Source organism: Variovorax sp. PBL-H6 (genome assembly GCF_901827155.1).
GTDB lineage: Bacteria > Pseudomonadota > Gammaproteobacteria > Burkholderiales > Burkholderiaceae_C > Variovorax.
Genome location: NZ_LR594659.1, coordinates 5,753,179 through 5,807,499, shown reverse-complemented (window position 1 = coordinate 5,807,499; position 54,321 = coordinate 5,753,179). Strand labels below are relative to the sequence as shown.

The following is a 54,321-nucleotide window of genomic DNA, read 5'->3' as shown; positions in this document are numbered from 1 at the left end:
GGCATCCGTTCGCACGGCAGCTGGCAGCGGACGCGGGCGCCATCGACATGCACGCGGCGGCATTCGCCGTCGTCGACGAGGGGCCCGGGCTCTCGGGCTCGTCGATGGCAGCGGTGGGTCGCTGGCTCCTCGATGCCGGTGTCGCGCCCGCCCGCCTGCATTTCTTCGTCGGCCACGCGAACGGTCCCGGCGCGATGGCGAGCGCGGATGTCCACGCGGTGTGGCGCTGCGCGCAGGTGCACGCGGCGAGCTTCGAACAGGCAATCCTGCGTTCGAAGCGATCGGCGCATCGCCTGGAGAACTGGATCGCCCCCCTGGTCGGGCCGCTGCGCGCGCCATTGCAGGACATCTCGGGAGGACGCTGGCGCGGACTGCAGAGCCGCCCCGCCGGTGAAGCGCCGCCGGTGCATCCGGCCTGGGAGCGCCGCAAGTTCCTCGCGGAGACCGCGAACGGCCGCTGGCTGGTGAAGTTCATCGGCCTGGGCCGCGAAGGAGAACGCAAGTACCTGCGCGCGAAGGCCTTGGCCGCGGCGGGCTTCGTGACCCTGCCGGCGGGCCTGTGCCATGGCTTCGTGGTCGAACGCTGGCGCGACGACCTGCTGCCGATGCCGGCGCGGCCAGTGGGCGATCTGCGCTCCCGGCTGATCGAACGCCTCGGCGACTACCTGGGCTTCCGCGCACGTTCGTTCCCGGCTTCCGACAGTGCCGGCGCCTCGGTGCGCACGCTCTGGGAGATGGGACGCTTCAACACCGAGGCCGTGCTCGGCGCCGCGCTCGCCGCAGCCTGGGATGCGTGGGAACCGGCACTGGAGCGCCTGTCGCGTGCGCTCCGCCGCATCGAGACCGACAACCGGATGCAGTCGTGGGAGTGGCTCACGGCGGGCACGCTCATCCTCAAGACGGACGCAGTGGACCACCACGCAGCGCATGACCTGGTCGGCTGCCAGGACCTCGCCTGGGACATCGCGGGGGCTGCCGTGGAGTTCGAGCTTTCCGGTGACGAGGTGGCGCGCATGGTCGCGCGCTGCGGCCGCCTGCCCGACCCGGCGCTGCTGTGCTTCAGCCGCCTGTGCTACCTCGCCTTCGAGCTCGGCCGCTGCCACGAAGCCATGGCGGGGGCCGCAGTGGCAGACCCACCGATGCTGGCCGCTGCCGCGCGCTACGAGGAGGCCTTGCACGCGGCGCTCTCCTCGCCGCCCGGCGCGACAGCGACGCACAGGAAAACGTCCGACTCCGGCACGGCCTCTGCGCCCGCGCCACGCTCCGCGCAGGCGGGAGATGTTGCATCCATGGCTCCAGGAGTCGACATGGAAGAGCAGCAGAAGCAGCAAGGACAGTCCCAGCAGCAGCAACAGCAGCAACCGCGGGCCGTGCCGCCCGTGGACGAGGACGGTTCATCGGTCGCCGGTGAGGAAGACCCCGGCGCCGCGATCGAACCCAAGGCGCCGAAGGCCGGCGACGAGGCACCACCCGGAACGCCAGGAACCGGCGAAGGGATCTGCCGCCGTTGCGGCGGCAGCGGACGCATTTCCGGCAGCGAGCCTTGCCCCGACTGCGGCGGCACCGGGCACGTGACGGTCGGCATCGGTGGCGCCTGAACGGCGCTGCTGAGCTGGCACGCAGCTTGCCACCCCCCATGGGATCGGACGGCCGGCATCGTGCCGCCGCCGAAACCGGGGAACCGAATGGCGGACGCGGACGGGAAGATGGCGCCGATCGAGCAGCGAGGGTTCAACACGGCATCGCATGACTTCGACTACCAGGGCTGGAAGGTCAAGGTGGCGTTGGACGGCGCCAGTTCCGAGGGAATCGTCTCCGGGCACGCGGATCTTTACGAACGATCGGTCTTCGTGTGCCGGGTCATGCTGTCGGCACGACACCGCGACGGCAGCAGCGCGATGCAGGCACTGGCCCGCAAGGCGCGGGAGCTGATCGACGTGCGACAGCTGCAGGCCGATGACTGATCGAGGAGGCGGGCGCAGCCGGCCTGGGTGTAATTCCTGCAGTACATCTTTCCAGCGAAGCGATGGCCGGAAGCTTCGGCCGGGTACAGCTCGACGTCCACTGCCTGCTGGGCTTCTCGGGCCATGGCGTCGCGATGCGATGCAGCTTTGGACTACAGGGAGAAAAGGCCGATACCGGTCCCCGGGACCGCACGAATGTCGAGCATGGGGAAGACGAAGCCCAGGGGTTCTGGGCCCAACCATCGGGAGTCCCCATGAACAAGTCCTTGAGTTCCTGTTTTCGCCGAAGCGCCAACCTCCATTGGGGCCTCTGGGCCCTCGCGGCAGCAGTGGGCCCGGCCATCGCCCAGCCGACCGGAAACCCGAAGGGAACCGCGCCCATGAGCACGGAAGGCAACAGCGCGAAGGCACCTGCCACGCGCAATCGCAACGCCAGCTCGGAGGATCAGGAACGGCGCTCCTCGGAAGATGTCGGCGGAGCCTCCTCGAGAGATGCCCGTGCAGGTCACCTGCGCACGCCAGGGAGCGGAACGACCGGCGGGCTCACCGGCCGGCATCCGGGCGATGGCTCCACCAACCGCACGACGGAGACCGACCAGGCCCCACCGCTGAAGAAGCGCTGAGCCGCCCAAGACCGGCCGCCGGAGCGGGCCCGCCGTTTGCCCGTGGAGCGAGGCTGCCTGCGTTTGCCCTCGACGAGAGGGCGCGCCAGATCACCAGCTCCCCCTTTCACTTCTTCCTGGAGACCCCCTACATGCCACGCTCTGTCAAAGCAGCCCGACAAGATTCCATCGAACAGCCGCCTTCGAGCAACGTTCGACCGCTCGAGGCGGAGGTGAGGGCAGCCGACCTCGGCTCGGCCGATGCGGGCGCGGGCGCGGACATCGGCAGCGAGGAGGCCACGCAACCCGGCACATCGCGCGATGCTCGCATCCGGGAAGCCGCCTACGCCGCCTATGAGCGCCGCGGCAGGACGCCTGGCAGCGAAGAAGAGGATTGGCTCGAAGCCGAGCGTTCGATCGATGCGCAAGGGGATGGGGCCGGCGGCGCCCCGCGCACGAACCCTGGCAAGTGACGCGGCCCCGGCAGTCCCTGGACCGCCGGTTCCCTACGATTCGGTCTTCATCAGGCCTCGGATGTTGAGGACGGCGAGACACACCTGCAGGGCGATCAACGCCCAGGCGCGACTCGGGATGCCCCAGGCGACCCACAGGACATTGCTGAGCAGGAAGATCCAGAAGCCCTTGTTGCGCCGCGTCCGGATGTTGGACCCCACCAGGTAGGCGGCCGCGAGGGACGATGCGAATGCAGGCCATTGGATCCAGTCGAGTTGCATTGGTCGAAGCCCGCGCAATCAGCCCAGCGCGGTGTCGAGCACCATCATCACGACGAAGCCGAGGACGAGCCCGCCGGTGGCAGAGGCTTCGTGCCCCTGCCGGTGCGATTCGGGAATGACCTCGTGGCTGATCACGTACAGCATCGCGCCTGCCGCCATCGCCAATCCCCAGGGCAGCATGCCGGCAGAGACGGTGATGAGGAGTGCCCCGAACACCGCCGCGAGCGGCTCCACCAGGCCGGACACGATGCCGAGCGCCACCGAACTGAGCCGCCCATAGCCGACGCCGCGCAGCGCCAGGGCCACGACCATGCCTTCGGGCACGTCCTGGATCGAGATGCCGGTGGTGAGTGCGGCGGCGCCGACCGGGTCGGTGCCGGCGAAGGCGACGCCGATCGCGAGCCCTTCCGGCAGGTTGTGCAGCACGATCGCCAGCACGAACAGCCAGACACGCCGCAAGGTGCGCGCCTGCGGACCTTCGACGCCCTTCACGAAATGCTCGTGCGGTACGGCGCGGTCGATGGCCAGCAGCAGCAGCGCACCCAGCAGGATGCCGCCACCGACGATGCCCCCGGCGCCCCAGGCGCTTGCGCCTTGTGCCTTGGCCGCTGCCAGGCCGGGGATCACCAGCGAGAACGAGCTTGCCGCGAGCATCACGCCGGCGCCGAAGCCCAGCATGATGTCGTAGCTGCGCTGCGAGAACTGCTGCGAGAGCAGCACCGGCACGGTGCCGAGAGCGGTGGCCAGCGCGGCGATCATGCCGCCGGCCAGCGCCCCCTGGATGCGCGCGTCGCCGCGCGCCACGCCATCGAAGGCCTGATAGGCGAGGATGAACATGCCTGCCAGGACGATGGCACCGCCGAGCCAGCGCCGCAGGGACAGCCGGCGGCGCTGGCGCAGATGCACCGAGGCGCCGGCCGATGGCCACGAAGGATCCACTGCGGCCTGCCTACCGGTGGAAGCTCGTCATGCGCGGCAGGTGGCGCCGCGTGCGCCCGGATCGGCTGGCCCACAACAGCCCGAGCGCAGCGAGGCCGGCAATCGAGAGGGCGGCCGTGTTGCCCGAGACCGCACGGCCCATGTCGAGCGCGATCTCGCCGCTGCGAGGCGCGACCAGTTGCACGCGGCGCTTGGTCATGCGCGCGCCCAGCTCGCCGAGGCTGTCGCCCAGCAGGCGCTCGGCCGCGGGCAGGACGACGGTTTCCTCGTCGGCCACGTGATGCAGCACCTCGCGCATCAGCGCCATCAGGGTCTCGTCGTAGTCGTCGGCCTCCGGCTCCATCCGGCGCAGCAGCCCGATGAGACGCTTCATCTCCTGGTGCTCGGCCATGCTCTCGCGGATGAGCTCGTCCTCGGTGACCTCGCGCACCGCCGGGTAGAAGATTTCTTCCTCGAGGGTGGCATGCACCTCCAGCGCCGTGCAGATGGTGGAGGCAAGCCCCTTCCTCACGCGGGCCGGCGCACTGGCCTTGTACTGGTGAAAGGTGGACATCACGTGCGTGTGGTCCAGGCGGATCATGTTCGTCGCGGTGGGCAACAAACGGGAAACCAGGTTGTTCATGGCGTGCTCCGTTGCTTGCGCAAAAAAGGCGGTGGCCAGGCCACCGCCAACCCACGTCGGGCCGGGGTCAGGCGGGCGTGCCGGTGAGCTCGCCCATGAGCTCTTCCTTGCGCGTCTCCAGCTGTTCGCGCATGGCGACCAGGTCGAGTCCGCGGGCTGCACGCGCCTTGACGAAGATCTCGTTGCGCTCTTCCTTCACATGGTGGTCGATGTATTCGCCGAGCACGGTGACCTTGGCGTCGAACTTGTCGTCCACATCGGTGGCGTCCTGGATCTGCGCGATCAGGTCCTTGGCGCTCGCGTGCTCGACCTCGGCTTCGTCGAGCAGGTCGGTTTCCTTGATCGCTTCTCGCAGCGCCGGGTAGAAGATCTCTTCCTCGATCTGCGCATGCACGGTCAGCTCCATGCAGATCTCGTTGGCGAGCTCGCGCTTCTTCTGCGATGCATTCGCCGCCTTCGAACCGGCCAGCGTCTCGTATTCCTTGAACATCTTCTTGACGTTGCGGTGGTCGGCGTCGAGCAGGCTGCAGGCATCGGGCTCTGAACGTTTGGTGGTGGTGGGCATCGTGGGCTCCAGTGGTGTGGTGGTTTCGGGGATGCACAGCTTGTGATGGCGACATCGGGGTTCGCGTAGGAGCGCGCCGCGGAGAAATGTCGATAAAGCGGAAGGAACCGGAAGGCGGCTCCAACGTGGCGCGACGTATGGCGGCGCCGTGCGCAGGGCGCCGCTCTGCGAAACCTCTGTCGTCCTACTTGCCGGACCGGGACCGGTCATGTCAGATCACTGCCCCATGCCCCAAGGAGACCCCGTCATGCCCATTCCGGAACGCCGGCTGCAGCGCACCCTGCGCACCGTCTTCGGGCTGCAGGCCTTGCGCCCGGGGCAGCGGCAGGTGATCGACCGCGTGCTCGCGGGACGTTCCACGCTCGCGGTCATGCCCACCGGGGCGGGCAAGTCGCTGTGCTACCAGCTTCCGGCCGTGCTGCTCGAGGGCTGCACGGTGGTGGTCTCGCCGTTGATCGCGCTCATGAAGGACCAGTGCGAGAAGCTGCAGTCGCTGGGCATTCCGGCCGTGCAGTTCAACAGCCATGTGGAAGCCGACGAGATCCACGCGAGCGAGGAGGCCGTGCGCGACGGCTCGGCGCGCCTCGTGTTCGCCACGCCGGAGCGGCTTGCCGATGCAGAATTCGCGGCACTGCTGCGGGGGCGCACGATCTCGCTGCTGGTGGTCGACGAGGCGCATTGCATCTCGCAGTGGGGGCACGATTTCCGGCCGGCATTCCTCGGCATCGGCACGGTCGCGAAGGACATCGGCGACCCCCCCGTGCTGGCGCTCACGGCGACGGCGAACAGCGAGGTCGCGGCCGACATCATGGAGAAGCTGGGCATTCCGAAGGCCGGCTGGATCGACACCGGGACGTACCGGCCCAACCTGCACTTCGCGGTGGAACAGCATGCGCGCGAGGACGAAAGACTGCAGCGAACGCTCGCGCTGGTCGGCGCGGCGAAGGGCAGCGGCATCGTCTACACCGCGACCGTCAAGGCGGCGGAAGCGGTGTACGAGGCGCTTCGCTCGGAAGGCGAATCGGTGGGGCTCTACCACGGCCGGCGCAATGCGGACGAACGGCGCGAGGCACAAGACGACTTCATGGCGGATCGCCTGCGCGTGATGGTGGCGACCAATGCCTTCGGCATGGGGATCGACAAGCCCGACATTCGATTCGTCCTGCACTACCAGATGCCCTCGGGCCTCGATGCGTATTACCAGGAGTCTGGCCGCGCCGGGCGCGACGGCGCACCGTCGGCCTGCACGCTCCTGTTCCTGCGCCGCGACCGGGCGCTGCAACAGTTCTTCCTCACGGGCCGCTATCCCACGGAAGAGGAACTCGATGCGCTTCTCCGGGCACTGGAAAGGGATCCGCCGCACGCAAACGGCCAGACGATGGAGGACCTGAAGGACCGCACCGGTCTGCCGCAGAACAAGCTGAAGGCGGCGGTCGGCCTGCTGCGCAATCGGCGCATCCTGGGCGTGGACCGCGAAGGTGGGGTGCGCCTGCTGCGTGCCGATCTTGGCGCCGACGAGATGCGTGAGCTCCTGGACGGCTACCGCCGCAAGCGCGAGCAGGACCACGAGACGCTGGAGCGGATGGTGTTCTACGCCCAGAGCGGGCAGTGCCGCTGGCAGGTTCTGCTCGCCTACCTGGAGGAAGAGGCACCGCAGGAGCGCTGCGGCAACTGCGACAACTGCCGCCGCATCGCCCAGCACGAGGCGGCGATGGCCGCTTCGAGCGCGGTGGACAACGAGTCACCGAAGCTGCGGCATCCCGCACGGCCGCGGATGCCGCCGCCGGCCTTCGTCGCGCGCCAGCCGGTCAGGGTCAAGCGGTACGGCGAGGGCAGCGTGGTGAGCGCGGATGCGTTGTCGATCACGATCGAGTTCGCGGACGGCAGCCGCCGCTGCTTCCAACCCGATTTCGTGCAGCCCATCGTCAGTCGGCGTAGCGCGGGACGGGCTTCGCGGCCATCGGCTGCAACAGGATGAGACGGGCGCGGGCGCGCGTGCAAGCTCGGGTGTCTGGGCCGAGTGCGATCCGTCCTGCAACAAGAGGCCGCCTGCGCCGTCAAACCCCGGGTCGCCTGCCGACACACTGGACTCTGTTTGCATCCAGCCACGAAAGGAGTTGCCGATGCCTGGAGATCCGAGCGCCATGCGCATCCCGGTCGCCAGCCTGCTTGCCGCTTGCGCGCTTCTCGCTTCGTGCGGGGGCAGCAACACGGCTTCCGGCACGTCATCGCCGGGAGCCGCCAAGGAAGCCAGCACACGGGCGCTGGAGGCGGGAGCCTCGGCGCTGCAGGACAAGCCGCCCATCGAAGCCATCAATGCCTACCTGGACGGCTTCCATTTCTACAGCGGCAGCCCCCAGATGCAGATGGAGGCCCACCACTACTGCGCCGTCCTCAACGAGGAACTGATCCAGTGCGTGATCTACGACGGCAATGTCAAGGATGCAAAGCTGATGGGGGTCGAGTACATCGTCAGCGAACGCCTGTTCAAGACACTGCCGGAGCCCGAGAAGGCGCTGTGGCACAGCCACGTGCATGAAGTGAAGTCCGGCCAGCTGATCGCGCCGGGAATTCCGCAGGCGGCCGAGCACGCGCTGATGACCAAGCTCGTCGGAACCTACGGAAAGACCTTTCACACCTGGCACACCGACCAGGACAAGCAGCTGCCCACCGGCATTCCCCAGGTGATGATGGGCTTCACCGCGGATGGCCAGGTGGATGCCGCCATGGTGGGCGAGCGAGACAAGCGCTTCGGCATCGCCACGGCGGACAAGAAGAAGCAGCGGGAGGACATCGTGGCGCCCGCCATCGCCGATGGCGCGGACGCGTGGCAGCAAGGACGGGTGGTACAGCTCGCCGACCCGACAGGGACGCAGCACGGCCAGCCGGCAGGCGGCAAGTAGCCGCACATGAAAGGACCAGCATGAACAACACTCCGGGCACGACCAGCGGGGACGGCACGCGCCCCACCACCAGCGGCGGCACCGACAACATCGGCGCCGGCGAGAAATTCAGCGGCAAGCGCGCCGAGGGCGGCAGTGGCAGCGAAGACACCGGGCCGGCGCCGCCGGAGCGCATGGCGGCCAAGCGCAAGAATGCGGAAGCGTCGGAACATGACGGCTCTGCGGCGTTCGGGCTGCGCGAGGACATGGAGCCCGAGACCAACAAGGAGCCGCCGCCGGCTGCCGGGAAGAAGGCAGGCGAGCGATAGCAGGGGGTGCGCCGGCACGGAGTGCCGCCATCGTCACCCGCGCGTGACCTCGACGCTGTACAGGCCCCAGGGGCACAGGGCGAAGCGTTCCTTGAGCGGCTTGTCCTTGAAGGCAGGCAAGGTGTCGGCCTCGTAGACCGCCCACAACGGCCCCAGCCCGCCGAGCGCGAGGGGGGCTCCGTCCATCTCGGTGGCCACGATCATTTTGTAGCTGCGCGCGTCGGCCATGCGCACGGGCACCACGTAGCCATCCACCGCGCGCAGGGCCAGCATGGCGTCGCCGGACACGCCTGCTGCCTCCATCACGCTGGCCAGCAAGGGCCCGGCGAGCGCGTGCACCTTGGCGTCGTACTCGAGCGTGGGCTTGATCCGCACCGCCGGCAAGCGGCGCAAGGCGTCGACATCGAACACGAAGGCCTTGTCGAACTTGACGCCGTGCTTCGCCATCAACTGGTCGAGCGCCGGATCGAGCGGGCCGCGGTTGGTCTTGCCGACAGCGCCGCTGACGGTCAGGAGGCCGGGACCTTTCGCGGCCCTGTCTGCCGCCGATGCGTGGAGGGAAGAGAACGAGGCGGCGAGTGCCGCCGTGCCGAGGAACCGTCGTTTGTTCATCGGGCGATTGTGGCGCGAGGCGCCATCGAGGGGAAGCGTCGACGCTGGTCGCCGCAGAGGGGGCCTCCACGGAGTAAAGTCCGGCTCCCAGATCACCTGCAAAGGGCTCCAAGAGATGATGCAAGACCCCGTGCGTACCGGCATTCCAGGATTGGACGAGGTGCTTCTGGGAGGCGTGCAACGCAACAACAACATCCTGGTCGAAGGTGCGCCGGGCGCCGGCAAGACAACCCTGGGCCTGGCCTTCATCCATGCGGGCGCAGCGCTTTACGACGAGCCCGGCGTCATCGTCTCCTTCGAGCTCGACCCCGAGAAGCTGTTGCGAGACGCCAGGGGGTTCAGCTGGGACCTGCAGCGCCTCATCGATGAGCGCAAGGTCAGGATCATCCAGACCTCGCCAGGCGTCCTGCTCAATGAGTTCCGCTCCTCGGAAGGCGCGTTCACCGCCGAGCTGGCGGCCATCGGCGCGCGCAGGCTGATGATCGATGGCCTGACGCCGCTGCGGCTCTACGCCGAAGTCAACGACAAGCCCTTCCGCGAAGATGTCCACCTGCTCATCGACGGACTCGCCCGCCTCGGCGTGACGACGCTCGTCACCGCGGAGCGCGCGGACACGAAGGGGGAGCCGCACGCGCACGAGCGCTTCATCTTCGACACCATCATCTCGCTGACCCGCACCGAGGTGCGCCGGCGGGTCCACAGGACGCTGTCGGTGGTGAAGTCGCGGGGGCAGGATTTCATCAGTGGAAGCCATGCGATGCGAATCGAATCGGGCGGAGGCCTCCAGGTGTATCGGCGCGCCCAATCGCGCCCCAAGATCGACGAAGACCAGCCCACGTCGAGCAAGCGCGTCTCAGCGGGTTGCGCCGCCCTGGACCTGATCATGGACGGGGGGCTCTACGAGGGCTCGATCACCATGGTCACCGGCATCTCCGGCACCGGCAAGACGGTCCTGGGTGTGCAGTTCCTGACTTCGGCGGTCCTGGCCGGGCGGCGCGCACTGCTGGTGACGCTGGATGAGCATCCACGCCAGCTGATCCGCAACGCAGCGAGCCTGGGCTTCGACCTCGAAGGGCTGATGCGCCAAGGCACGCTTTTCATCCACTATGAATCGCCGCTGGAGCTGGAGCTGGATGTGCACTTCGACCGGGTGGCGAAGCTGGTGGAGAAGGAGGGCATCGACTGCATCGTCTTCGACTCGGTGGCCGTGTACGAGATGGCGAATGCCGACCAGGCGTCCGATTTTCTCTACGCGCTGGCGGATTTCGTCAAGGGACGGCTTGCGACGGCGTTCTTCAACTACGAAAGTCCCGAGCTCCTGGGCCTCTCGCAGATCAGCGAGGAGCTCAAGGGATCGCACCTGGTCGACAACATCATCCTGCTGAGCTACGTGGAGATCTCCACGCGCCTGCGCCGCGCGATCGCGGTGCCGAAGGTGCGCGGGAGCAAGAACATCCAGACGACTCGCGAGTACGTGATCGCCGAAGGTGGCATTTCCTTTCTCGACGAGTCGGTGGTCGAGGGTGACGACACCACACCGGTGCCGCAGTTGCCGTTCTCGTCCTACTACGGGCTGCTGGCCCGCTCGCCGTCGCGCAAGTCTCCGGTGATCGAGGACGCCGTCGCGCACGGCAAGGCGTTGCCCGAATCTCCGGAACTCCCCCCCGAGACGGCCCCGTGAACGAGATCGCCGACGCCGACGGCCGACCGGCGGGGTGGGACTGGGACGGATGGCGGCGTGCGTTGGCGCGCTTCGCCGCGGCCACCGAACTCTGCGTCTGCGCCTACGATCACGACCTTGCACGGCAGGCAGGGCCCCTGGCCTCGTCCAAGGTGGCACGGCTTCTGGTGAACTCCGGCGTGTGGAACGAGGGGCGCCTGGGAGCCACGGTTGAAAGAGACCTCGCCGCGCAGGCCATTGAAACCGGCGCAGCCGCGCAGGCCAGCGTCTGTGACGAGCTGCGCTTGCGGGCGGTCCCGCTGTCGATGGGAGACCAGGTGCGTGGAGCGATCGTCTACGGATGGGCGTTTGCCACGTTCGGAACGCCGCTGGGCTGCGAGCGCATCGGCCGCCAGCTGGGTGTCGACGGTGCACGGCTCTGGGCGGAAGCGCGCCTGGAATCGCCCGTGACCGAGGCGCGCATGACGGTCTACACCGAGCTGCTCGAGACGATGATCGAATCCACGGTTCGTCACGCGGAAGTGGTCGAGCACCTCGAGGAGCTCGGTCGGTTGCGCGAGGTGTTTCTTGCCAGTGTCTCGCACGAGCTTCGAACGCCGTTGTCGGTGCTGGGAACACGAATCGAGCTCTTGCTGCGTGGTGCGCTGGCCGATCCCGAGGCCATCAGGGCTTCCCTGGTCAACATGAAGCACCACGTGCAGACCGAGGCGCGGCTGGTCGAGGACCTGATCGAGGCGGCGCGGACCCGCACCGGCCAGTTGCGCATCGACATGCACCTGACATCGCTTCGCGACATCCTCAAGGCAGCGGTGTCTGCCGTGCTGCCGCATGCCGAGGCCAAGCAGATCGACATCGCAATCCCCGACCTGGAGGAAGCCGGGCAACTGCCGATCGTGGCCGACGCGCATCGCCTGCAGCAGGTGTTCTGGAATCTTCTTTCCAATGCCGTCAAGTTCACCCCGGTGTCGGGGCGCATCGAACTGCAACTGCAACGCGACGCCCGGACGTATGCCGTTTCGGTCACCGACACGGGCAGCGGCATCGAAGAGGCGCTGCTCCCGCATGTCTTCAAGCCCTTCACGAAGCAGCTGAAGGCGAACGCGCAGGGGCTGGGGCTCGGCCTGTCCATCGCCCACCACATCGTCGAACGCCACGGCGGAACGATCAGCGTGGAAAGCGCCGGACGCGACGCCGGAGCGGCATTCCATGTCACGCTGCCGGTGCCGGTGCAGACGAGGCCGCAACGGCGGCCCTTCGGCAGCCCTTCTCTCTGAGGGCCGCGCCCGCATCGTTCAGAAGCGCTCGGGCAGGCCCATTGCCGGATCGCTCACCGAGTGCCGCCCGGTCTCGACGCGCCCGGCAAAGCGGCGGTAGAACGCGCTGTCGGCATCGCAGCTCACGACGAAGTCGTACCAGTTGCCGGTGGCGTCCAGGCTCCAGCGCATGCTGGCGTCGTCGCCGCCCTTGACCCGCACGCTCCACGGGCCGCGGGGCTTGTTGCCTCGGTCGTCAGGGTCGCTGCGATCGCGGTCGTCATGCTCGTCGCGTCCATCCTTGCCGCCGCCGCCATGGCCGTCGAGGCGAGGGTACGCGAGGTTGTGCTGCACGTTGAACCGGCAATCGCGCCGGCCGCCATTGCGCATCTGCAGGTAGATGTCGCCCTTGCGCGCGTCGTAGCCCACGCGGATCTCGGGCAGCGGCGCACCCGCGGCCCGCAGCCGGTTCATGTCGCCCTTGAAGTGGCGATGAAAGCCATTCGGTCCGAGCACCCACAGGTCGTACAGGCCGGCGTCGTCGGTCGCGGCGGCCCAGTCGCCGCTGAGCTGCTTGCCCGGCTCGACCAGGTAGCGCCGCGGCACGCGGTCTGCCAGGTGCAGCTTGTCGTAGACGTGGAACACGGCGGCGCAGCGGCCGCTGTTGGCGAAGGCCAGCTGGACGCGGCCGCTGGACGAATCGACATGCGCGGTGGTGTGCAGCTCATAGGGCAACGCGCGCGAGGGGCGCACGCCGGTGGCCTGTGACGGCAGCAAGAGATCGGCCGGCGGCACGATCCTGGGCAGCGCCTGCTGCGCGGCCGTCAGCGCATCGACCTCGGCCTGGGTCCTGCGGCCGGCCAGGGTGGGCAGCGGCTCGTCGTTGGGACGCTCGAAGTTGAAGGCGCTGGTCAGGTCGCCGCAGACCGCGCGGCGATACGCGCTGATCTGCGGCTCGATCACGCCAAAGCACTTCTCGAGGAACATGAGCGTCGAGGTGTGGTCGCAGACCTGCGAGTTGACCCAGCCGCCGCGGCTCCAGGGCGAGACCACCCACAGCGGTACGCGCGGACCCGGGCCGTAAGGCCGGCCGTCCCTGGCCGGCTGGCTCGCGGTCGCGGGCGTGTAGTCGTGGTACTCGACCGCGATGTCCTGGTCCTTCATCGTGGTGCCGCCGGCCAGCGTGCCGTCGGCATTGCGCGAGGGCGCCGAAGGCGTCGGCAGGTGATCGAAGAAGCCGTCGTTCTCGTCGAAGTTGATCAGCAGGACGGTCTTGCTCCAGACCTCGGGATTGGCGGTCAGCGCGTCCAGCACCTGCTGCACGTACCAGCCGCCCTTGGCCGGGCTGGATGGCCCGGGGTGCTCGCTGTAGGCTGAGGGCGCGATGATCCAGGACACAGCGGGCAGCCTGCCGTTCTGGATGTCCTCGCGGAAGGTCTCCAGGAAGCCGTGGGGCATCGTGTTGTGGAAACCCTTGGCCAGCGGGCTGAGCGCATCGTCGACCACCGGGTCGTAGAAGGGGCCCGCGGCGGTGACCGGCTGCGTGATGTCGGTGGCCGGCACATAGACCGGGCGGCGCGCCGGCGGCATCTGCTCGATCTGCGCGCGCCAGTGCCGAAAGCCCATCATCTCGTTGCAGCCGAAGTTGTCGATCAGGCTCTGGTAGACCTTCCACTTCACGCCGGCCTTCTCGAGCCGGTCGGCGTAGGTGGTCCAGGTCCAGCCCTGCGTGGACGCGCCGATGTCGTTGCCGCCGTTGAACTGGTTGTTCAGCGCCGCGACCTGCACCTTGCTGCCGTCGATGGGGCTGACGCCGTTCGGGCCGTTGGTGCCGCTCCAGTAGAAGAGGCGATTGGCGATGGTGCCCGTGTGCATGCCGCAGTGGTAGTGGTCGCACAGCGTGAAGGCGTCGGCCAATGCGCGCTGGAAGGGCACTTCGGCCGCTTCGTAGTAGCCCATCGACAGCTGGTTCTTGGCGTCCGGCCACTTGTACATGCGGCCGTGGTCCCAGGCGGCCTGCGAGTCGGACCAGGAATGCGGGGTGCTGCCGGCGCGCTGCGCGTTGCCCTTGCTCTCGTCGAGGTGGTAGGGCACGAAGGTGCTCGCCGGCGTTGTCTTCGTGTAGGTCTGGTAGAAGGCATTCCTGCCGTTCGGCGTCGGGATCGCGAAGCGGTCACCGAAGCCGCGCACGCCCTTGAAGGTGCCGAAGTAGCTGTCGAAGGAGCGGTTCTCCTGCATCAAGAGGACGACGTGCTTCACGTCCTTGACGGTGCCGGTGTCGTGGTGAGCCGGAATGGCCAGCGCGCGGCGGATGCTGGGTGGGAAGGCGGCCAGCGAGGCGGCAGCGATGCCGGTGGTGGCGGTGCTCTGGAGGAATTTGCGGCGCGAGTTCGTGGTCATGTCTTCATGCATCGGTTGGTTCTTGCCAGTCGGGACGCCCGAGACTAGTCAGCCGCAATGTCACGACGATGACGCCAGCGCGCACGCGTCCTGCAGTCCGGCATCGGCAACAGGCTTCAGGCGTTCGTGCCGGGCACGTCGATTGCCCCGATGGCGAGACCGCAACGATGGAGCAACCATGAGCAAGAAGCTGGATTTCCTGCGCGACGAGCAGTCCCGCGACAAGCACCCGGAGAAGCACCAGGTCGGCAGCCCGGCCGAAGCGGCGGCCGACGGCGGCCACGCAAGCGCCCCGGCCGATCAGCAGCAGCCGCACAGTGGCAAGGTCGCGAACGACCACAACAAGATGGGCAACCAGGAGTCTTCCCAGACCCACCAGGGCCGGCGAACGCCCGAGAGCCGGCACGATCGCCAGACCATGGGCGCAGGGCCTCAAAACCAGGTCTCGGCGCGCAAGGGCGGCGGCGGCGCCGGGCGCGGACCTCGCGGCAGCGGCTGAGCCGAGGCAATCGACGCGTTGCCGGGCGGCGTTCTACCTGCGATGCGCCACGCAGAAGGCGATCAGCTCTTCCAGCTGCGTCGCCTTTTCGAAGAAGGCGTCCGCACCGGCGTCCAGCGCCCGTTGGCGCATGGGGTCGCGATCGTAGTTCGACATCATCACGACCTTCTGGCCGGGTGCTCGATGCTGGCAGTGCCGCAAGACCCTGAAGCCGTGCCCGCTTGCGAGAAAAACGTCGATGAGCGCCAGGTCCCAGCCGTGCGGATGGGCATCCAGCCATGCGCTCGCGTCTGCGTCGGTGCTGGCGGTGAATGCCAGCTCGGCACCGTCGAGGGCTCGCAGCAACTGCGCGAAGCGCGCCGAGAGTGCGGGGTCGTCCTCGACGAGAACGACCCTCAGGCGAGGTCCTGGACGGAGATCTGGCGTGGTCATCGGTGTTCGGCAGGCATTCGTTCAACCAGGTAAGCGCGGAGCTTGCCGTGGTCTTCATGAAGGAGGCCGAGGCAATCGACGCGCCTGTTCGTCGGCCGTGACCCACTGTTGAGCTGCTGTGCGGCGAGTTCAAAGCCATCACGGGGGATCAGCCAGTAGCCGATATGCAGACTGGCAACCACCCTACATCTGCGGCACGTGGGCCTGCTACGTTGCTGATGCTCCCGATCTCGGAGTCAGGGTTGATGCGAAGCGACGAACAACACGCAAAGAAGCGAAGCGCCCGTTGGACCCGCCTGCTGCTGCTCCTGCTGAGCAGCCTGCTGCCGGGCGCCTTCGCGTTCTCGCAAGAAGGCGAATGGACCCTGCCCGCGGGCAACCCTGCGAGCACGCGCTTCAGCCCGCTGGACCAGATCACCATCGCCAACGTCGCCAGGCTGCAGCCGGCCTTCACGTTCGAGACGGGCATGTTGCGCGGCCACGAGGCGGCGCCGCTGGTGGTGGGCGGCACGATGTACATCGTCGGGCCCTACCCCAACGTGCTGTTCGCGCTCGACCTCACCAGGCCCGGCGCGCCGCTCAAGTGGAAGTTCGAGCCCAAGCCAGAGTCCGCCGCGCAGGGCGTTGCCTGCTGCGACGTGGTGAACCGCGGCGCCGCTTACGCCGACGGCCGCGTCTTCTTCAACACGCTCGACAACCAGACCATCGCCGTCGATGCGGCGAGCGGCACCGAGCTGTGGCGCGCGAAGCTGGGCGACATCCGCGTCGGCGAGTCGATGACGATGGCGCCCCTGGTGGTGAAGAACAAGGTGCTGGTGGGCAACAGCGGGGGCGAGTTCGGGGTGCGGGGCTGGCTCACGGCACTCGACGCGGCCACCGGCAAGATCGCGTGGCGCGCCTGGAGCACCGGCCCCGACAGCGACGTGCTGATCGGCGCGCAGTTCAAGCCCTTTTATCCGCAGGACCGCGGCAAGGACCTGGGCGTGAGCTCCTGGCCGCCGGAGGCCTGGAAGATCGGCGGCGGCAATGCCTGGGGCTGGATCTCGTACGACCCTGAACTCGATCTCGTCTACTACGGCACCGGCAATCCGGGACCATGGAACCCGGAGCAGCGCCCGGGCGACAACCGTTGGACGAGCGGGCTCTTCGCGCGTCGCCCCGACACCGGCGAAGCGGTGTGGTTCTACCAGTTCAGCCCGCATGACCTGCACGACTACGACGGCGTCAACGAGAACATCCTGATCGACGCGGAGATCGGCGGCAAGCCGCGCAAGGTGCTGGTCCACCCCGACCGCAACGGCCATGTCTACCTGATCGACCGCGCGAGCGGCGAGGTGCTGTCCGCCAACGCCTTCGTCAAGGTGACGACCTCGTCGGGCGTCGACCTGAAGACGGGGCGGCTGCGCTACGAGCCCTCGAAGGAGCCGAAGGTCGGCAAGACGGTGCGCGAGATCTGCCCGACCTCGCCCGGCGGCAAGGACTGGCAGCCCTCCGCCTACTCGCCGCGCACAAGGCTGGTCTACATCCCGCACCAGAACCTCTGCCAGGACAGCCAGACCTCCCAGGTGAGCTACATCGCGGGAACGCCCTACGTCGGGGCCGACGTGAAGATGTACCCGGGCCCGGGCGGGCATCGCGGCGTGTTCACGGCCTGGGACCCGATCGCCGGCAAGGCGGTCTGGGAGAAGCAGGAGACCTTTCCGGTCTGGAGCGGTGCGCTCGCGACCGCGGGCGACCTCGTGTTCTACGGCACGATGGAAGGCTGGTTCAAGGCCGTCGACGCAAGGAGCGGCGCGCTGCTGTGGCAGTACAAGACCGACTCCGGGATCATCGGCCAGCCGGTGTCCTACCGGGGTCCGGACGGCAAGCAGTACGTGGCCGTGCTGTCGGGTGTCGGCGGCTGGGCCGGAGCGGTGGTGTCGGGCGGCCTCGATGCACGCGACGGCACGGCGGCGCTGGGCTTCGCCAATGCCATGAAGGACCTGTCCGCGGCCACGCGCAAGGGCGGGAAGCTTTATGTCTTCAAGCTGCCGGATTGACATTGCACGCTTCGCGCGCTTCGGCGCCGTTCTGCTGGCCCTGCTGGCAGGGCTCGGCGGCGGCCGGCCGGCTGATGCGCAGGAGGCCGCCCCCGCTGCCTTGCCCGCATTGCGCGTCTGTGCCGAGCCCGACAACCTGCCTTACTCGCGCGAGGACCAGAGCGGCTTCGAGAACCGCATCGCCCGACTGCTCGCCGACGACCTGCAATGGCCGCTGCAGTACGAATGGCTGCCGGATCGCCGAGGCTTCGTGCGCAAGACGCTGGGTGCCCGCGCATGCGATGTGATCATCGGCGTGCCGGTCGATGACGAGCGCGTGCTGACGACGCGGCCCTACTACCGGTCGAGCTACGTGTTCGTGCAGCGGGCGAGCCATGCCCGCGATGCCAGTGCGCTGCGCTCCTTCGACGACGATCGCCTGCCTGCCTTGCGCGTCGGTGTGCAGCTGGTCGGCAACGACCTGGCCGCGACACCGCCCGGCTACGCGCTGGCACGGCACGGCGCGGTGCGCAACGTGGTCGGCTTCACCCTTTACGGCGACGGGCCACCGGCCCGGCGCATGGTGGACGCGGTGGCGCGCGGCGAGCTCGACGCGGCGCTGGCCTGGGGGCCGCAGGCCGGCTACTTCGCGGCCCGCGCCACGCCGGCGCTGGAACTCACGCCGGCGGCGGCCCCGGCCGACATGGACCTCCCCTTCGCGTTCTCGATCGCGATGGGCGTGCGAAAAGGCGACCGCGCGATGAAGGCGCGGCTCGACGACTTCCTCCTGAGGCGCGCCGCGGACATCGACCGCATCCTCGACGCCTATGCGGTGCCGCGCCTGCCATCGACGGGCCTGGAGCGGCCATGAGTCGCAGGGCCGTTCCCAAGGCGAATCGCACCGCAGCCGGAGGCGAAGGGTCTCGCATGAACCTGCGCCCGATCGCCGGTCCCGTGCTGATCGCGCTCCTGTCGGCCCTCGCGCTGTGTGGCTGCGAACGCGAGAGGCGCCGCTTCGAGACGCCACCGGACAACGCATCGGCCCCCCGTGCCGAGACGCCGAGAACCAGCGCCCTGCAGCCTGCCCAGGCGCGCGGTGATGCAGTGCGCCTGCCGGCCGGCAACGGCGAGGGCTATGTCGAAAACGCCTTCGCCGTTGCCCAGGGCAAGCGCCTGTACCGCTGGTACAACTGCAACGGCTGCCATGCGCAGGGCGGCGGGGGCATGGGCCCCGCGCTCATGGACGACCAGTGGCGCTACGGCAGCGAGCCGGCGCAGATCTTCAGCACCATCGTCCAGGGGCGCCCGAACGGCATGCCGTCCTTCGGCGGGCACCTGAGCGAGGACCAGATCTGGCAGCTGACCGCCTACGTGCGCTCGATGAGCGGCCAGCTGCGAAAGGACGTCGAGCCCGGCCGCGCCGACAGCCTGCAGGGCAATGAACCCGAGGTGGGCCGCGACCGCGAGCACCCGAAGCCGGGAGCGAAATGATGGAAGCCGTGCACGACGTGCTTGCCCCCTTCGGTCCCCAGGCCGCACACGTGCGCACGCTCTGGGAACTGACGCTGGTGGTCTGCACGGTGGTGTTCGCCGCCGTCCTGGCCGCGCTGCTGTTCGCGCTCTGGCGCGCGCCGCGCTCCGGCCCGCAGAGCTCGCCGGACGTGTCGTCCCTGGAGCGGCCCGAAGCGGGCAAGCGGCGCACGGTGATCGCTGCCGTGGCGGCGTCGACGCTGCTGCTGCTCGGACTGATCGCCGCCAGCTTCTTCACCGACCGCGCGCTCGCGCGGCTGTCGACCGACGGCGCGTTGCGGCTCGAAGTCACCGCGCACCAATGGTGGTGGGAGGTGCGGTATGTCGAGCCGCAGGTCGCCGACAGCTTCATCACGGCCAACGAGATCCACGTGCCCACCGGCCGGCCGGTGATCGTCACGCTCAAGGCCGACGACGTGATCCACAGCTTCTGGGTGCCGAGCCTCGCCGGCAAGAAGGACCTGATTCCGGGCCGCACCAGCACGATGCAGTTCCGCGCCGACCGAGAGGGCGTCTACCGGGGCCAGTGCGCGGAGTTCTGCGGCTTCCAGCACGCGCTGATGGCCTTCTTCGTGGTCGCCGATCCGCCGGAGCGCTACACGGCATGGGCCGACGCGCAGCGCCGAACGGCCGGCGAGCCGCCTCCTGGCGAAGCGCTGCGTGGCCGCGATCTCTTCATGCGCTCGAGCTGCGCGATGTGCCATGCCATCGACGGCACCAGCGCGCAGGCGATGCGCGGCCCGAACCTCACGCATGTCGCCGGTCGAGGCACCCTGGCGGCAGGCGCCCTTCCCAACACGCCCGAAGACCTGAAGCGATGGATTTCCGATCCGCAGCAGATCAAGCCCGGCACCAACATGCCCGCCACGGCGTTGTCCCGCGAAGACATGGACGCGCTGGTGGGTTATCTCCAGACCCTGCGCTGACACGCCATGAATCCGCTCACCCCAGCCCCCGCTTCACGCCTGAAGGACGGCGCCGGCCCCGGCTCGCGGGAAGCCGCGGCGCTGGACGACACCTGGCGCGACCCGCCCGGCCTGCTGGGCTGGCTCGCCGCCGTCAACCACAAGTCGATCGCGCGCCGCTTCATGGTCACGACCTTCGGCTTCTTCGTGGCGGGCGGCCTCCTCGCCTTCGTCATGCGGCTGCAGCTCGCGCGCCCCAACGCGCACCTGGTCGGGCCGGACCTCTACAACCAGCTGTTCACGATGCACGGCTCGACGATGATGTTCCTGTTCGCCGTGCCGGTGATGCAGGCCGTCGCGGTCTACCTCGTGCCGCTCATGGTCGGCACGCGCAGCGTCGCGTTTCCTCGGCTGAATGCCTTCGCCTACTGGATCTTCCTGTTCGGCGGGCTGATGCTCTACGCGGCTTTTTTCCTCGACGCCGGGCCGGACGTGGGCTGGTTCGCCTACGTGCCGCTCGCGGGGCCCGACTATTCACCCGGCAAGCGCGCGGACTTCTGGGCCCAGATGATCACCTTCACCGAGCTGTCGGCACTGCTCGAAGCCATCGTCATCATCACCACCGTGTTCAAGCTGCGCGCACCGGGCATGACGCTGAACCGCATTCCGCTCTTCGTCTGGGCCATGCTGGTGACCGCCTTCATGGTGCTGTTCGCGATGCCCTCGGTGATGCTCGCGAGCACCATGCTGATCCTGGACCGGCTGGTCGGCACGCACTTCTACAACCCGGCCGAAGGCGGCGACGCCGTGCTCTGGCAGCACCTGTTCTGGTTCTTCGGCCATCCCGAGGTCTACCTGATCTTCATCCCCGGCCTGGGCTTTCTCTCGGCCATCATCCCGACCTTTGCACGGCGTCCCATCTATGGCTACACGGCCATGGTGCTGGCGCTCATCGCCACCGCCTTCCTCGCCTTCGGACTGTGGGTGCACCACATGTTCGCGGCCAACCTGCCGGAGCTCGGCAAGAGCTTCTTCACCGCGGCCAGCATGCTGATCGCCATTCCATCGGCGGTGCAGATCTTCTGCTGGATCGCCACGCTGTGGAGCGGCCGGCTCGACTTCAAGACGCCGCTCCTGTTCGTGCTCGGCTTCTTCTTCATCCTGGTCCTGGGCGGCATGACGGGCATCATGCTGGCCTCGGTGCCGCTGGACCTGCAGGTGCACGACACCTACTTCGTGGTGGCGCACCTGCACTACGTGCTGATCGGCGGCGCGGTGTTCCCGCTCTTCGGCGCCTTCTACTACTGGTTTCCCAAGTTCACCGGCCGACTCATGAGCGAGCGGCTGGGCCGCTGGAACTTCTGGCTCTTCTTCGTCGGCTTCAACGTGGCCTTCTTCCCGATGCACCTGCTCGGGCTCAAGGGCATGCCGCGCCGCGTCTACACCTACCAGGCGGGGCTGGGCTGGGACGGCCTGAACCTGATCGCGACGGTGGGTGCCTGCGTCATCGCACTGTCGGTGCTGCTCTTCATCGTGAACGCGGTGCTGAGCCAGCGCAGCGGCGCACTGGCGGGTGACAACCCCTGGGGCGGCGGCACGCTCGAATGGGCGACCGCGTCGCCGCCGCCGCCCTGCAACTTCCACGCGATTCCCGTGGTGCATGGACGTGAGCCGCTCTGGGTCGGCCAGCGCGCCGGGGCCGAGGGCAGGGAGCCCGCCTTGACCCACGTGGGTGGACTGGCGGCCGACACGCGCGAACTGCTGGCCACCACCGTGCTCGACGCCCGGCCCGACCTGCGCGTCAATTTTCCGGATCCGACCCTCTGGCCGCTGGTCAGTGCCATGGCCGTCACGGTGCTCTTCATCGGCTCGATCTTCACGCCCTGGGCGGTGGTGTGGGGCAGCATCCCGATCGCCATCGCGCTCACGGCATGGTTCTGGCCGCGCCGCTCGGAAACGGCGGTTCATCTGAGCCTGGAGCGCAGCCCATGAGCGCCGCTGCGAATCGCACCGCCGCCGAGCGTGCTCGAGTGACCCGGCGCGAGCTCGACGTCTCCGGGCTGCCGAGCTTCGCCTTCGGCCACCGCAGCCTGATGTGGTGGGGCACCTTCGGCCTCATCGCGATCGAGGGCACCCTCTTCGCACTGGCGATCGGCGCCTATCTGTACCTGCGCAGCCAGTCCGACGACTGGCCCCTCTCGGCGCCGCCGCCGGTGCTGCTGTGGGGCTCGATCAACACGCTGATCCTGGTCGTCAGCATGTGGCCGAACCACATGGCCAAGCGCGCGGCCGAAGCCTGCGACCGGGTCGGAGCGCGTCGCTGGTTGCTGGTGTGCCTGCTGTTCTCGGTGGCCTTCCTCGTGATCCGCGGCTTCGAGTTTGCGGGGCTGCACATCCGGTGGGACAGCAATGCCTACGGCTCCATCGTCTGGATGCTGCTCGGGCTGCACACGGTCCACCTGCTCACCGACACCTACGACTCTGCGGTGCTCGAGGTGCTGCTCCACACCGGCCCGATGGAGGGACAGCGCTTCGCCGACGTGAGCGAGAACGCGCTCTACTGGTATTTCGTCGTGCTCTCGTGGCTGCCGATCTATGCGGTCATCTACGTCGTGCCGCGCCTTCATTGGGGACCATTGCCATGACTCTGCGCGCATTCAAGGTCTGGGCCGCACTGCTGCTGATTCCCAGCATCGCGCTGCTCTTCCAGACCTTGGCCTATGCGGCGGTGCCGCATTCGTGCACGGTGCAGACCGCCTGGCTGCTGCACGCCTTGAGCATCGCGGCGCTGCTCGCCTGCGTGGTTGCCACCTTGCTGGCCAGCCACGAGTTGCATCGCCTGCGCGGCGAACCGCAGGCCGAAGCGACGCTCGACAGCGACGCAGCGGCGCCCGTGGTGCGCCAGGGTTTCATGGCCGCGGCGGCGGCGGGAGTCGGCCTCCTTTTCACGCTGGTGGTCGGGATGCAATGGTTCGCTGCCTGGGTGTTGTCGCCGTGCCTGCAGTGAGTTTGCGGCGCTGAAGCATGCGCTGCTAGCCGGCCAGCGCGAGCTCGACCCACACTGGCGCGTGGTCGCTGGCGCCAGGACGGCCGCGCACCTCGCGGTCCACATCGGCCGCCCTGAGCAAGGGCGCGAGTTCTTCGTTGAGCAGCAGGTGATCGATGCGCAGGCCAGCGTTGCGCGGCCAGCGGTTGCGCCAGTAGTCCCAATAGGTGTAGATCGGCTCGTGCGGATGCAGCGTGCGGATCGCGTCGGCCCAGCCCTGGTCGAGCAGCCGGGCGAATGCGGCGCGGCTCTCGGGCTGCAGCAGTGCATCCTTGCGCCACGAGGCCGGGTTGTAGATGTCGTCGTCGGTGGGCACCACGTTGAAGTCACCCGCCAGCACCACGGGCAGACCGCAGTCGAAGAGCCTGCGCGCGTGGGCGCAGAGACGCTCGAACCACTCCAGCTTGTAGTCGAACTTGGGACCAGGCCATGGATTGCCGTTGGGCAGGTAGAGGCAGCCGATGATCACGCCGTCGACCACGGCTTCGATGTAGCGGCTCTGGTCGTCCCCGGGATTGCCGTCGAGCCCGCGCCCGGTCTCGATCGGCTCCTTGCCGCGCGCCAGTATGGCCACGCCGTTCCACGAGCGCTGGCCGTGGAAGACCACGCCGTAGCCGGCCTCTTGCAGCGCTGCGGCCGGGAAGGTCTGGTCGGGGGACTTCAGCTCCTGCAGGCACGCGACGTCGGGCCGGGACTCGTCGAGCCATTCGAGCAGCCGCGGCAGCCGGCTGTTGATCCCATTGACGTTGAAGCTGGCGATCTTCATGGCGAGTGCAACCGGGGGACAAGGGGTGCCGCGATCATGGCCAGGGTTCCTGCGCCAGGCAAGTAGGCGCGGCGATCCATTGCGCCGATGAATTGCGGAAGCGCGGCGCCAGGTGCCGGGAAGGCGCGCGCGTCGTGGGTGGTTCTTCGCGCTCGGTCCGTGCGGCTACGGCGTCTTTGCAGGATCGGGCAAGTTCGCGCCACGATCCGGCATGCGGCGAAGCTCTGTCGAGACGGATACTGTCGTGCCTCAGCAGAAGGAGCTCCTCAATGCGATTCAACAGATTCGGCCGCACCGGCCTCTTCGTTTCGGAACTGTGCCTCGGCACCATGACCTTCGGTGGCGAAGGCGGGATGTGGGGCCAGATCGGCCGGCTGCAGCAGGGCCAGGTGGACGAGCTGGTCGGCCGCGCCCTCGATGCCGGCATCAACTTCATCGACACCGCGAACGTGTACGCCGATGGCCGTTCGGAGATCATGACCGGCCAGGCGCTCAGGAACCTCCAGGTCCCGCGCGAGAACGTGGTGGTCGCGACCAAGGTGCTGGGGGAGACCGGCACCAAGGGCCCCAACTCGCGCGGCCTCTCGCGCTATCACATCCTCGAGAGCGTGCAGGCCAGCCTGAAGCGGCTGCAGCTGGATCACATCGACCTCTACCAGGTGCACGGCTTCGACCCGGCCACGCCGATCGAGGAGACCCTGCGCGCCCTCGACACGCTGGTGCAGCAGGGCCTGGTGCGCTACGTGGGCGTGTCGAACTGGGCGGCCTGGCAGATCGCGAAGGCGCAGGGCATCTCCGAACGCCTGGGGCTCGCGCGCTTCGAGTCGCTGCAGGCCTACTACACCATTGCCGGCCGCGACCTGGAGCGCGAGCTGGTGCCGATGCTGCAAAGCGAGCAGGTCGGCCTGATGGTCTGGAGCCCGCTCGCGGGTGGCCTCCTCAGCGGCAAATATGGCCGCAACAGCCAAGCCGGCCAGGCCGAGCAGGGCAGCCGCCGCACCACCTTCGACTTCCCGCCGGTGCAGCTCGATCGCGCCTGGGACACCATCGATGCGATGCGGACCATCGCCGAGGCCAAGAAGGTCTCGGTCGCGCAGGTCGCCCTGGCCTGGTTGCTGCACCAGCCGGTGGTCACCAGCGTGATCATCGGCGCGAAGCGCGTGGACCAGCTGGACGACAACATCGCAGCAACGGCGGTGAAGCTGAGCGGCGAAGAGCTGGCGCAGCTGGACAAGGTGAGTGCGCTGCCGGCGGAGTACCCGGGGTGGATGCTCGAGCGGCAGGGCGGGGCGAGGCGGCAGCAGATGGGGCGGTGAACGCGGAGCGCCGCAGTCGCGGGAAGTTCGTTGAGCACTCGCGGGCAATATGCCGGCGGTTGTCTTGCCTTGCCGCATGTGATGCGGCCCCGTCGGGAGACGGCTCTTTCGAAAAGACAACGCCATGTTCAAGAATGGAATGCGTCCGGTCCATCCGGGCGAAGTCCTGCGTCGTCCGCGATCTCTTCCGCGCGTGACCAGCCAGGGCCCGAAGCGGCGGCATTCAGTCAGGCGTTGCAATTGAAAGTCTCCGGTCGAATCAGAACGGTGCTGGTCGCGCCGCAGGGCGGTGCCTGCTGGCAGCCATGAGCCGGGCCAGCGACTGAGAAGGGGAGTCAGGCCGCGCCGTGCGTCACGGCGCCCGGGCTGGCCTCCATCGATTCAGCCTCCTGCACGATCCAGGCCTCGAAAGCCTTCACGCGATCGGGTTGCGGCGCATCGTCGCGCCACGCGAGGTAGTAGGCGCCGCGCGTGGCAAGCGCAGGGCGAAGGGCGCCACCAGCCGGCCCGAGGCCAGGTCGTCGCGCACGAAGGCGTCGAGCGCGACCATCACCCCCAGCTGGTCTGCCGCGGCCTGGTAGGCCAGCGCGGCGTTCTCGAACTTGAGGCCCTTGATGCCGTCGATCTGCGGCGCGCCTGCTGCCGGAGTGCGCTCAGTGGAGAGTGCAAGCTCGATGGCGGCTGCGGCACGCGAACGCAGTCGGGAGCGCCATGTATCCGGTGCAGTGACCAGGTCGCAAATGGAGCCGAGGAACCGATGGCGGGCACGAGGTTACCCAGTGTGGCCTTTCACTCATTTCCAAGACCATGCGCATCAGCAGCTACCGAAACATTCACCTGCCAAAAGCCGACTCGAGCGGCAACGCATCCGGCGAGACGCCATCGATCAGCGAGGTGCGACGCAGCCAACTCAACGCCTTCGATCTGCCGGACAGAGGCACGCCGGGGACGACCGCCCTCTACAAGTTCGTCGACGGCGAGACGCTCTCGCAAGCGGACAGCCGTAAGTTGTCGGGATGGCTGCGGGAAGCAGGCCTGCAAGACGTCGAGCGGTGCTTCGCCATGCAGCAAGGCTCCTCGTTCATCCCTACGCTGAGCTTGACGAGCGGCTCCAGCGAAGAGGTCATCGGGATGCTCAAGCAATTCCACGACAGCGGTATGAAGTTCGGCGTCAGCGTGTCCGATTGCATCCCGGACGACATTGCGCAGGCGCTGTACGAGGTGATGGCAAGCCCGCAGTCTCGCGTCACGAGCTTCGACTATCACCAACCGAACTACGTGTTTGCGACCGATGCAGTCCTGGCGACCCGAGACCTCCTGAGCAGATGCATCAAACACTGCGACACGCTGGAATGTGTGAGCGGTTCTCCACAAGTGTTATCCCTGCTTGAGCACGGCCTCCCAGAAATCGGCCTGGATTTCTTGGGAGCGGATTGCGATGCCGAAGATCAATTCCGAGAACTCCTTCGCGTTCTGAGCGAAGGCGGTGTAGAGAGACTCGAGGTCACGAGCATGGAGGCCCATGAACTCCGATCGGTTGTCAGAGCAGTTGTTGAGGCCAACCTGAGGCTGTCACCGGAGCGCAGTGTCCAACAGATCGAACTGCATGCCCCCGACACGATCGATCCAGGTGACGGTAAGCGCATCGTGGCCCAGGCGTTCTCGGCCAGGCATTTGACGCGCATGACGCTTCCCAGTCCGGACTGGGTTCCCGAGCTTTCCGAGATGCGCGACAGGCACACGGCAGGGTGTTGGCTGCAATCATTGCAATTGCTGGTTTTCAACGCGCGCGACGGCCTGGATGACGATGACGGGAATGACATCGACAACACGATGCACTGGCTCGATCCGACCCTCCGACGCAACGAGCAGATGCGGCGCTTCGCGACGGAGGGGGCGACCGAACTGTTTACCAAAGCCATGTCGTTGCATCTGTTCCAGGGCGGTGAAAACCAGACCCGGAAAGACCACACAAACGTCCCGATCCAACCATTGGTCGAGCACTTCGGGAAGTTCTTCAACACGCGCGACAGTCAAAGCTTGACGGTGGTCAACAGGGCGACCGCCGCGGGAGCACAGGAAGGCCGAAGGAAAGCCGAGGAACATTACCAGAACAACCTCACGGTCCAGTCGATGAGCCAGGCCGCCACGCAGCCCCTGGACAGTGACGCAAACTCCGACTCAAGCGAGGTCTAGATCAGCAAAACGTCTCTTTCAGCGCGAATCCGACTGCCTGAGAGAGAGTTGCGTCAGCCACAAAGGAGTGCGTGTTCAGCCGCGGGCGAGCACGCCCACCGGCAGCTCGGGCCGTTCCTCGCTGCCGTCCGGATGCCGTGCAAAGCGCGCCGGATCGCGCCCATGCACCGGCGCCATGTCGGCCCAGGGCCAGCCGCCGAACTGGGTGCGGCGGTAGTCGTCCATGGCTTGCGCTATTTCGGCCTGCGTGTTCATCACGAAGGGACCGTACTGCGCCACTGGTTCACCGATCGGGCGGCCCTGCAACACCAGGAACTCGCTCTCTTCGTCGCCATTGACGAGCTCCACCCGCGCATCGGCGCGCAGCTCGATCGCGGCGTGATGATCGACCTTGTGCCCCGCCACGCTGACCGAGCGGCCCTTGAAGAAGTACAGGCTGCGCCGCGTGCCCTGGCCCGTCGCTGCGGGCAGCACCCAGCAGGCGTGGGGCTCCATCTTCAGGGTCCAGATGGCGACATCGGCGTCGGGCTGTGCGGCCCACGAGTCGGGCGGTGGTGCCAGCGGCCCGCCGGCGCCCGGTTCCCCTTCGATGGGCGGGAGGCGCCCGGCGATGCTGGCCACCTCGGTCGAGCGGCCCTCGCCGTCCATTGCGGTGAAGCGCGGAACGTCCTCGGCCCAGAACATCGTGAAGTGGGGCTGCGCCAACTTGCTGCGCGCCGGCAGGTTGAGCCAGATCTGGAACAGCTCCAGCGGATTGGGCTGGGCCCGGTCGAGCAGCGGGAACATTTCCGCGTGCACGATGCCGTGGCCGGCCGTGAGCCATTGAACATCCCCGCCACCGAAGCGCGCGCTTGCACCCAGCGAATCGGAATGATCGATGAGGCCCTTGCGCACGATGGTCACCGTCTCGAAGCCGCGATGCGGATGCCCCGGAAAGCCCGGCACCGGGTTGCCGTGGTACATGCTCCAGCCATCCGTGCGGCTGAAATCCTGGCCGAGATCGCGGCCGGCCAGCGAGGCTTCAGGACCCATCTGCGCGTTCGCGCGCGGGTAGGCGTCGTCGTGGTAGGCGCAGAACAGGAACGGGTCGATGGTCTTCCAGGGGAAGCCGAGGGCTTCGAGACGGACGATGGGGCCGGCGGCGCTCATGATGTTCTTTCGTGCGACAGACATACGTTCTGATCCGATCGAAATGACCGGACATGGTTCATCGCAGATGGGGCGATCCCGGCTGGCTGGAAGTCCCAGGTGCAGGACGCTGTAGCCTCGCGAACGCAACGATCTGCAGCGCGATTGCCGTCCTGTTCGCTCAATGGGCGGCGGCGCAGCGGGACCACAATTCCCGGCATGGGCTTCGAAGCCCTTCGACATCGCACGCCGCGGCGAGAGAGACCCTCGCGCGCCTCGCCTCCACGAACAGAACAACATGGACCAGCAGCCGCTTCAGCAGCCCCACCAGCACCGCCGTTACGGGAAGGGAGGGGTGCCCACCCGCACCATGTGCACCCAGCCCTTGCCGCTGCCACTGCTCATGTCGACCCGAGCGCCGCGTCCGGCGCCAAGCCTGGCGAGGCGCTTCGCCATTCCCTTTTTCGCCGTGCTGGGGCACTACGCGCTGGGCGTCTGTACCTTCGCCGTCATGGCTGCCGGCAACGTGCCCGGCGGCGGCGACGTGCCCCAGCTGATCTGGCATGCCGTCGAGAACACCAGCGTGATCGCCCTGGCTGTTGCGCTGGCCGCCGCCTGCTGGTGGGTCTGACACGAAGCCCGGACGGTGCCCCGCCGTGCCCACGGCGCCTTCCTACAAAGGGGCCTCGCAACCGGGGACTACCTTGCAACGGAGCAAGGAGTCATCCAACATGCCAATCGCAACGCCACCCCCGGATTTCGACCCGACGATCGTGCCGCCCTCGCACAAGCAGCCCACCCAGGCGGAAGCCTGGGAGACCGGCATCGCGACGGACCCTCCCGCAAACGCCGAAGCGCCCGCGAGCGACGCCAAGCGCCTGACGGACCTCGTCAAGCTCTGGCCGCAGGACCGGACGAAGGCCTTGCTGGCGGCGAACTGGCCGGAGGAGGCAGCGTGATGGCCGCGATCCTCGCCATGCGCTATCTGTGGCTCCAGTGCACGGACAGCCGCGTTCGCGCTCAGTGATGGTGCCCGTGCTCGCCATGCACGTGGCGATGCGCAATCTCTTCCTGCGTCGCAGCGCGTACGCCGGTCACGCTCAGGCTGAACTTGAGTGACTTGCCCGCGAGCGGGTGATTGCCGTCGAGGATCACCTGCGGGCCCTTGATCTTCACCACGTTGAAGACCTGCGCTTCGCCCTTGTCGTTGCGGCCCTCGAGCTGACCCCCGACCTTGACGCCGGGCGGGAAGTCCGACTTCGAGATGGTGCGCAGCAGCGACTCGTCGCGCTCGCCGAAGGCATCGCCGGGCACCAGGTGCAGCGTGGTCTGGAAGCCCGCTTCCTTGCCCTCGAGAGCAGCTTCGATCTTGGGAAAGGTGTTGTCGTAGCCGCCGTGGAGATAGACCATCGGCTCGCGGCTGTCTTCGATCAGCTTGCTCGTGGTGGCGTCGGCGACCTTGTAGCGCAGGGTCACGACGGTGTCTTTGTGGATTTTCATGGTGTAGGTGGGGCTTGACTCGGAAAGCGGGATTTTCGGTCAGGTCGATGCTTGTCATCGATCGCCCACATGGCGACGGAGCCGGCTCCCACGTCGAGCCCTCCCGACGGACCAGATAACCGGTCCAACTCATCTGTTGTGAGAAGCCTGCCATGTCCTTCGCTGCTTCCTCCGCTTCCCCTTCCGCGTACCAGCTCTTCCAGGTCGTGGTCCTCACTGGCGCATCGAGCGGGATCGGGCGCGCTACCGCACTCGCCTTTGCCGGCGAAGGTGCCGACCTGGTGCTCGCCGCGCGTGAGCGCGAATCGCTCGAGGTCGTTGCCGCCGAGTGCAGCGAGGCGGGTGCGCGCGTGCTGGTCCAGCCCACCGACGTCACCGACCCTGCGGCCGTCAAGCGCCTGGCCGACGCGGCCCTGGAGCGCTTCGGCCAGATCGACGTGTGGATCAACAACGTCGGGGTGGGCGCCATCGGCCTGTTCGACCAGACGCCCATCGACGCGCACCGCCGCGTGGTCGAGGCCAATTTGCTCGGGCACATGCACGGCGCCCACGCGGTGCTCCCGCACTTTCGCGCCCGCGGCTGCGGCACGCTGATCAACATGATCTCCGTGGGCGGCTGGGTGTCATCGCCCTATGCTGCGGCCTACAGCGCCAGCAAGTTCGGACTGCGCGGCTTTTCGGAGGCGCTGCGTGCCGAATTGACGGACCTGCCGCAGGTGCATGTGTGCGACGTCTATCCCACCTTCGTCGACACGCCCGGGGTCACGCACGGCGCGAACTACAGCGGCCACCGGCTGAGCCCGCCTCCGGGCCTGGTCGATCCGCGCCGCGTGGCCGAGGTCCTGTTGTCGCTCAGCCGCAGGCCACGCGCTTCGACCTACCTCGGCGTGGGGGCCCGGCTGGGCATCTGGGGCCATGCGATGGCGCCCCATCTGATGGGACGGATGATGAGGTGGGTGAGCGAGCGCTCGCTGGAACGCGCCGAGCCAAGGCCGCAGACCGACGGCAACCTGTTCACCCCCTCGCGCGGGCATGCGATCGACGGCGGCTTCACGGCATCGAGACCGAGCCACCCGTCCGCCGCGGCGGTGGGCATCGCAGCAGGCGCACTGGGCGCAGTGGCGCTCGCGGGCTGGTGGGCGCTGCGACGGCACAGGCCTGCAAGCGACTGAGCGCCAATCCTGACCGAGCCCTGGCTGCAGACCGGGCAGCTGGTCTCGGTGCTCTCGATACCGGAGCGCCCGAGCCTTGTCCACTGCACGTGTGGCGCTCGCCTGGATCATCGGCGCGAAGCCGAAGCGCTGACGCGTGGATGGGCGCGCGCCTACCCGATCTTGCAAACTTGCCGCACGGCCGCGGCAGCGCCGCGGACGACATTGGCCTCAACGACCCGAGACGCCGCCATGAACCTCAAGCACCTCTACGAACTCTGCCGCCAATCCGTGAGCGCCTGGGTCGACGACTACGCGCCGAGCATGGGCGCCGCGATTTCCTACTACACGATCTTTTCGCTCACGCCGCTGCTGGTGATCGTGATCGCGATCGCGGGCGCACTGTTCGGACGAGAGGCGGCGCAGGGGCAGATCGTCGAGCAGATCTCCGGGCTAGTCGGGCGCGAAGGGGCCACTGCTGTGGAGGCCATGCTGCGCAGCGTGAGCGAGCCCGACAAGGGCTTGATCGCAGGGCTGATCAGCGCGGTCGTGCTGCTGGTCGGCGCCACCACGGTGTTCGCCGAACTGCAGAGCGCGCTCGACCGCATATGGCATGTGCCGGAGCGCGAGAAGCCCTCCGGCGTATGGGCGGTGTTGCGCGCTCGCCTCCTGTCGTTCGGCCTGATTCTCGGGCTGGCTTTCCTGTTGATCGTGTCGCTGGTCGTGAGCGCGGTGTTGGCTGCCTTCGGCACCTGGTTCGGCGGATTGCTGCCGGGCTGGGAGCTGCTGCTGCACGTGCTCAACCTCGTGATCTCGCTCGCGATCATGACCTTGCTCTTCGCGATGATCTTCAAACTGATGCCGACCGCGACCATCGCGTGGCGCGACGTCTGGATCGGCGCCTTCGTGACCGCCCTGCTCTTCGAGCTCGGCAAATTCGGCATCGGTCTGTACCTCGGCAAGAGCGGCGTCAACGAGTCTTTTGCTGCCGCTGGCTCGCTGGTGCTGCTCGTGGCGTGGGTGTATTACGCGGCACAAATTTTCCTGCTCGGTGCCGAGTTCACCAAGGTCTACGCCCACGCGCACGGGTCGACCGCGGGCACGAAGGCGGTAGAGGCCACCAAGGCTGCGGCGGCGCAAGCGGACGCGGGAACGGACTGCATCGATGGCAAGAACCAGCAGCCGGCGCTCGCCGAACCAGCGCCGGACTACTCCGCCATCGGCCTCACGGCGCGCACCCAGGAGGAGATCGACCGCCGCGTGGACCGGGCGAGCGCCACGCTGCTGCGACAGATGCTGTGGCTGGGTGCGCTCACGCTCGGCAACGTACTGGCCGAGCACTGGGCCCGGCGCCAGCGCAAGGCCGGCCGCCGCCGGGCCGCTACACCGCGCCAACGCTCCCGGTGACCGGCAGCACGATGCCGGTGATGTAGCTCGAGCACGCGGGCGCTGCGAGGAACACGTAGGCGGGCGACAGTTCTTCGGGCTGCGCCGGCCGTTTCATGTCGGTCTGCTTGCCGAAGCTCTGCACCTCCTCGCCCGAGCGGTCGGCCGGGTTGAGCGGCGTCCACACCGGGCCCGGCGCCACCGCATTGACGCGGATGCCCTTGTCCACCAGGTTGCTGGCCAGCGACTTGGTGAAGGCATGGATTGCGCCCTTGGTGGTCGAATAGTCCAGCAGGTGCGCGCTGCCTTCGAGCCCGGTCACGGAGCCGGTGTTGATGATGGAGCCGCCGCGCGGCAGGTGCGGCACGGCGGCGCGCGCCATCTGGAAGTAGCCGTAGATGTTGGTCTTGAAGGTGAGGTCCATCCGCTCGTCCGTGATGTCCTCGATGTCGGTTGCATGCAGCTGGAAGGCGGCGTTGTTGACCAGGATGTCGAGCTTGCCGAACGCATCGATCGTTTCCTTCACCGCGCGCCGGCAGAACTCCGGATCGCGCACGTCGCCCGGGATCAGCACGCAGTGGCGGCCTTCTTCATGGATGCAGCGCCGCGTTTCCTCGGCATCGACCTGCTCGTCTTCCAGGTAGACGATGGCCACGTCGGCCCCTTCGCGCGCGTAGAGCAGCGCCACGGCGCGCCCGATGCCGGAGTCGCCGCCGGTCACCAGCGCCACCATGCCGTCGAGCTTGCCGCTGCCAAGATAGCCCGAAGCCTGGAAGCGCGGTTGCAGGTCCATCTCGGCCTCGAGTCCCGGCTTCTGCAGGTGCTGGGCCGGCATGGGGTTCTCAGGCTCGGGGCGGTGGCCGGCCTGCACCGCCTTCTTGCTGGGTTCGGGACCGCCGGCCTTGCGGTCCTTGGCGTCCTGTTCGCGCTGCACCTTGCGATGCTGCTCTGCGACCTCGCTGGTGTCCTGCGAGGAAGTGTCCTGGTTGGAAGGCATGGAATGACTCCTGCTGTTTGAGGGTGGGGAATGGAAATCCACCGTAGTCAGCCGACCGGACGCGCCATGTCGTCCGATGCCGCATCGCGCGCGCAGACGCGACGAAGTCGCGCGGGAAGGAGGCGACGGGCCCTTGCGAGCGCGCGTTCGGATGAGCTGGTTGCCTCCGCGTCAGGCCTTGAAGCGGCGGTGGTAGTGGGCGATGCGCTCCAGCGCGTAGTCCGCGGCGGCTTCCCGGATCTCGTTGCGTTCGCCGGGGAAGCGTTTGGTTTCGGTAAAGATCTGCGTTCGGCTGCCATCGCGGAAGGCCCAGGCGAAGCACTGCGTGCCTGACGGGACCGCGGCGTCGGTGTCGTCGGCTACGCCGGTGTTGGCGATCGCCAGGTTGGCGTCGCTCTGCGACAGGGCGCCGCGCGCCATCTCCACCGCCACCGGTTCGCTGGTGAGATTGAAGCGCTCCAGCGTCGCGTTCTTCACGCCCAGGTAGCGGTGCTTGGCCTTCGGGTCGTAGACCACGAAGGCCGACTCCAGCACCCGCCCCGCGCCCGGCGCCGACGCCAGGCGCGAGGCGATCAGTCCCGCGGTGCAGGATTCGGCCGTCACCAGCACCAACTCGTGCTCGTGCAGGTACTGCGCGGCGGCCTTGCCTGCGCCATTGCCGTCCGTGTTGTCCATCGGGCGCCTCGTCAGGCCTGCTTCGCGCGTTCGAGGCCGATGCCGGAGGAGGCGCCCGTCACGAGCGCGAGGGGGCGAAGGTCGGATGCTTTCATGGGTCTCTCCTGCTCGTCCTGTTCGGGGACTACCAAGCTATGAAGCGGCGAGGGCGAGGCGTGTGCGTGCTGCGCGAGGACTGCTGTAGGACGGATCGGCGCGCGGGCGACTGTATATTCATCCAGATTGCTGCATGACGACCGATCCCTCCTCCTCGCCGGCTGACGAGCCGGCTCCCGGCGCCGAACTCGCCGTCTCGGTCAAGGCCCTGTGCGCCTTCGCCGCGCGGGCTGGTGACCTGGACCTGCGCTTCGTGCCGGTGCCCAGCGCGCAGGAAGGCCTTGCCGGCCATCGCCTGGTGCAGGGGCGGCGCGGCGATGCGTACGAAAGCGAGCTCGGCCTCACGGCACGCTTCGGCCGCCTGCGGGTGCGCGGCCGGGCCGACGGCTACGACCCGCAAGGCCGGCGGCTGGAGGAGATCAAGACCTTCCGCGGTGAGTTCGAGGCCATCCGCGCGAACCACCGGGCGCTGCACTGGGCCCAGGCGCGCTGCTATGCGTGGATGCTGTGCGAGGCTCGCGGCCTGGAGAGCCTCGAGGTCGCGCTGGTGTATCTGGACCTGGGGTCGGACGAAGAGCACGCACTTGCCGAGACGATGACGCGCGACGCGCTGCGCGCCCACTTCGAGGCGCTGTGCGGTCGCTACCTCGCCTGGGCCGAGCAGGAGGCCGCGCACCGCGGCGCGCGCGATGCCGCCATGGACGCGCTGCCTTTCCCGCATGCCGGCTTCAGGCCCGGCCAGCGCGACCTGGCGCGAGCGGTCTACCGCGCCGCTGTCGCCGAGCGCTGCCTGCTGGCACAGGCGCCCACCGGCATCGGCAAGACGGTCGCCACCCTCTTCCCGCTGCTCAAGGCCGCTGCCCGGCAGCGTATCGACAAGCTCGTCTTTCTCACGGCCAAGACCTCGGGCCGCGCGATCGCGCTGGAGGGCCTGCGGCTGCTGCGAGGCGGCGCGGGCCGCCCGCTGCGCGTGCTGGAGCTGGCGGCGCGCGAGAAGGTCTGCGAGCACCCGGACAAGAGCTGCCACGGCGAGTCGTGCCCGCTGGCGCGCGGCTTCTACGACCGCCTGCCGGCCGCGCGGGCCGAGGCCGTGGGCACCGCCTGGCTGGATCGCGCCGAGTTGCGGCGCATCGCGCTGGCGCATGCGGTCTGCCCCTACTTCCTCGCGCAGGAGCTGGCGCGCTGGTGCGATGCCATCGTGGGCGACTACAACTACTACTTCGATTCCAGTGCCTTCCTGTGGGCGCTGGGCCAGGAGGAAGGCTGGCGCACTGCGTTGCTGGTGGACGAGGCGCACAACCTGCTGGATCGCGCGCGCGGCATGTACAGCGCCCGCCTCCATGCGACGGGCCTGGGTGCAGTCCGCCGCCAGGCGCCGCCGCTCGTCAGGAAGGCGCTGGGCAAGCTGCTGCGCGAGTGGCGTCGGCATCAGCAGACGCAAGTGGCGCCATACCGGGCCTCGGACACCATCCCGTCGGCCTTCGCGCGTGCGCTGCAGGAGACGGTGGTCGCGCTCGGGGACCACTTCGCGGCCCAGCCCCACGAGGCGCAGGGCGCACTGCAGCAGTGCTTCTTCGATCTGCTGCAGTTCGCGCGGCTGGCCGATTCATTCGGCGAGCACTCGGTCTTCGAGTCCACGCTGGAAGAAAGCGAGGGCGGCGAGGCGCTGGCCATTCGCAACCTGGTGCCCGCGCCTTTCCTGCGAGGGCGCTTCGCCGGCAGCCTCAGCAGCACCTGCTTCTCCGGAACGCTGGCGCCCTTCTCGTTCTACCGCGACATGCTCGGCTTGCCCGACAACACCGCCACGCTCGATGTGGGCTCGCCCTTTCGCAGCGAGCAACTGACGGTGCGCATCGCGATGGATGTCTCGACCCGCTTTCGCGACCGTGCCGCTTCGCTGCAACGCCTGGTCGGCCTCATCGCCGCGCAGTACACGCAGCAGCCGGGCAACTACCTGGCGTTCTTCAGCAGCTTCGATTACCTGTCCAGCGCGTTCGATGCCCTGGCCTCGCGCCATCCCGAGGTGCCGGCCTGGGCGCAGGCCCGCGGCATGCGCGAAGCCGAGCGCGAAGCCTTCCTCGCGCGCTTCGCGTCCGGCGGGCGGGGGTGGGTTTCGCGGTGCTGGGCGGTGCCTTCGGCGAGGGCATCGATCTGCCCGGCGACCGGCTGGTCGGGGCCTTCGTCGCCAGCCTGGGCCTGCCGCAGCACAACCCCGCCAACGAGCGCATGCGAGAACGCATGCAGGCCCTGTTCGGCGAGGGCTACGCCTACACCTACGTCTATCCGGGGCTCCAGAAGGTGGTGCAGGCGGCCGGGCGCGTCATCCGCACCGAGCAGGACGCGGGCGTGCTCTACCTGCTGGACGACCGCTTCGCGCGCGAGGACATCCGCGCGCTGCTGCCCGCCTGGTGGCGGGTCCAGCCGCTGTTCAGCGCTTCTCGTCCTGCTTCGCGTCTTCCTTCTTCGGCGTGATGACCTTGTCCACCGTGACGGACACGGGGTCGCTGGCCGGGAAGGATTCCTCGACGCCGTTGTCCAGCGCCTCTTCGCTCGGCTCCTCCGCGATCGGCTTGTGCTGCTCGGGCGGTGCGTCGTGCTTTTCCGAGGTCGGGAAGGGGAAGGGTTCGTTCGATGTCGTGCCCATGAGGCCTCCTCGTAGTCGAGAAAACCAAGCTAGGACCCTCGGCTGCAGGGTGCTGTAGGAAGCCGCGCCAAGGCCCTGCCGACATTCGCCCCGCGAGCTGTGGGAGGGCGCGCGAATTCGCCTACGGCGCAGGGGAGTGCCGGACTGCTTCGGGTCCGTCGCGCAGGCAGCAGGCTGGAGAACGGATCGAGCTTCATGATCGAAAGGACACCCGCATGACCGAAACGAAGACCCCACAACCCGCCCCGCCTGGCCCGCTCGGAGAGCACGAAGCGAGGCTCGGCGATCGCGGCGACGCCTCGGGCCGCAACATCGAACAGAACCGCGCGCTGGGCCAGGACGACCCGCTGCACGGCAGCCGCATGGGACGCCGGCTGTACGACGGGACAGGCCAGCCCGGCATTCCCGACACTGGCACCGATGCGACGCAGCTCGAGGAGGGGGAGCGCATGGCGCGCGACGGCAAGCGCTGAGCTGCGCGGTTCGAAACGACGCTTCGGCGCGTGTACGTGGGACGGAGCGCGCTGACGCGCAGTGCGTCCGTGCTCCTACCCTGGCGGCTGCGTGGCGGCGCAGCATGCGTGGGCTCAATGCATCTTGAAGGAGTGATCATGCCCAGAGGTGACAAGTCGTCCTATACGGACAAGCAGAAACGTCAGGCCGAGCACATCGAGGAAGGCTACGAGCATCGCGGAGTGGGCGAGAAGGAAGCCGAGCGCCGCGCCTGGGCCACGGTGAATGCCGAGACCGGTGGCGGCAAGAAGAGCGGCTCAGGCCGCGGCAAGGCCGAGAACCATGCGCCATCCCGCAAGGGCGGCCACAAGGGTGGCGCCGCGTCCGCCGGCCGCACTGCGGCGCAGCGTTCGGCTTCGGCCAAGAAGGCGGCTGCTACGCGTAAGCGCAATGCAGCGGCCCATTGATCGAAGCGGAGCGCTCAGGCCAGGGGCTGCGTCCCGTCGCGCTTGAGCAGCTCCGCCAGGTGAAGCTCGACGGCGAAGAGGCGCTCGTTGAGCACCGCCGTCTGGAGCCTCACCGCCTCGATGATCGCGCGCGTGGCCGGGTCCGGCGCGGTGTTCGAGAGTTCCTGCAGCTCGTGCAGCTTCCTGCGCAGTTCGTTGCTCATCGTGTTCCTCCATTGGCGACCAAGCGGATGAGATCGTAGGGGCACGAGAGGTGCTTCGCCAAGCGGTGAATCCGGGGATTGCGCTCCGCACGATCACGGGCCTACTGCCGCGGCGGAGGCAAGTACCTGCGAGAGCCCGGAGGGGCTGGGCTCGGCCGACGACCGGGCTCGTCAGCGGCATGAGAACGTCTGCGGGAGCGGATGCGCTCAGCCCGCCGGCAGGCCCTTCAGGTAGAGAAAGAGCGCGCGAACGTCCGTGTCGTTCATCTGCCCGAGTGACCCGAAAGGCATGACCTTGATCGGCGTGCCGTCGGGCCGGTTGCCGGTCTTGAACATGCGCGCGAAGGCCTCGGCATCGGCATAGCGCGTCATGGCACTGTCTTCCCCGGCCGCGAGCCGCGCCGCGGGCGGCCAGTCGGGCGGCGCGCCCGGGATCTTGCCGCCGGCGAGCTTGGCGCCATGGCAGCCGAGGCACATGTTGGCGACGTAAGCGCCATGCGCAGCGCTCACGCCGTCGGGCACGGGCTGCGCAGGTGGCAGCGTGTGATCGATCTTGGCGGCGGCATCGTGCATGAGGCCGAAACCGTAGAAGGCGCGCACGGGCAGCGGCAGGTCGATCACGGCGGCGCCGCCCGGCGTGGGCGGGAGCTGGCGGACGTAGGCCACCAGCGAGGCCAGGTCGTCGTCGGTGAAGCGGTTGTAGTCCTCGCTGGGCATCACCATCAGCGGACGGCCACCACGGCTCACCCCGTGGCGAATGCTGCGCACCCAATCCTCGGGCGCATAGCCGGCCACCACGCTGCCCGGGCCCGGGCTGATGTTGGGGCCGGCAATGCGCATGCCCTTGCCGTCGTCGAGGAACGTGTGGCCGCTGCCCTGGGCACCGTGGCAGTCGACGCAGCCGCGCGAGGCGAAGAGATAGCGTCCGCGCTCGACGGCCGCCGCATCCTCCCGATAGGGCAGGGCCTTGACCGCGATATCCACCTTGCGCTCCATCTTCTGGCGCGCGAGCCGGTCGCCCGCGAAGAGCGCCGCGGCGGCGATCCCGATCAGGATGAGCAGCGCCAGCGCGCCGCGCTTGAGCCAACGCCGGGCCGTCGTCGTCATGCCAGCTCCTTTGCGCGGCGCGGCGCGCCGGAGACCTTGCGCGCGATCAGGCCGGCGGCCATCCTCAGCTGCAGCCTCAGGCTTGGCTTGTGGCCCCAGGCGCTGGTCACGTCGGTGTGCTGGGGCTGCCAGCCCGCGGGGTCGATGGTCTGCGTGCCGGCGCCGATCTCGAAGTCGAAGCCCGAAGGCGTGGCGCCGTAGAAGGAGAAGGTGCCGTCCGGGTCGGGATGCTGGCCCAGCGCCAGCGACAGCGGCACCTTGTGGCGCTGCGCCCGCTCGAAGGCAATGCCGATGTCGATGAGGCGCTCGGCCTGCAGCATGAAATGGTGGATGCGCCTGGCGAGCGGCATGTCGAACAGCGCAATGGAGTGGTGGCGCTGGTTGCAGTGCATGAACACGCCGCGAATGTCCATCGGGCCCACGCGCGTGGCGAGCCGCTCGGTCACGCCGAAGCCGAGCAGGGCGTAGAAGGCTTCCATGGCCTCCAGTTCGCTCGATACGAGCACCGCATGGCCGAGGCCGAGGTCGCCGGTGCGAAAGCCTGCCGGGAAGGCTGCAGACGCAAAGGGCTGGGCGGCTGGGGCGAGGCCGGTGAACAGCTCGATGGTGTTGCCGGCCGGGTCGGTGCAGTGATGCAGGCGCTGCACGCGACGGGCCTCGCGCGATGCGGCGTCCGCCGCCTCGACGGCGACGCGGCCCTGCCGCAGGCGCGCGAGCAAGCGCTCCAGCGCGGCCTCGTCGGCACATTCGAAGCCCAGCGCCGCCAGGTCGTCGGCCGGACCCTCCCGCACGATCAGCCGCTGCGAGGCGTCGTCGACCTGCCAGCCGAGGCTGCCGTCGGCGTTGGCCAGCGGTGACGGCAGGCCCAGCATGTGCTGGCAGAAGCTCCCCCATCGCGCGGGCCTTCGTGCTTCGAAGACCAGATAGCCGAGGCGGAGATCGGGGGGCATGGCAAACTCGCTTTCGTGGACGGTTAAGGCAAAAATGGCTTGTGTGTCTAAAAATGGATGATGCTTTGAATTTCGGAGTTCCGTCAATACCACTTTTGCCAGATGCCCTGGCCGAAAGCGTATGGCGGCCGCAGCCGGGTCTGGGCAAGCGGGAGCGAACGCGGGTCCAGCTGGTGCAGGCGGCGATCCGGGTATTCACGGCGCGCGGCTTCGCCGCCGCGACCATGCAGGAGCTGGCGGCCGTGGCCGGCATGACCACCGGCACGGTCTACAACCATTTCAAGACAAAGGACGAGGTGGCGCGCGCGGTGGCGCTACTGCTGGCCGACACGCTGTGCCGCCGGATCGACGACAGCCAGCAGGGCATTGCGGAGGGCGCGCAGCGCATGGCGATCGGCAACCAGCGCTACATCTGGCTGGCCGAGCAGAGCCCGCAATGGGCGCTGATGACGCTGGACGTGGCGGCCGCTGCGCCCGAGCTGCTGCTTCAGATCCGCCACTACGCGCTGGCCGACCTGCGGCTGGGCGTAAAGCAGAAGGCCTTCCGCATTCCCAACGAGGCAGCGGCAATGGATGTGATCAACGGCACCATCGCGCAGGCCATGCGCAGCGTGGCCCTCGGACTGGCACCCCCGAACCACGGTCGCGCGGTGGCGACCTGCGTGCTGCGCGGGCTGGGGATGGAGGCTGCGGCGGCCAAGGAGGTGGCGTATCGGCCACTGCCGCCGTTTCCGCCGCTCGGCGAAACGCCTGCTGCGCGCGCGAAGACGGCGGCCAAGTCAAAGCGTGGCTAGCATGCTCCCCCGCAACGCGCAGCGGGCGCCAGGAGCTCAACGCAGCGCGTGCCGCGCCGCCCGCGCGATGCTCGCGGCATCGACGCCGAAGAAGCCGCGCAGCGCCGCACGCGTGTCGCTGCGTCCGAAGCCGTCGGTCCCCAGTGTGATGTAGCGCCGGCCCTCCGGCAGGAAGGCGCGAATGCTTTCCGGCACGGCGCGCACGTAGTCCGTGGCAGCAATCACCGGCCCGCTGCCGCCCGCGAGCTGCTGCGCAATGAAGGGCTGGCCCGGCTGGGCCTCGCCCGCGAGCGCACGCGCCTCGCAGGCCTGCCCGTCGCGCGCCAGCTCGCTCCAGCTGGTGATGCTGAAGACCTCGGCAGGGATGCCATCGCCGGCCAGCAGCTGCGCAGCCTTGAGCACTTCGGTCAGGATCGCGCCGGAGCCCAGCAGGGTGACCTTGCGGCCTTCTCCCGCGGCGGCGCGGAACCGATAGCACCCGCGCAGCACATCGGCTTCCACGCCCGGCGGCAGGTCAGGCTGGGCGTAGTTCTCGTTCATCAGCGTGACGTAGTAGAAGGCGTCCTTCTGCTCGACCATCATCTCGCGCACGCCTGCGTCGACGATCACCGCCATCTCGCCCGCGAAGGCCGGGTCGTAGGCCTTGCAGTTCGGGATGGTGGCGGCGATCAGGTGGCTGGTGCCGTCCTGGTGCTGCAGGCCCTCGCCGCCCAGCGTGGTGCGGCCGGAGGTGGCACCCAGCAGGAAGCCGCGCGGGCGCTGGTCGGCGGCAGCCCAGATCTGATCCCCCACGCGCTGGAAGCCGAACATCGAGTAGTAGATGTAGAAGGGCAGCATCGCCAGCCCATGCACGCTGTAGCTGGTGGCAGCGGCCGTCCAGCTCGCGATGGCACCCGCCTCGCTGATGCCTTCCTCGAGGATCTGGCCGTCGGTCGCCTCGCGATATGAGAGCACCGAGCCGATGTCCTCCGGTGCGTAGCGCTGTCCCACGCTTGAATAGATGCCGACCTGCTTGAACAGGTTGGCCATGCCGAAGGTGCGCGCCTCGTCGGCCACGATGGGCACGATGCGCGGCCCCAGCGCCGCGTCCTTCATCAGGCTGCCCAGCATGCGCACGAAGGCCATCGTGGTGCTCATCTCCTTGCCCGCGGCGGCCACTGCGAACTGTGCGTAGGCGGTGATGTCGGGCTTGGCGACCGGGTCGCATGCGGTCTCGCGCCGCGGCATGCTGCCGCCCAATGCGGCGCGCTTGTCTTTCAGGTAGCGCATCTCGGGGCTGTCCTCCGCCGGCTTGTAGAAGGCGGCTTGAGCGGCCTGCTCGTCGGTCAGCGGCAAGCTGAAGCGGTTGCGGAACTCGATGAGGTCCGTCTCGCCCAGCTTCTTCTGCGAGTGCGTGGTCATCTTGCCCTGCCCGGCGCTGCCCATGCCGTAGCCCTTCTTGGTGTGCGCCAGGATCACGGTGGGCTGGCCGCGGTGCGCGGCCGCGGCGGCATAGGCGGCGTGGATCTTCACCAGGTCGTGGCCGCCGCGCTTGAGTCGGTCGATCTGCTCGTCGGTCAGGCCCTCGACGAGGCGCGCCAGCTGCTCGTTCTGGCCGAAGAAGGTGTCGCGGTTGTAGCGGCCATCCTTGGCGGCGAAGGTCTGCATCTGGCCGTCCACCGTGTTGGCAAAGGCGCGCACCAGCGCCCCGCCGGTGTCGCGCGCGAACAGGCCGTCCCAGTCGCTGCCCCAGACCAGCTTGATCACGTTCCAGCCGGCGCCGGCGAAGAGCTTCTCCAGCTCGTCGATGATGCGGCCGTTCCCGCGCACCGGGCCGTCCAGGCGCTGCAGGTTGCAGTTGACGACCCACACGAGGTTGTCGAGCTTCTCGCGCGCGGCCAGCGTGAGCGCACTCATCGATTCGGGCTCGTCCATCTCGCCGTCGCCGAACACGCCCCAGACCTTTCTTCCTGCGCAATCGAGCAGATGGCGATGCGTGAGATAGCGCATGAAGCGCGCGTGGTAGATCGAGCTGATGGGGCCGATGCCCATCGAGCCGGTGGGGAACTGCCAGAAGTCCGGCATCAGGTACGGGTGCGGGTAGCTGCTGAGGCCGCGCGCGCCGCTGCCGCTTGCGAAGGCGGGCGCGCTGAGTTCCTGGCGGTAGTGCTGGAGGTCTTGCTCGGTGAGCCTGCCTTCGAGATAGGCCCGCGCATAGACGCCGGGCGCGCTGTGCGGCTGGAAGAACACCAGGTCGCCGCGGTGCGAGCCGTCTCGCGCATGGAAGAAGTGATTGAAGCCCGTCTCGAACAAATCGGCCGCGCTGGCATAGCTCGCGATATGGCCGCCCAGCTCGCCATAGGCCTGGTTGGCGCGCACCACCATCGCGAGCGCGTTCCAGCGCATCAACGAGGCCAGGCGCTCCTCGATCGCGAGGTCCCCGGTGAACGCCGGCTGCTGCTCGACCGCAATGGTGTTGACGTAAGGCGTGGCCAGCTCGGGCTGCCATCCGATGCGCCGGGTGCGGGCGATGCGCGCCAGCTCGTCCAGCATCCAGCGTGCGCGCTCGGGGCCATGCGTCTCGGCCAGCGCGGCGAAGGCTTCTCGCCATTCCGTGGTCTCGGCCGGGTCGGGGTCGTTCAGGGGCGTGTCGATCAGCGCACGCAGCTGGTCATTGGAAATCGGGGCATTCATGAACCGCACTTTAGGCCGTCATTCATGGAATGAGCTGCCGTTTGGGCCGAATTCATGAAGTTGTTGCGGCATAAGATGCCGCAACACCTCGGATTCAAGGCATTTCATGAAACTGGACGCGATCGATCTGCGCATCGTCGACGAACTGCAGCGCGACGGCGCGCTGTCCAACGTGGCGCTCGCGCGCCGCGTGCACCTGTCGCCCTCGCCCTGTCTTTCGCGGGTGAAGGCCTTGGAGGCGGCGGGCGTGATCCAGCGCTACGTGGCGCTGGCGAGCGCGGCGGCGCTGGGCCTCGGGTTGAATGTCTTCATTTCGATCAGCCTGCGCACGCAAAGCAAGCAGTCGCTGGCCGACTTCGAGCAGCGCATCGCCGAGCACGAGGAGGTGATGGAGTGCTACCTGATGACCGGCGACAGCGACTACCTGATCCGGGTCGCCGTGGCCGACATCGCGGCGCTCGAAAGGTTCATCCTCGAGCAGCTCACGCCCATCGAGGGCATCGAGAAGATCCGCTCGAGCTTTGCGCTCAAGCAGGTGCGCTACAAGACGGCGCTGCCGTTGCCGGCGGCGCCGTCCTGATCACAGTCCGACGATTCCGCCGTCGTCCTTGGTGATCACCACCGTGGCCGAGCGCGGGCGCGCGTTGCCGCCGTCCGGCCAGTGGCTGCCGAACTGCGCCGGCGTGGTGATGCTGGCCGCGGGCGTGGTCTCGCCCGGATGCTGGATGTTGACGAACAGCGCGCGGCCGTCGCCCGACTCGGCGATGCCGGTGATTTCGCAGTCCTTCGGGCCCACCAGGAAGCGGCGCAGGCCTTCGGTGCCCGGCGCCTTGCCGACGAAGGTCGCCTGCTGCCGCGTGGTGGCGCCGTCGACGTTGGTGATGGTCCTGGCGGCGCCGTCGCCGACCTTGCCTGGAACGGCGGCGAGCAGCATGCAGTTGGTGACGTCGGTGTAGGCACCGTCGTCGGTCTCCAGCCACAGCAGCCCGCCCGTGGCCTGGCTGAACCACATGCCGTCGGGGCTGGAGAAGTCGTTGTCGGCAACCAGGCCCGAGAGGTTGATGTCGGCAGATGCGACTGCGCGAGCGCCGAACAGGTACACGTCCCACTTGAAGCTCAGGGCCGCCGGGTCGCCGTTGTCATCGGCGAAACGCACGATGTGGCCGTTGGGGTTGCCGGTCTGCGCGGTGGCGGCGGCGCCCTTCGGGTCGTTGTAGAAGCGCGGGTTGGCACCGTCGGTGGCCGTGATCGGGCGCGAGGCGGCGTTGGTGTTGGTGAGCGTGACGTAGACGTCGCCGGTTTTCGGATTGACGGCTGTCCACTCGGGGCGGTCCATCCTGGTGGCGCCGGCCGCATCGGCCGCGAGGCGCGCATTGATCACCACGTCGGCCGCGTCGGTGAAGGCGTAGGCGGTGTTGCTCGAGGTGATGCCGTTGATGCCGAGCTTGAGCTCCAGCCAGGCGCCGGTGCCATCGGCGTTGAACTTGGCGACGTAAAGCCGGCCGTCGTCCATGTACTTGTCGCCGGCGGCCAGGCCGCCATCGACATCGGCCGCGTCCCAGTTCTTCGTCGAGACGAACTTGTAGATGTACTCGTTGCGCGAATCGTCGCCCATGTACCAGACGAGGGGCTTGCCGACGACCACCGGACCGAGGCATGCGCCTTCGTGGCCCATGCGGCCGAGCGCGGTGCGCTTCTTTGGCGTGCTGCCGGGCGCGAAGGGATCGATCTCCACCACCCACCCATAGGTGTTGGCGCCGTTGCGATAGTCGTCCGCGGCCGTGGCGCCGGTGACCTGCGCATTCCAGCGGCCGTAGAGGTTGTCGGCGGTGTCGGGCGTGGGGGTGGCCCACAGTTCTCGCCCGGTGCCGGCAACGCCGTAGCGGTTGAAGCTGGCGATTTCCCTGGCGGTGCGGCTCGGGTTGTCGGTGGCGGCGATGCGACGGAAATAGCCGGCCCAGTTTTCCTCGCAGGTCAGGTAGGTGCCCCAGGGCGTGGTGCCGTTGGCGCAGTTGTTGAGCGTGCCGCGGGTCTTGCTGCCGTCGGGGGAGAACTTCGTTGCCAGGTGGCCGGTCTTGGCCGCGGGGCCGGAGAAGCTCATCTCGGTCAGCGTGTGGACACGGCGATTGAAGGCGGAGTCCTGCTTGTAGCTCCAGGCGCTCGCGCCCTTGTTGACCTCGATCACGCTCACGCCGTGCAGGTAGAACTCGCGCAGCACTTCGTCGGCCACGGTGCGCACCTGCGCGTTGCCGGTGCCCGTGGTGGTCTGGCCGGCCGGGTGCAGGAAGAGCGGCGTGATGGCTTCGTGGTTCATCGTCAGCAGGCCGCGCGTGGCGCTGGACGGGGCCCACTTGTCCGAAGCGTCCATGCCGAAGAAGGTCATGCCGTCGTGGTGGTCTCCGGCGCGGCGGTCGAAGGTGGTGGGCGCATCCGTGCCGTCGTTCGCGTAGGCGGGCACGCCGGCCGCGATCGGGTCGCCGAGGCGGTACAGCACCGTGGCGGTATAGCCCGCCGGGACCGTGACGATGTCGGCCAGGCTCTTGGAGACGGCGGTGAAGCCGAGCTTGGGTGCAGCGGGCGCCGGGGCCGGTGCAGGTGCAGGAGCGGGAGCGGGCGCAGGGGCCGGTGCGGGCGGCAACACCGGAAAGCCGTGGCCGCCGCCGCCGCCGCAGGCCTGCAGGAGGGCGGTGCCGGCAGTGCCGACGCCGAGGCCGAACAGGTGGCGACGGCTCAGGCGGGACGCGAGCAAATCGGTGAAGGACGGGTTGGAGCTCGTGTTGTGGCCGATGTCGTCGGGGTCGATGGAGAGGACGTCATGGCAGGTCTTGGCGGTCATGCGCGAATCTTTCAGTGGGGAAACGGTTGTTGCGTAGCCCCGATACGCTAAAAGTTCAATATGACGCCACGAAGTCAGGCGCGGCTCCGGCGCCCCTGCCAGCCGGCGTCGACGTTGTGGTCGCCGCTCAGCGCGCGTGCTGCAGCAGCCGAACCGCGTCCTCGTACATGGCCGCGTTGTGGAAGGCCGCGAGACCCGCAGCCGCGAGCGCCATCGCCGCGGCCAGCGCATGCGGCAGGACGTGCGTGGCGCACACCGCGACCGCCATCAGCAGCGGCAGGAAATGCGCGGCATACAGGAAGGTCTCGTCGCCATACACGAGGTGCAGCAGCACCTGCGCACCCAGCGTGAGCCCGAGCACCGCGGCGAAGCGGCGCCAACGCTCGGCACGAAGCAGGCCGACGGCGCCGGCCGCGAGCAGCAGGCTCCACAGGACGAGCGCCGAGACGCCGGCCCAGCCCCCCGAAGCCGGTGCGCTCAGCTGCACCGTCACCCAGTCGAGCCCGGGCGGGACGGAAGGCACGCTCAGCACCTCGGGCAGGCTGATCGGATGCCAGAACATTGCGGCGAGTTTGTCCAGCACGGTGCCGGAGCGCTCCAGGTTGACGTAGTCCGCCTCTTCCCTGCTGCCGAGGAAGAAGAACTTGGCAAAGCGGTAGAGAAAACGCTGCGCCACCGCGATGGCCGCGACGGCCATGAAGGCGGCCGCGCTGATCGCGAGCGCGCGTCGCCAGGGCCGCTGGACCAGCGCGAGCGCCAGCCCCGCGACCCAGTTCGTCACCGTGATCGCAAGGCTGGCGATGCTGGCGGCCAGCAGCAGCCGGTCGCCCACGGGCTGGTGCGCCGCGAGCGCCGCGACCAGCAGCACCCACAGCAAGGTCAGCGATCCGAGGCCGTAGGTCTCCGGCACCGAGAACCAGAACTGGAAGGCGGCGCTGCCAATGGCCAGCAGGGAGAAGCAGGCCGCCACGACACGCCCGCCGCCGAGCACGCGGCACAAGGCGTAGAAGGAGAGCACCCACAGCGCGGCCACCAGGTAGGCGAAGCGCATGGCGGCCTGGAGGTCGGTGCCGGGCCACAGCGCACGCAGGCCCGTCACCATCGGATGGATGAGGATCGACGCGATCGGGTGGACCTTGGTGCGGTAGTGGTTGCTGCCCGCGTCCACCATGTTGGCCAGCACGCGCGGGATGTCGGACTGGAACCAGGCGTCGAGGCCGGTCTCTCGCTCGAAGAGTGCGGGCGGCAGTTGGTGGGCGAGCGTTGCCAGCAGCAGCAGGGCCGCGAGCGCCAGCCCTGCGGCAACGAGGGCATCGCAGGCCAGCGCGCGCTTGGGCACTAGTCCGCCGCCCACAGCGCAAGGGCGGCAATGACGACCGCAAGGCGGCTGACCCAATCGCGCGCGGCAAAGACGACCGGGTCATCGTGCAAGGCGCCGCGGACTGCCTTCAGCCACACGCGCAGGGTCCAGAACAGGAAAAGGGGAATCAGCACCCAGAGGTATTCCGGATGGTCATAGCGCGCCAGCATTTCCTGGTCGTGCAGGTACAGGCTGAGCAGCAGCACCGACATCTGGCCGGCCGCCACGCCGGTGCACAGCACGAAGTTCCCGTCCCCGGGCTGGTAGCCGCGGTCGCGCTTCATGCGCTGCGCGTCGGGCGGCGAGCCGGACAGCTCGACGTAGCGCTTGGCCAGTGCCAGGCTCAGGAAGATGAACATCGAGAAGGACAGGATCCAGAACGACAGCGGCAGCCCGGTCGCCGCGGTCCCCGCCGCCACGCGGAGGGTGTAGAGCCCGGCCAGCGCGAACACGTCGACCACCGCGCGGCGCTTGAGGAACAGCGAGTAGGCGCTGGTCAGTGCCATGTAGAGCAGCAGGACGCTCACGAAGGCCGCCGGAAGCAGCGCGAGCGACAGCGCCAGCGCGGCAGCGCACAGCAGCCCCGCCAGCGCCAGCCCATGGAGCGCCGTGATCTCGCCGGAGGCGAAGGGCCGCAGGCGCTTCCGGTGATGCCGCCGGTCCGACTCGAGGTCGACGAGATCGTTGAGCACGTAGATGCCCGAAGCCATCAGCCCGAAGGCCACGAAGGCCAGCACGGCGTGCAGCACGATCGGCTGGGTGAGCTCGTGCAGCACGGGCATCAGCGGCAGGAAGATCAGCACGTTCTTGAGCCACTGATGCAGCCGCACGCCGTACAGATAGCCCTTGAGCGGGATGCGTGGCGGGACGATCCGCGCCTCGATCGTGGTCAGCCCGGCCACCCGGCGCGCCAACGACTCGGAACGGCTGACCACCACCGCGGTATCGGCCCCGCCCCACACCGCGAGATCCACATGGCCGTTGCCGGCGTAGCTGAAGCCGCGGCCGCCGGCATCGGCCTCGATGGCGGCGCGCTTGCCCGCGCCGCGCAGGTTGTGCTCGCCGTCGGAGGCGAGCACCGCGTCGAACAGTCCCAGGTGCGCGGCGACGGCGCGCGCGATCCGCTCGTCGCTGGCGGTGGCCAGCACGGTGCGGCGGCCCGCGGCGCGGGCGCTGCGCACCAGCTCGAGCACCTCCGGCCGGTACGGGAGCGTCTGCACGTCGATGGCGGCGCGGCTCGCCACCTCCTGCTTGAGCGCGGCCTTCCCGCGCAAGAGCCACAGCGGAAGCCACAGCAGCGAAGCCGGCGAGACGCGCGTCAATTGCAGCAGGGATTCGTGCAGCGAATCGGTGGCGATCAACGTGCCGTCCAGGTCCACGTAGAGCGGGCACATGGCGTCATCCTCGGCTCAACACGACCACGCCGACAAGGATGATGGCAATGCCGAGCACGCGCGAGGCGTTCAGCGATTCGCCGAAGAGCTGCCATGCGAGCAGGGCCGCAATGACGTAGCCCATGGACAGCATGGGATACGCCACCGTCACGTCCACCCGTGTCAGCGCGAGGATCCACAGCCCGGCGCTGATGAAGTAGCAGACCAGCCCCAGCACGATCCAGGGCTGCGTGGCGGCGCTCCATGCTGCGGCCGAAAGCGAGGCGCTGTTGCCCATCGCGACGGTGCCCAGCGTGCGCGCACCGGCCTTGAGCATCAGCTGCGCGGCTGAATTCAGCAAAACGCCCGCGAGGATGATCCAGAAGCTGTGAAGGTTCATGGCGCTCCCTGTCTGCCCTGGCAGGGATCATGCCCCTTCACCCGGTCATTTGGGCCACAACACCCACAAGCGGAGTGGCTGATTCACGCGTGCCGCCAGCCGCCCCGCTTCCGGCCCGGTCCCGGCGAAGTAGTCGGCGCGCAGCGCGCCCACGATGGCGCTGCCCGTGTCCTGCGCCACCACCAGCCGGGCCAGTGGCACGGCCGGCCCCGGCGAAGCCAGCCAGACGGGCGTGCCGTAGGGAATGCTGTCGCGGTCGACCGCGATCGAGCGGCCGGCCGTGAGCGGCACTCCTTGCGCGCCGACCGGACCGGTGGCGGCGTCGATGTCTGCCAGCGGCTCCTCGCGGAAGAAGACGTAGCGCGGATTGCTCCACAACAGCTGCGACAGGCGCTGCGGGTTCTGCGCCACCCACTGCTTGGTGTCGTCGGGCCACAGGCTGACCTTGGTCGCGCCCTGGCTCTGCAGCCATTGCTGCACGCTGCGATATGGCTGCTCGTTGGTCGCCGAGAAGGCCACGCGCACGGTGCGCTGCGAGCCGTCGGCCTCGGTGATGCGCAACCGGCCCGAGCCCTGGATGTGCAGCATCAGCACGTCGATCGGGTCGGCCAGCCACGCGATCTCGCGACCGCGCAATGCGGCCTGCGCTTGCGGCAGCGTGTCGATCTCCTGGCGCGTGAACCAAGGGCGGCGCGCCACCAGGCCGGCAGGGGCTTGGTAGAGCGGCACGGTGTGCTGGGCAGTCGGCCGGCGCGAGGCCTCGAACACAGGCTCGTAGTAGCTCGTGAGCTTGCCTTCGCCGGGACCCGAGAGCGGCTCCACGCGGTAGGGCTGCAGGCGCTCGCGCAGCCACTGGCGCTGCTCCTCGGTCTCGGCCAGCGCCAGCTGGCGCACCTCGCGGCACAGTGGCGCGAAGGCGGCGTTCGGGCGGGCGCAGTTGGCGATCATCGCGCTCCAGCCTTCGTGCAGCGCATCGTCCTCGAAGCCGGGCAGCTCGGACCAGGGCACCGGCACCCAGCGGCTCTTGGGATGCGTGAGCGAACCGGTCAGCGGGCCCAGGTCGCGCGGGGGCGGCGCGCTCGACGGGGCCGTCGCGACAGGTGCCTCGGGTTTCAGGGTGCCGACGGAGCAGCCGGCCAGCGTTGCTACGATCGCGAGCCCGACCAGCCACTGGAGTCCTCTTTTCATGGGTTTGATTTTGCTCGAAGCGCTCGGCGCCGGAATCCTGCTGGTGCTGATGGTGTGGTGGACGATGTTCTCTGGCCGCAAGGGCGGCGAACTGCATGAAGGGGACGAGGAAGAAAAAGCGCCTCCGTCCGACGAGCCGCCTTCGGGCGGCTCACCATAATGGACCGCCCTGTTTCACTGACTGAAGGGTCTACATGAAGAAATTCGTCCTCGCCACCACCGCCACCGCGATCGTCCTGTCCGGCTGCGCCGGCATGAACGACACCCAACGCAACACCGGCATCGGTGCCGGTGTCGGCGCACTCGGCGGCGCCGTCATCGGCTCTGCGACCGGTGGCAACAGCCGCGCGATCGGCACCGGCGCGGCGGTCGGCGCCGCCGCTGGCGCGCTCGGCGGCTATCTCTGGTCGCAGCGCATGGAATCGCAGAAGCGCGAGATGCAGGCTGCCACGCAGGGCACCGGCATCGCAGTCACCCAGACGCCCAACAACGAGCTCAAGCTCGCGATCCCGAGCGATGTCTCCTTCGACACGGGCCGCTCCACGATCAAGCCCAACTTCGTACCCATCCTCAACCAGTTCGCCAACGGCCTGCGCAACAATCCCAATGCCGAGGTGCGAATCATCGGCCACACCGACAGCACCGGCACCGACGCCATCAACAACCCGCTGTCGGTGGAGCGCGCGGCGAGCACGCGCGACTACCTGATCTCGCGCGGCGTGCCGCAGCAGGCCTTCCGCATCGAGGGCCGCGGCTCGCGCGAGCCCATTGCAGACAACAGCAGCGATGCGGGGCGAGCGCAGAACCGCCGGGTGGAGATCTACGTGGGCGAGCGCCCGCAGGGCTGAGATCGAAAGGGGCTTGGTTCGGCACTGTCGGACAAGCCACACCTCCAGCGCAGCCCTGATTCTTAATTCGACGGAGGCTGCAGCTTGCGTGATTCGATGGGTCGGGGCGCGTCAGAGTGGCGCCGTGACGGCAGCCGTATGCCTTCAAATGTCCCTCAGCAGATTCGCCAGTTCCACCGCCGACTTCACTTCCATCTTCTCGAACACCCGCGCCCGGTGCACCTCCACCGTCCGCACGCTGATCGAGAGCTGATCCGCAATCAGCTTGTTCGGCAGGCCCTCGACAACGCGCCGCATCACATCGCGCTCGCGCTCGGTTAGCTCCTCGACCCGATGCAGCAGCAGCTGGCGCGCGCGCTGTGCTTCGACGGCGCGCAGCGAGGTGCCGAGCGCATGCTCGATGCGGTCGACCAGCGCGTTGTCGGAGAAGGGCTTCTCGCAGAAGTCGAAGGCGCCGCGCTTTACCGCGTCGACGGCGGTGGGCACGTCGGCATGGCCGGTCAGGAAGATCACCGGCATCACCTCGAGCAGGCCGCGCTCCGCCAACCGGTCGAACAACGCCAGTCCGCTCATGCCGGGCATGCGCACGTCCAATAGCAGGCAGTGCGGCTGATCGGCCAACGGGCCCTCGGCCAGGCGCAGCTCGAAGTCCTCGGCGCTTGCGTATTGCTCGCTCACCAGCCGCCGCGAGCGCAGCAGCCAGGCGAGCGCCTCGCGCACGCTGGCGTCGTCGTCGACGATGAAGATCAAGGCATCGATCAAGGGTTGCATCAGGGAATAGGGGGATTGCGGGAGAGTGTCAGGCCGCCGGCAGCGTGAACCGGAACACGGTGCCGCGCGGCCGCTGCGGTTCGAATGCCAGCGCGCCGCCGTGCTGCTCGACCACCGTGCGGCACAGGCTCAGGCCGAGCCCCATGCCGTCGGGGCGCGTGGTGAAGAAGGGCGTGAAGAGCCGCGCCGCGACCTCTTCGCTGATGCCGGCGCCGCGGTCGGCCACCGAGAATTCGACCCAGCGGCGCACGTCCGCCTTGTCGGGACCGTCGCCGCTTTCGCCCACGGCCCGGGCGCGTGCGACGCGCAGGTGCAGCACGCGCTCGCTGAGCTCGGGCAGGTCCATCGCCTGCATCGCGTTGCGCGCCAAATTCAGCAGCACCTGCTCGACCAGCGTGCGGTCGCACAGCACGCGCGGCAGGCGCTCCTCGTAGTGCACGTCGACGCGCACGCCAAGCTTGCGCGCCTGCAGGCGCACGAGCGGCAGCACGGCATCGATCAGGGCATGCGGCGCGACTGCCTCGCGGACGCGGTCGCGCCGGCGCACGAAGTCGTGCACGCTGCGGATCACCTGGCCGGCGCGGTCGGCCTGCTCGGCGATGCGGCGCACGGCCATCGCAACCTCGCCGTGATCGCTGCCGGAAGACGCGCCGGCGCTGCGCAGCAGATTGAGCGAGCCGCTGGCATAGCTGGCAATGGCTGCGAGCGGCTGGGTGAGCTCGTGGCTCAGCAGGGAGGCCATCTCGCCCACGGTCGCGAGCCGCGCGCTGGCCTGGAGCCGCTCCTGGCTGGCGCGCGAGAGCTCCTCGATGCGCCGCTGCTCGCTGACGTCGATGAAGGCGCTCATCCAGCCGGTCTGCGTGCCGTGCGCGTTGATCAGCGGCGCCTCGAAGATCAACACCGGGAAGCGCCGGCCGTCCTTGTGCATGAAGACCGACTCGAAGCCCTCGCGCGGCGGCACGCCGCCCGCCATGCGATGGGCCTGGCGCTGGCGGTATTCCTGCGCCAGCTCCGTCGGCCAGTAGGGCACGTCGCCGCTCGAGTGGTCCATCAGTTCTTCGGCGCTGAAGCCCACCATCTCGCAGAAGGCGGGGTTCACGTAGGTGATGCGGCCCTGCAGGTCGCGCGCACGCAGGCCGGTGATGACCGAGTCCTCCATGGCCTTGCGGAAGGCCAGCGCATCGGCCAGGTCGTGCTCGGCGCGCAGCCGCCGCCGCGTGTCGCGCGCCAGCAGCACCAGCACCGAAACCAGCGCGATCGAGATGGCGGTGACGAGGCCGGTCAGCAGATTGGGGAAGAGGTCGGGCGCGGCGCGCCAGCCGTCCACGCGCAACATCAGCGCATTGCCGGGCAGGTCGACGAGCTGCTGCGCGGTGAAGACACGCGTACCCACGCGCCGCGCCGCGCCCACCGCCACCAGGCGCGTGCCGTCAGGCTCGGTGAAGGCGACCTCCTGGCCGCGCGTGAGCGTGGGTGCGACCAGTTCGATCAGCGTGTCGCGCAACGAATACGCGGCCACCAGGAAGCCGCCGCCATCGGCCGGCAGGCACAGCTCCATCACCTCGAGGCCGCCGCTGGGCGCGAAGGGCACGTAGTGGCTCGGCGAGTAGGCCGGCGCGCCCGCCTTGCGCGCGGCGGCGCAGGCCAGCGCGACGTCGGACTGGTCGGAGCCGCGGTTCGCCTCGTCGAACAAGCGCCGGCGATAGGGCGTGTCGACCGCTGCCAGCGGGCGCAGCGCGGCATCGCGCCATTCGAGCCGCAGCCACTCGCGATGCTCGCGCAGCAGCGCCGCGGCCTCGATGGGCCAGTGCTCGCGGTCCATGCCGTTGACCTGCGAGGCGCGCAGGCTCTGGGCATTGCGCTGCAGGCCGCTGCGCAGGTCAGAGACGGCATCGGCGGTGTCGCGGTCGAGGGCGTTCTGCACCTGCTCGACCTCGTGCCGGCCGGCGAGCCACACCACAGTGGCCAGCAGCGCGACGACCAGCACCGCGAGGATCAGCCACAGGAACCAGCGCTGCCACAGCGAGTGC

54 protein-coding genes and 1 pseudogene (2 of these 55 cut by a window edge) are annotated in these 54,321 nt (G+C 68.5%); 30 read left to right on the top strand and 25 right to left on the bottom strand.

The features are described 5' to 3' along the window. The 4 genes from G3W89_RS27350 to G3W89_RS27335 form a co-directional block, all read left to right on the top strand. On the top strand, positions 1–1,598 hold the 3' portion of the coding sequence (locus G3W89_RS27350; protein ID WP_162572188.1) for a hypothetical protein. Its footprint begins 505 nt before the window's first position; the window shows 1,598 of its 2,103 coding nt (coding positions 506–2,103); the start codon falls outside the window, past its left edge; it ends in the stop codon at positions 1,596–1,598. A gap of 87 nt (positions 1,599–1,685) precedes the next feature. Continuing rightward, positions 1,686–1,964, top strand: coding sequence for a hypothetical protein (locus tag G3W89_RS27345; protein WP_162577087.1), 279 nt, complete (start codon positions 1,686–1,688; stop codon positions 1,962–1,964). A 254-nt stretch (positions 1,965–2,218) separates the two neighbouring features. After that, positions 2,219–2,587 (top strand): hypothetical protein, encoded by a 369-nt coding sequence (locus G3W89_RS27340; protein WP_232076769.1) that lies wholly within the window; start codon positions 2,219–2,221, stop codon positions 2,585–2,587. Positions 2,588–2,799: 212 nt separating this feature from the next. Continuing rightward, positions 2,800–3,039, top strand: coding sequence for a DUF2934 domain-containing protein (locus tag G3W89_RS27335; protein WP_197893587.1), 240 nt, complete (start codon positions 2,800–2,802; stop codon positions 3,037–3,039). A gap of 33 nt (positions 3,040–3,072) precedes the next feature. Here G3W89_RS27335 and G3W89_RS27330 read toward each other — a convergent pair whose 3' ends face one another. The 4 genes from G3W89_RS27330 to G3W89_RS27315 form a co-directional block, all read right to left on the bottom strand. Continuing rightward, a complete protein-coding gene (locus tag G3W89_RS27330; RefSeq protein ID WP_162577084.1) occupies positions 3,073–3,300 on the bottom strand; it encodes a hypothetical protein in 228 nt (75 codons plus the stop codon). Between the two features lie 18 nt (positions 3,301–3,318). Beyond that, positions 3,319–4,137 (bottom strand): ZIP family metal transporter, encoded by an 819-nt coding sequence (locus tag G3W89_RS27325; protein ID WP_162577679.1) that lies wholly within the window; start codon positions 4,135–4,137, stop codon positions 3,319–3,321. Between the two features lie 112 nt (positions 4,138–4,249). Next, complete coding sequence (locus tag G3W89_RS27320; protein WP_162577083.1) at positions 4,250–4,861, bottom strand: hemerythrin domain-containing protein; 612 nt, start codon at positions 4,859–4,861, stop codon at positions 4,250–4,252. Positions 4,862–4,928: 67 nt separating this feature from the next. Continuing rightward, entirely contained in the window at positions 4,929–5,426 is a 498-nt protein-coding gene (locus G3W89_RS27315) for a hemerythrin domain-containing protein (protein ID WP_162577082.1), read from the bottom strand. A gap of 247 nt (positions 5,427–5,673) precedes the next feature. On the opposite strand from G3W89_RS27315, the gene G3W89_RS27310 reads away from it, so the two are divergent. The 3 genes from G3W89_RS27310 (at position 5,674) to G3W89_RS27300 (ending at position 8,637) form a co-directional block, all read left to right on the top strand. Continuing rightward, positions 5,674–7,404, top strand: a complete 1,731-nt coding sequence (locus G3W89_RS27310) for a RecQ family ATP-dependent DNA helicase (protein ID WP_232076768.1) — start codon at positions 5,674–5,676, stop codon at positions 7,402–7,404. Positions 7,405–7,549: 145 nt separating this feature from the next. Beyond that, positions 7,550–8,329, top strand: a complete 780-nt coding sequence (locus tag G3W89_RS27305) for an OBAP family protein (RefSeq protein ID WP_232076767.1) — start codon at positions 7,550–7,552, stop codon at positions 8,327–8,329. A 20-nt stretch (positions 8,330–8,349) separates the two neighbouring features. After that, positions 8,350–8,637 carry a hypothetical protein gene (locus tag G3W89_RS27300; RefSeq protein ID WP_162577080.1) on the top strand — a complete coding sequence of 96 codons (288 nt, stop codon included), beginning with the start codon at positions 8,350–8,352 and terminating at the stop codon, positions 8,635–8,637. Between the two features lie 33 nt (positions 8,638–8,670). On the opposite strand, the gene G3W89_RS27295 is transcribed toward G3W89_RS27300, so the two are convergent. Further along, the gene (locus tag G3W89_RS27295) at positions 8,671–9,249 is read right to left on the bottom strand and encodes a molybdopterin-dependent oxidoreductase (RefSeq protein WP_162577079.1); all 579 of its coding nucleotides are present in this window, start codon (positions 9,247–9,249) and stop codon (positions 8,671–8,673) included. A 115-nt stretch (positions 9,250–9,364) separates the two neighbouring features. Between G3W89_RS27295 and G3W89_RS27290 the strand changes: the two genes are divergently transcribed. After that, positions 9,365–10,930 carry an ATPase domain-containing protein gene (locus G3W89_RS27290; RefSeq protein ID WP_162577078.1) on the top strand — a complete coding sequence of 522 codons (1,566 nt, stop codon included), beginning with the start codon at positions 9,365–9,367 and terminating at the stop codon, positions 10,928–10,930. Next, positions 10,927–12,204, top strand: a complete 1,278-nt coding sequence (locus G3W89_RS27285; protein WP_162577077.1) for a sensor histidine kinase — start codon at positions 10,927–10,929, stop codon at positions 12,202–12,204. The genes G3W89_RS27290 and G3W89_RS27285 overlap by 4 nt, the downstream gene beginning before the upstream one ends. A gap of 18 nt (positions 12,205–12,222) precedes the next feature. Here the strand turns inward: G3W89_RS27285 and G3W89_RS27280 are convergent, their stop codons facing one another. Continuing rightward, positions 12,223–14,583, bottom strand: coding sequence for a phosphocholine-specific phospholipase C (locus G3W89_RS27280; protein WP_162577076.1), 2,361 nt, complete (start codon positions 14,581–14,583; stop codon positions 12,223–12,225). Positions 14,584–14,761: 178 nt separating this feature from the next. On the opposite strand from G3W89_RS27280, the gene G3W89_RS27275 reads away from it, so the two are divergent. Next, positions 14,762–15,082 carry a hypothetical protein gene (locus tag G3W89_RS27275; RefSeq protein ID WP_162572187.1) on the top strand — a complete coding sequence of 107 codons (321 nt, stop codon included), beginning with the start codon at positions 14,762–14,764 and terminating at the stop codon, positions 15,080–15,082. Between the two features lie 33 nt (positions 15,083–15,115). Here the strand turns inward: G3W89_RS27275 and G3W89_RS27270 are convergent, their stop codons facing one another. Continuing rightward, on the bottom strand, positions 15,116–15,514 hold the full coding sequence (locus G3W89_RS27270) for a response regulator (RefSeq protein WP_162577075.1): 399 nt from the start codon (positions 15,512–15,514) through the stop codon (positions 15,116–15,118). A gap of 245 nt (positions 15,515–15,759) precedes the next feature. Here G3W89_RS27270 and G3W89_RS27265 point away from each other — a divergent pair, with 245 nt between their 5' ends. Genes G3W89_RS27265 through G3W89_RS27235 form a run of 7 tightly spaced genes read left to right on the top strand, consistent with a single transcriptional unit; the run spans position 15,760 to position 22,974 of the window. Then, positions 15,760–17,553, top strand: coding sequence for a methanol/ethanol family PQQ-dependent dehydrogenase (locus G3W89_RS27265; protein ID WP_174258295.1), 1,794 nt, complete (start codon positions 15,760–15,762; stop codon positions 17,551–17,553). Next, positions 17,531–18,403 (top strand): substrate-binding domain-containing protein, encoded by an 873-nt coding sequence (locus G3W89_RS27260; RefSeq protein WP_162577074.1) that lies wholly within the window; start codon positions 17,531–17,533, stop codon positions 18,401–18,403. Before G3W89_RS27265 ends, G3W89_RS27260 begins: the two co-directional genes overlap by 23 nt. 56 nt (positions 18,404–18,459) lie before the next feature. After that, a complete protein-coding gene (locus G3W89_RS27255) occupies positions 18,460–19,023 on the top strand; it encodes a c-type cytochrome (RefSeq protein WP_162577073.1) in 564 nt (187 codons plus the stop codon). After that, positions 19,020–19,988 carry a cytochrome c oxidase subunit II gene (coxB, locus tag G3W89_RS27250; protein ID WP_162577072.1) on the top strand — a complete coding sequence of 323 codons (969 nt, stop codon included), beginning with the start codon at positions 19,020–19,022 and terminating at the stop codon, positions 19,986–19,988. Before G3W89_RS27255 ends, coxB begins: the two co-directional genes overlap by 4 nt. A gap of 6 nt (positions 19,989–19,994) precedes the next feature. Further along, a complete protein-coding gene (gene ctaD, locus G3W89_RS27245; protein WP_162577071.1) occupies positions 19,995–21,959 on the top strand; it encodes a cytochrome c oxidase subunit I in 1,965 nt (654 codons plus the stop codon). Beyond that, positions 21,956–22,612 carry a cytochrome c oxidase subunit 3 gene (locus G3W89_RS27240; RefSeq protein WP_162577070.1) on the top strand — a complete coding sequence of 219 codons (657 nt, stop codon included), beginning with the start codon at positions 21,956–21,958 and terminating at the stop codon, positions 22,610–22,612. Before ctaD ends, G3W89_RS27240 begins: the two co-directional genes overlap by 4 nt. Beyond that, positions 22,609–22,974 (top strand): hypothetical protein, encoded by a 366-nt coding sequence (locus G3W89_RS27235; RefSeq protein WP_162577069.1) that lies wholly within the window; start codon positions 22,609–22,611, stop codon positions 22,972–22,974. Before G3W89_RS27240 ends, G3W89_RS27235 begins: the two co-directional genes overlap by 4 nt. 25 nt (positions 22,975–22,999) lie before the next feature. Here G3W89_RS27235 and G3W89_RS27230 read toward each other — a convergent pair whose 3' ends face one another. Further along, the gene (locus tag G3W89_RS27230) at positions 23,000–23,779 is read right to left on the bottom strand and encodes an exodeoxyribonuclease III (protein WP_162577068.1); all 780 of its coding nucleotides are present in this window, start codon (positions 23,777–23,779) and stop codon (positions 23,000–23,002) included. 269 nt (positions 23,780–24,048) lie between these two features. On the opposite strand from G3W89_RS27230, the gene G3W89_RS27225 reads away from it, so the two are divergent. After that, positions 24,049–25,095 (top strand): aldo/keto reductase, encoded by a 1,047-nt coding sequence (locus tag G3W89_RS27225; RefSeq protein WP_162577067.1) that lies wholly within the window; start codon positions 24,049–24,051, stop codon positions 25,093–25,095. A gap of 415 nt (positions 25,096–25,510) precedes the next feature. Here G3W89_RS27225 and G3W89_RS33525 read toward each other — a convergent pair whose 3' ends face one another. Further along, complete coding sequence (locus G3W89_RS33525) at positions 25,511–25,645, bottom strand: hypothetical protein (protein WP_269474992.1); 135 nt, start codon at positions 25,643–25,645, stop codon at positions 25,511–25,513. Positions 25,646–25,902: 257 nt separating this feature from the next. On the opposite strand from G3W89_RS33525, the gene G3W89_RS27220 reads away from it, so the two are divergent. Then, positions 25,903–27,291 carry a hypothetical protein gene (locus tag G3W89_RS27220; protein ID WP_162577066.1) on the top strand — a complete coding sequence of 463 codons (1,389 nt, stop codon included), beginning with the start codon at positions 25,903–25,905 and terminating at the stop codon, positions 27,289–27,291. Between the two features lie 75 nt (positions 27,292–27,366). Here G3W89_RS27220 and G3W89_RS27215 read toward each other — a convergent pair whose 3' ends face one another. Next, complete coding sequence (locus tag G3W89_RS27215) at positions 27,367–28,464, bottom strand: pirin family protein (RefSeq protein ID WP_443083189.1); 1,098 nt, start codon at positions 28,462–28,464, stop codon at positions 27,367–27,369. A 253-nt stretch (positions 28,465–28,717) separates the two neighbouring features. On the opposite strand from G3W89_RS27215, the gene G3W89_RS27210 reads away from it, so the two are divergent. Both G3W89_RS27210 and G3W89_RS27205 read left to right on the top strand, forming a co-directional pair. After that, on the top strand, positions 28,718–29,050 hold the full coding sequence (locus G3W89_RS27210) for a hypothetical protein (RefSeq protein ID WP_162577065.1): 333 nt from the start codon (positions 28,718–28,720) through the stop codon (positions 29,048–29,050). A gap of 100 nt (positions 29,051–29,150) precedes the next feature. Beyond that, positions 29,151–29,378: a hypothetical protein gene (locus G3W89_RS27205; protein WP_162577064.1), complete on the top strand. Its 228-nt coding sequence runs from the start codon at positions 29,151–29,153 to the stop codon at positions 29,376–29,378. Between the two features lie 61 nt (positions 29,379–29,439). Here G3W89_RS27205 and G3W89_RS27200 read toward each other — a convergent pair whose 3' ends face one another. Next, positions 29,440–29,919, bottom strand: a complete 480-nt coding sequence (locus G3W89_RS27200) for an FKBP-type peptidyl-prolyl cis-trans isomerase (protein ID WP_162577063.1) — start codon at positions 29,917–29,919, stop codon at positions 29,440–29,442. A 152-nt stretch (positions 29,920–30,071) separates the two neighbouring features. On the opposite strand from G3W89_RS27200, the gene G3W89_RS27195 reads away from it, so the two are divergent. Then, on the top strand, positions 30,072–31,091 hold the full coding sequence (locus tag G3W89_RS27195; RefSeq protein WP_162577062.1) for an SDR family oxidoreductase: 1,020 nt from the start codon (positions 30,072–30,074) through the stop codon (positions 31,089–31,091). Positions 31,092–31,322: 231 nt separating this feature from the next. Next, complete coding sequence (locus G3W89_RS27190; RefSeq protein WP_162577061.1) at positions 31,323–32,477, top strand: YihY/virulence factor BrkB family protein; 1,155 nt, start codon at positions 31,323–31,325, stop codon at positions 32,475–32,477. Here G3W89_RS27190 and G3W89_RS27185 read toward each other — a convergent pair. Continuing rightward, positions 32,452–33,453: an SDR family oxidoreductase gene (locus G3W89_RS27185; protein ID WP_162577060.1), complete on the bottom strand. Its 1,002-nt coding sequence runs from the start codon at positions 33,451–33,453 to the stop codon at positions 32,452–32,454. The genes G3W89_RS27190 and G3W89_RS27185 overlap by 26 nt on opposite strands. A 171-nt stretch (positions 33,454–33,624) precedes the next feature. Next, complete coding sequence (locus G3W89_RS27180; protein ID WP_162577059.1) at positions 33,625–34,128, bottom strand: CinA family protein; 504 nt, start codon at positions 34,126–34,128, stop codon at positions 33,625–33,627. Between the two features lie 229 nt (positions 34,129–34,357). Here G3W89_RS27180 and G3W89_RS27175 point away from each other — a divergent pair. Further along, positions 34,358–36,696 (top strand): annotated as a pseudogene (locus tag G3W89_RS27175) (helicase C-terminal domain-containing protein). On the opposite strand, the gene G3W89_RS27170 reads toward G3W89_RS27175, so the two are convergent. Next, positions 36,653–36,868, bottom strand: a complete 216-nt coding sequence (locus G3W89_RS27170; protein ID WP_162577058.1) for a hypothetical protein — start codon at positions 36,866–36,868, stop codon at positions 36,653–36,655. The pseudogene G3W89_RS27175 and the gene G3W89_RS27170 sit on opposite strands and share 44 nt — an antisense overlap. Positions 36,869–37,083: 215 nt before the next feature. Here G3W89_RS27170 and G3W89_RS27165 point away from each other — a divergent pair, with 215 nt between their 5' ends. Further along, positions 37,084–37,341, top strand: coding sequence for a hypothetical protein (locus tag G3W89_RS27165; protein ID WP_162577057.1), 258 nt, complete (start codon positions 37,084–37,086; stop codon positions 37,339–37,341). Between the two features lie 138 nt (positions 37,342–37,479). Continuing rightward, on the top strand, positions 37,480–37,788 hold the full coding sequence (locus G3W89_RS27160; RefSeq protein ID WP_162577056.1) for a plasmid stabilization protein: 309 nt from the start codon (positions 37,480–37,482) through the stop codon (positions 37,786–37,788). A 14-nt stretch (positions 37,789–37,802) separates the two neighbouring features. Here G3W89_RS27160 and G3W89_RS27155 read toward each other — a convergent pair whose 3' ends face one another. The 3 genes from G3W89_RS27155 to G3W89_RS27145 form a co-directional block, all read right to left on the bottom strand. Next, the gene (locus G3W89_RS27155) at positions 37,803–37,991 is read right to left on the bottom strand and encodes a hypothetical protein (protein WP_162577055.1); all 189 of its coding nucleotides are present in this window, start codon (positions 37,989–37,991) and stop codon (positions 37,803–37,805) included. Between the two features lie 207 nt (positions 37,992–38,198). Further along, the gene (locus G3W89_RS27150; protein ID WP_162577054.1) at positions 38,199–39,098 is read right to left on the bottom strand and encodes a c-type cytochrome; all 900 of its coding nucleotides are present in this window, start codon (positions 39,096–39,098) and stop codon (positions 38,199–38,201) included. Further along, positions 39,095–40,048 (bottom strand): VOC family protein, encoded by a 954-nt coding sequence (locus tag G3W89_RS27145; protein WP_162577053.1) that lies wholly within the window; start codon positions 40,046–40,048, stop codon positions 39,095–39,097. The genes G3W89_RS27150 and G3W89_RS27145 overlap by 4 nt, the downstream gene beginning before the upstream one ends. 95 nt (positions 40,049–40,143) lie before the next feature. On the opposite strand from G3W89_RS27145, the gene G3W89_RS27140 reads away from it, so the two are divergent. Next, positions 40,144–40,842, top strand: coding sequence for a TetR/AcrR family transcriptional regulator (locus tag G3W89_RS27140; protein WP_162577052.1), 699 nt, complete (start codon positions 40,144–40,146; stop codon positions 40,840–40,842). A 36-nt stretch (positions 40,843–40,878) separates the two neighbouring features. On the opposite strand, the gene mdeB is transcribed toward G3W89_RS27140, so the two are convergent. Next, on the bottom strand, positions 40,879–43,515 hold the full coding sequence (gene mdeB / locus G3W89_RS27135; RefSeq protein WP_162577051.1) for an alpha-ketoglutarate dehydrogenase: 2,637 nt from the start codon (positions 43,513–43,515) through the stop codon (positions 40,879–40,881). A 106-nt stretch (positions 43,516–43,621) separates the two neighbouring features. Here mdeB and G3W89_RS27130 point away from each other — a divergent pair, with 106 nt between their 5' ends. Next, on the top strand, positions 43,622–44,095 hold the full coding sequence (locus tag G3W89_RS27130; RefSeq protein ID WP_162577050.1) for an Lrp/AsnC family transcriptional regulator: 474 nt from the start codon (positions 43,622–43,624) through the stop codon (positions 44,093–44,095). Here the strand turns inward: G3W89_RS27130 and G3W89_RS27125 are convergent, their stop codons facing one another. From G3W89_RS27125 to mltA, 5 genes are all read right to left on the bottom strand, one after another. Then, positions 44,096–46,351, bottom strand: a complete 2,256-nt coding sequence (locus G3W89_RS27125) for a PhoX family protein (RefSeq protein ID WP_162577049.1) — start codon at positions 46,349–46,351, stop codon at positions 44,096–44,098. A gap of 127 nt (positions 46,352–46,478) precedes the next feature. Continuing rightward, the gene (locus G3W89_RS27120; RefSeq protein WP_162577048.1) at positions 46,479–47,690 is read right to left on the bottom strand and encodes a hypothetical protein; all 1,212 of its coding nucleotides are present in this window, start codon (positions 47,688–47,690) and stop codon (positions 46,479–46,481) included. After that, on the bottom strand, positions 47,690–49,105 hold the full coding sequence (locus G3W89_RS27115; protein ID WP_162577047.1) for a UbiA family prenyltransferase: 1,416 nt from the start codon (positions 49,103–49,105) through the stop codon (positions 47,690–47,692). The genes G3W89_RS27120 and G3W89_RS27115 overlap by 1 nt, the downstream gene beginning before the upstream one ends. A gap of 4 nt (positions 49,106–49,109) precedes the next feature. Beyond that, entirely contained in the window at positions 49,110–49,484 is a 375-nt protein-coding gene (locus G3W89_RS27110) for a DMT family transporter (RefSeq protein WP_162577046.1), read from the bottom strand. Between the two features lie 45 nt (positions 49,485–49,529). Then, positions 49,530–50,672: a murein transglycosylase A gene (gene mltA / locus G3W89_RS27105; RefSeq protein WP_162577045.1), complete on the bottom strand. Its 1,143-nt coding sequence runs from the start codon at positions 50,670–50,672 to the stop codon at positions 49,530–49,532. On the opposite strand from mltA, the gene G3W89_RS33035 reads away from it, so the two are divergent. Both G3W89_RS33035 and G3W89_RS27100 read left to right on the top strand, forming a co-directional pair. After that, positions 50,671–50,832, top strand: coding sequence for a hypothetical protein (locus G3W89_RS33035; RefSeq protein WP_174258294.1), 162 nt, complete (start codon positions 50,671–50,673; stop codon positions 50,830–50,832). The genes mltA and G3W89_RS33035 overlap by 2 nt on opposite strands. A gap of 34 nt (positions 50,833–50,866) precedes the next feature. Continuing rightward, positions 50,867–51,520, top strand: a complete 654-nt coding sequence (locus tag G3W89_RS27100) for an OmpA family protein (RefSeq protein WP_162577044.1) — start codon at positions 50,867–50,869, stop codon at positions 51,518–51,520. Positions 51,521–51,664: 144 nt separating this feature from the next. Here the strand turns inward: G3W89_RS27100 and G3W89_RS27095 are convergent, their stop codons facing one another. Together G3W89_RS27095 and G3W89_RS27090 are read right to left on the bottom strand one after the other, a co-directional pair. After that, positions 51,665–52,291, bottom strand: coding sequence for a response regulator transcription factor (locus tag G3W89_RS27095; protein WP_162577043.1), 627 nt, complete (start codon positions 52,289–52,291; stop codon positions 51,665–51,667). Positions 52,292–52,319: 28 nt separating this feature from the next. Further along, positions 52,320–54,321 carry the 3' portion of a two-component system sensor histidine kinase NtrB gene (locus tag G3W89_RS27090; RefSeq protein WP_232076872.1) on the bottom strand. Its footprint extends 11 nt past the window's final position, so 2,002 of the gene's 2,013 nt are visible here — the last part of the coding sequence; the start codon falls outside the window, past its right edge; it ends in the stop codon at positions 52,320–52,322.

What these genes read in the sequence shown, in the direction of transcription:
- G3W89_RS27345 (WP_162577087.1), top strand. Translation starts at nt 1,686, where the DNA reads ATGGCGGACGCGGACGGGAAGATGGCGCCGATCGAGCAGCGAGGGTTC.
- G3W89_RS27340 (WP_232076769.1), top strand. Translation starts at nt 2,219, where the DNA reads ATGAACAAGTCCTTGAGTTCCTGTTTTCGCCGAAGCGCCAACCTCCAT.
- G3W89_RS27330 (WP_162577084.1), bottom strand. Translation starts at nt 3,300, where the DNA reads ATGCAACTCGACTGGATCCAATGGCCTGCATTCGCATCGTCCCTCGCG.
- G3W89_RS27325 (WP_162577679.1), bottom strand. Translation starts at nt 4,137, where the DNA reads ATGTTCATCCTCGCCTATCAGGCCTTCGATGGCGTGGCGCGCGGCGAC.
- G3W89_RS27320 (WP_162577083.1), bottom strand. Translation starts at nt 4,861, where the DNA reads ATGAACAACCTGGTTTCCCGTTTGTTGCCCACCGCGACGAACATGATC.
- G3W89_RS27315 (WP_162577082.1), bottom strand. Translation starts at nt 5,426, where the DNA reads ATGCCCACCACCACCAAACGTTCAGAGCCCGATGCCTGCAGCCTGCTC.
- G3W89_RS27310 (WP_232076768.1), top strand. Translation starts at nt 5,674, where the DNA reads ATGCCCATTCCGGAACGCCGGCTGCAGCGCACCCTGCGCACCGTCTTC.
- G3W89_RS27305 (WP_232076767.1), top strand. Translation starts at nt 7,550, where the DNA reads ATGCCTGGAGATCCGAGCGCCATGCGCATCCCGGTCGCCAGCCTGCTT.
- G3W89_RS27300 (WP_162577080.1), top strand. Translation starts at nt 8,350, where the DNA reads ATGAACAACACTCCGGGCACGACCAGCGGGGACGGCACGCGCCCCACC.
- G3W89_RS27295 (WP_162577079.1), bottom strand. Translation starts at nt 9,249, where the DNA reads ATGAACAAACGACGGTTCCTCGGCACGGCGGCACTCGCCGCCTCGTTC.
- G3W89_RS27290 (WP_162577078.1), top strand. Translation starts at nt 9,365, where the DNA reads ATGATGCAAGACCCCGTGCGTACCGGCATTCCAGGATTGGACGAGGTG.
- G3W89_RS27280 (WP_162577076.1), bottom strand. Translation starts at nt 14,583, where the DNA reads ATGACCACGAACTCGCGCCGCAAATTCCTCCAGAGCACCGCCACCACC.
- G3W89_RS27275 (WP_162572187.1), top strand. Translation starts at nt 14,762, where the DNA reads ATGAGCAAGAAGCTGGATTTCCTGCGCGACGAGCAGTCCCGCGACAAG.
- G3W89_RS27270 (WP_162577075.1), bottom strand. Translation starts at nt 15,514, where the DNA reads ATGACCACGCCAGATCTCCGTCCAGGACCTCGCCTGAGGGTCGTTCTC.
- G3W89_RS27265 (WP_174258295.1), top strand. Translation starts at nt 15,760, where the DNA reads ATGCGAAGCGACGAACAACACGCAAAGAAGCGAAGCGCCCGTTGGACC.
- G3W89_RS27260 (WP_162577074.1), top strand. Translation starts at nt 17,531, where the DNA reads ATGTCTTCAAGCTGCCGGATTGACATTGCACGCTTCGCGCGCTTCGGC.
- G3W89_RS27255 (WP_162577073.1), top strand. Translation starts at nt 18,460, where the DNA reads ATGAACCTGCGCCCGATCGCCGGTCCCGTGCTGATCGCGCTCCTGTCG.
- coxB (WP_162577072.1), top strand. Translation starts at nt 19,020, where the DNA reads ATGATGGAAGCCGTGCACGACGTGCTTGCCCCCTTCGGTCCCCAGGCC.
- ctaD (WP_162577071.1), top strand. Translation starts at nt 19,995, where the DNA reads ATGAATCCGCTCACCCCAGCCCCCGCTTCACGCCTGAAGGACGGCGCC.
- G3W89_RS27240 (WP_162577070.1), top strand. Translation starts at nt 21,956, where the DNA reads ATGAGCGCCGCTGCGAATCGCACCGCCGCCGAGCGTGCTCGAGTGACC.
- G3W89_RS27235 (WP_162577069.1), top strand. Translation starts at nt 22,609, where the DNA reads ATGACTCTGCGCGCATTCAAGGTCTGGGCCGCACTGCTGCTGATTCCC.
- G3W89_RS27230 (WP_162577068.1), bottom strand. Translation starts at nt 23,779, where the DNA reads ATGAAGATCGCCAGCTTCAACGTCAATGGGATCAACAGCCGGCTGCCG.
- G3W89_RS27225 (WP_162577067.1), top strand. Translation starts at nt 24,049, where the DNA reads ATGCGATTCAACAGATTCGGCCGCACCGGCCTCTTCGTTTCGGAACTG.
- G3W89_RS33525 (WP_269474992.1), bottom strand. Translation starts at nt 25,645, where the DNA reads ATGGTCGCGCTCGACGCCTTCGTGCGCGACGACCTGGCCTCGGGCCGG.
- G3W89_RS27220 (WP_162577066.1), top strand. Translation starts at nt 25,903, where the DNA reads ATGCGCATCAGCAGCTACCGAAACATTCACCTGCCAAAAGCCGACTCG.
- G3W89_RS27215 (WP_443083189.1), bottom strand. Translation starts at nt 28,464, where the DNA reads ATGTCTGTCGCACGAAAGAACATCATGAGCGCCGCCGGCCCCATCGTC.
- G3W89_RS27210 (WP_162577065.1), top strand. Translation starts at nt 28,718, where the DNA reads ATGGACCAGCAGCCGCTTCAGCAGCCCCACCAGCACCGCCGTTACGGG.
- G3W89_RS27205 (WP_162577064.1), top strand. Translation starts at nt 29,151, where the DNA reads ATGCCAATCGCAACGCCACCCCCGGATTTCGACCCGACGATCGTGCCG.
- G3W89_RS27200 (WP_162577063.1), bottom strand. Translation starts at nt 29,919, where the DNA reads ATGAAAATCCACAAAGACACCGTCGTGACCCTGCGCTACAAGGTCGCC.
- G3W89_RS27195 (WP_162577062.1), top strand. Translation starts at nt 30,072, where the DNA reads ATGTCCTTCGCTGCTTCCTCCGCTTCCCCTTCCGCGTACCAGCTCTTC.
- G3W89_RS27190 (WP_162577061.1), top strand. Translation starts at nt 31,323, where the DNA reads ATGAACCTCAAGCACCTCTACGAACTCTGCCGCCAATCCGTGAGCGCC.
- G3W89_RS27185 (WP_162577060.1), bottom strand. Translation starts at nt 33,453, where the DNA reads ATGCCTTCCAACCAGGACACTTCCTCGCAGGACACCAGCGAGGTCGCA.
- G3W89_RS27180 (WP_162577059.1), bottom strand. Translation starts at nt 34,128, where the DNA reads ATGGACAACACGGACGGCAATGGCGCAGGCAAGGCCGCCGCGCAGTAC.
- G3W89_RS27170 (WP_162577058.1), bottom strand. Translation starts at nt 36,868, where the DNA reads ATGGGCACGACATCGAACGAACCCTTCCCCTTCCCGACCTCGGAAAAG.
- G3W89_RS27165 (WP_162577057.1), top strand. Translation starts at nt 37,084, where the DNA reads ATGACCGAAACGAAGACCCCACAACCCGCCCCGCCTGGCCCGCTCGGA.
- G3W89_RS27160 (WP_162577056.1), top strand. Translation starts at nt 37,480, where the DNA reads ATGCCCAGAGGTGACAAGTCGTCCTATACGGACAAGCAGAAACGTCAG.
- G3W89_RS27155 (WP_162577055.1), bottom strand. Translation starts at nt 37,991, where the DNA reads ATGAGCAACGAACTGCGCAGGAAGCTGCACGAGCTGCAGGAACTCTCG.
- G3W89_RS27150 (WP_162577054.1), bottom strand. Translation starts at nt 39,098, where the DNA reads ATGACGACGACGGCCCGGCGTTGGCTCAAGCGCGGCGCGCTGGCGCTG.
- G3W89_RS27145 (WP_162577053.1), bottom strand. Translation starts at nt 40,048, where the DNA reads ATGCCCCCCGATCTCCGCCTCGGCTATCTGGTCTTCGAAGCACGAAGG.
- mdeB (WP_162577051.1), bottom strand. Translation starts at nt 43,515, where the DNA reads ATGAATGCCCCGATTTCCAATGACCAGCTGCGTGCGCTGATCGACACG.
- G3W89_RS27130 (WP_162577050.1), top strand. Translation starts at nt 43,622, where the DNA reads ATGAAACTGGACGCGATCGATCTGCGCATCGTCGACGAACTGCAGCGC.
- G3W89_RS27125 (WP_162577049.1), bottom strand. Translation starts at nt 46,351, where the DNA reads ATGACCGCCAAGACCTGCCATGACGTCCTCTCCATCGACCCCGACGAC.
- G3W89_RS27115 (WP_162577047.1), bottom strand. Translation starts at nt 49,105, where the DNA reads ATGTGCCCGCTCTACGTGGACCTGGACGGCACGTTGATCGCCACCGAT.
- G3W89_RS27110 (WP_162577046.1), bottom strand. Translation starts at nt 49,484, where the DNA reads ATGAACCTTCACAGCTTCTGGATCATCCTCGCGGGCGTTTTGCTGAAT.
- G3W89_RS33035 (WP_174258294.1), top strand. Translation starts at nt 50,671, where the DNA reads ATGGGTTTGATTTTGCTCGAAGCGCTCGGCGCCGGAATCCTGCTGGTG.
- mltA (WP_162577045.1), bottom strand. Translation starts at nt 50,672, where the DNA reads ATGAAAAGAGGACTCCAGTGGCTGGTCGGGCTCGCGATCGTAGCAACG.
- G3W89_RS27100 (WP_162577044.1), top strand. Translation starts at nt 50,867, where the DNA reads ATGAAGAAATTCGTCCTCGCCACCACCGCCACCGCGATCGTCCTGTCC.
- G3W89_RS27095 (WP_162577043.1), bottom strand. Translation starts at nt 52,291, where the DNA reads ATGCAACCCTTGATCGATGCCTTGATCTTCATCGTCGACGACGACGCC.